Genomic DNA, 53,711 nt, shown 5'->3' on the forward strand with positions numbered 1-53,711 from the left:
GGGGGGGGGGTGGGTGGGGAAAACCCCCGCCCCGCCACCCCCGGCGCCGCTGCGAGGGCTCACCACCCGCCTGGACCTTCGCCGCAGGCCGCCACCCACCCCCCGCCGTACCGTGAATCCGGCGCTTCGGAAAATTCGGGGCGAATCGGACCGGCACCGCGGAGGGCGGCTCACATGGCACGGGACTCCGACGCGACGACGCCCCTCCCCACGACCCACACCGCCGAAACCGCCGAAACCGCCACCCCGGCCGGGCAGGCCCTCGTGCCGGTGGCCCCCACCCCCCTCTCCGCCGACGAGGCCGAGGCCCACGTCCGCCGCAACGCCTTCGCCGCCGCCCCACCCCTCCGCACCGGCGTCGAGCTCGAGTGGTTGGTGCACGACCGCCGCGACCCCGGCCGGCTGGTGCCGGCCGACGTGCTGGACGCCGCGCTGCTGCCGCTCGCCGTGCCCGGCGCGCTGCCCGGCGGCTCCCGCGTCACCCGCGAGCCGGGCGGCCAGGTCGAGCTGAGCGGGCCGCCGGCGACCAGCCTCGGCGGCTGTGTCGGCGCCGCCGCCGACGACGTGGCCGCGCTGCGGCACGTCCTGGCGGCCGCCGGCCTGACCCCCGTCGGCGTCGGACTCGACCCGCACCGCACCCCGCCCCGCGTGCTCGACGCCCCCCGCTACCGCGCGATGGAGGCGTACTTCGACCGCTTCGGTCCCGGTGGCCGGATCATGATGCGGGCCACCGCCTCCGTCCAGGTCTGCGTCGACGCGGGCGACGAGTCCGCCGGGCCGACCGGCTACCGGGCGCGCTGGCTGCTCGCCCACCGCCTCGGCCCCGTGCTGGTCGCCGCGTTCGCCAACTCCCCGCTCTGGCGCGGTCGTCCGACCGGCTGGCGGTCCACCCGGCAGGCGTTGTGGGCCCGCATCGACCCGGGCCGCACCCGCCCCCCGGCGCCGGACGCCGACCCGCGCGCTGCCTGGGCCGAGTACGCGCTGGACGCGCCGCTGCTGTGCGTCCGCCGCGACCCGCCGGCCGCCTGGACCGCGCCCCACGCCCGCTCCTTCCGGTCGTGGCTCCGCGGCCCGCACGGACGCCAGGACCGGCCGCCCGCCCTGTCCGACCTGGACTACCACCTCAGCACCCTCTTCCCGCCGGTCCGACCGCGCGGCTGGCTCGAACTCCGCATGATCGACGCCCAGTCGGGAGACGACTGGATCGTCCCGGTCGCCGTCGTCCGCACCCTGCTCGACGACCCGGCCGCCGCCGAGGCCGCGCACCGCGCCACCGAGCCGCTCACCGGAGGCGCCCCGCTGCCCCGCCCGGAGCTCTGGCTGCGCGCCGCCCGCCACGGTCCGGCCGATCCGCTGCTCGGCCCTGCCGTCCGCGCCTGCCTGGCCGCGGCCGAGGCCGCGCTGGCCCGGGACCCGGCCGACGCCCGCCTGCGCGCCACCGTCGGCCGCTTCGCCGACCGCTACGCCGAACGCGGACGCTGCCCGGCGGACGACCACCTCGACAGCCTGGACCAGCGCCGACGCCGACCGCCGCTGGAAGGGGCCCGCCGTGACTGACCACACCCTCGCCGGGCCCGACACCCAGCCCCGGCCCCAGCCCCAACAGCCGGCACCGGACGAGATCGCCGCCGCCCTGGACGCCGCGCGGCGCCGCACCCACGCCCTCACCGACTGCCTGCCCGAGGACGAACTCACCGCCCAGCATTCCCCGTTGATGTCCCCCCTGGTCTGGGACCTGGCGCACATCGGCAACCAGGAGGAGATCTGGCTGGTCCGCGCCGCCGGCGGCCGGCCCGCGCTGCGCCCCGAACTCGACCAGTACTACGACGCGTTCCGCCACCCCCGCGCCGACCGCCCGGCGCTGCCGCTGCTCGGCCCGGGACCCGCCCGCCGCTACCTCGCCGAGGTGCGGGCCCAGGCCCTGGACGTGCTCGTCGACGCGTCCCCCGAGGCCCTTCTCCTCTTCCGGATGATCGCCCAACACGAGCAGCAGCACGACGAGACGATGCTCGCCACCCACCAACTCCGCGGCGGCCCCGCCGTCCTCGACGCCCCCGCCCCGCTCCCGGCGCCGGCCGACGTCGCCGCGCTGCCCCGCGAAGTCCTCGTCCCCGGTGGCCCGTTCACCATGGGCACGGACGCCGCCGCCGACCCCTACGCGCTGGACAACGAACGCCCCGCGCGCCGCGTCGACGTGCCCGCGTTCTGGCTGGACACCACCCCGGTCACCAACGCCGCCTACCAGGAGTTCGTCGCCGACGGCGGCTACCGGGAGGCCAGGTGGTGGCACCCGGAGGGCTGGCTGCACCGGGTCCGGGCCGACCTCACCGCCCCCGCCTTCTGGCGCCGGGAGCGCGACGCCTGGCTCCGCCGCCGCTTCGGCCACACCGAGCCCGTGCCCCCGAACGAGCCCGTGGTGCACGTCTGTTGGTACGAGGCCGACGCCTACGCCCGCTGGGCGGGACGCCGGCTGCCCACCGAGGCCGAGTGGGAGAAGGCCGCCCGCCACGACCCCGCGACCGGCCGCTCCCGACGCCACCCCTGGGGCGAAACGCCGCCCACCCCCGAGCACGCCAACCTCGGCCAGCGGCACCTGGGCCCCGCCCCCGCCGGGAGCTACCCGGCCGGCGCCGCGCCCTGCGGCGCCCGCCAACTCCTCGGCGACGTCTGGGAGTGGACCGCCACCGACTTCACCGGCCACCCCGGCTTCGCGGCGCACCCCTACCGCGAGTACAGCGAGGTCTTCTTCGGCACCGGGTACAAGGTGCTGCGCGGCGGCTCCTTCGGCACCGACCCCGTCGCCTGCCGATCCACCTTCCGCAACTGGGACTTCCCGGTACGCCGCCAGATCTTCGCGGGATTCCGCACCGCCCGCACCGCCCGCACCACCCGCGACGCCGACGCCCCCGCCGGAGGCCGGTGATGTGCCGCCACCTCGCCTACCTCGGCCCGCCCCGGGCGCTCGCCGAGATCGTCACCGACCCGCCGCACAGCCTCTACGCGCAGTCCTACGCGCCCCGCCACCAGGTCGGCGACGACCAACCCGCCCTCAACGCCGACGGCTTCGGCGTCGGCTGGTACCCGCCGCACGACCGCGCGGGCCCCGTACGCTACCGGCGCGCCGTCCCCATCTGGGCGGACGCCAACTTCCCCGGCCTGTCCCACCTGTTGCGCAGCGGCGCGGTGCTCGCCGCCGTCCGCTCCGCCACCCCGGGCAACAGCCTCGACGAATCGGCCGCCGCGCCCTACGCGTTGGGCCGCTGGCTGTTCTCCCTCAACGGCTTCGTGCAGCGCTGGGAGTCGCTGCCGGGCGACACCGGCGAGCCGCTCTCCGCCTCCGACCTGCTCTCCATGGAGGCGCACACCGACGCGGCCCTGCTCTGGGTGATGATCGCCCGCCGGCTCACCGCGGGCACCCCGGCCGCCGACGCGCTGGCCGAGGTCGCCGGGCTCACCGCCGCCGCGCGCCCCGGGGCCCGCCTCAACCTGCTGCTCACCGACGGCGAGGCCATCGCCGCGATCCGCCGCGGCGCCTCCCTCTACTACCGCAGGTCGACCGGCGAGGTGACCGTCGCCTCCGAGCCGACCACCGACGACCCCGACTGGCACGAGGTCCCCGACCAGTCGCTCCTCCTCACCACCCAACACACCGCGGAGATAGCCCCGTTGTGACCCTCGCGAAAGGAACCCCCCATGCCCAACTCCACCACCGGCGACTTCACCGTCGAACGCCGCGTCGCCGCCGACCACTTCGCCCGCGCACTGCGGGCCGACGTCCAGGCCGGGCTCACCGAGAACCCCAAGACCCTGCCGCCCAAGTGGTTCTACGACGCCCGCGGCAGCATGCTCTTCGACCGCATCACCCGGCTCCCCGAGTACTACCTCACCCGCGCCGAACGCATGGTGCTCCGGGCCAACGCCGAGCGGATCGCCGAACTCACCGCCGCCCACACCCTCGTCGAACTCGGCTCTGGCTCCTCGGCGAAGACCCGCATACTCCTCGACGCCCTCACCGCCGACGGCACCCTGCGCCGCTACGCCCCCCTCGACGTGAGCGAGTCCGCCCTGACGTCCGCCGCCGAGAACCTGGCCGCCGCCTATCCGGGACTCCGGATCACGGCCACCGTCGCCGACTTCGAGACCGACCTCGCGCTCCCCGACGCCTCCGACGCGCCCCGCCTGGTCGCCTTCCTCGGCTCCACCCTCGGCAACCTCGACCCCGAACAGCGCGCCGCCTTCCTCGGCCGGCTCCGCCAGGCCCTCACCGCACCGGGCGACGCGCTGCTCCTCGGCGTCGACCTCGTCAAGGACCCGGCCCGCATGCTCCGCGCCTACGACGACGGCCAAGGCGTCACCGCCGAGTTCAACAAGAACCTGCTCACCGTCCTCAACCGCGAACTCGACGCCGACTTCGACCCCGGCGCCTTCGACCACCGCGCGATCTGGAACGAGGAGGACGAACGCATGGAGATGCGGCTCCGGGCCCGCATCACCCACACGGTCAAGATCCCGACGCTCGACCTCACCCTCGACTTCCTCCGCGGCGAGGACCTGCGCACCGAGATCTCCTGCAAGTTCAGGCGCGAGGGCCTGGAGCCGGAGCTGACGCAGGCCGGCTTCACGCTGGAGCACTGGTGGACCGACCAACAGGAACGGTTCGCCGTGCTCCTCGCGCTGCCGGCCTGAGTCTTCGGGTCGGTCAGCTCCCGTCTCCGACCTCGATGTGCCGCTTGCCGGTGCCGGCCGCCTTGGGAATCCGCACCGTCAACAGGCCGTCGCTCAGCGTCGCGGTCACGCCCTCGGCGTCCACCTGGCCCGGCAGCATCGTCCGGTACTCGAACCGGCCGGTGCGCCGGGTGCCGCGGTGCAGCGTGCCCTTCCGCTCCTGCTCCGCGAACTCGCCGCTGATCACCAGCTGACGCTCGTCCAGCTCGATGTCGACGTCCTCGCGCCGTATCCCGGGCAGCTCGCACTCGATCAGGTACGCGTCGTCCAGCTCCGTCAGATCCGCCAACGGCGCCCACGCCGTGGGCCTCGCCAGCCCACCGCCGACGGTCGATTCGAGCAACGTCCCCATCCGGTTGAACAGGTCGTCGAACTCGGACATCGTGTCCCGCCCCCAGGACCGCCGACCGTCGATCACGGGCCGCTGTCGTCGCATGGGAAGTGTCATGACGGCTCACCTCCAAAAGGAGAAATCGTGACAATTCCGCCACTTCCCATGCTAGTGAACCCACCCGCCCCCTGTCACACCTGCCCCCGGGCCCCCCGCGAGCCGCCTGCCGGCACCGGACCACCCGCTACACTGTCGACCGACGCGCCTTCGTAGCTCAGGGGATAGAGCACCGCTCTCCTAAAGCGGGTGTCGCAGGTTCGAATCCTGCCGGGGGCACCGTGTGAACGCCCCGGACCGATCATGGTCCGGGGCGTTCGTCATCGTCAGCCGCCGGCCGCCTTGGCGATGATGCGCTCCATCTCCTCCCGGTCGAAGGCCCGCAGCGTCGTGGAACGGACGTTGCCCACCCCGGCCAGCTGGAGAAGTGCCGCGCCGGCGGTCGCGTCGTCCGGCGCTTCGAGGACGACCACGAGGTCGTAGGGGCCGACGGTCCAGTAGATGCTCAGCAGCTCGGCCCCCAGCCGCCGCACCGCCGAACCGAAGGTCTCGGCGCGCTCCGCGGTGTCCTCGTAGTTCCGGACCCCCTGGTCGGTCCAGTTCAGCAGGGCGACGTACGTCGGCATCTTCCTTCACCTCCGCTAGGGGACACATCGCGAGGTCAAGCCTGGCCGACCGTGCCGGAACCCGCACGAGGTGCGCGCCCGAACGAGGGGTGCGGGCCGCCCCGACCGCCGAGGCGCCGGTTCCGGTTCGGTGCGAGCATGGGGGGATGGGTGACGGGGTGGGGCGGGAGGGGTTGTTGCCCGTCGGGTGGCCGCTCGCGGTGCTGCTCGTCGGTCTTTTGGTGGCCGCCGGTGGGGTGGCGGCGTTCGCGAGTCTGACGCGGGACGACGGGCGCGGCTACGCGCGGTCGGTGCTGGTCGCCGGCGGGCGGGCGGTGGCGCAGCTGGCGGCGGTGTCCGTGCTGATCGGCTGGGTCGTCGGGTCGTGGGCCGCGCTGGCCGGGTTCCTGCTGGTGATGTACGCGGTCGCGGTGTGGACGGCGGGGCGGCGGGTCACCGACGACGGGAGCTGGTGGTGGGTCGCGGTGCCGATCGGCGCCGGTCCCGTGCCGGTGCTGGCGGCCGTGTCGGCCACGGGCCTGGTGCCGGCGCGGGGGATCACGCTGATCCCGGTCGCCGGGATCCTGATCGGCGGCTCGCTGACCGCGACGGCGCTGGCCGGCCGGCGGGCGCTGGAGGAGCTGACGACGCGGCGCGGTGAGGTGGAGGCGGCGCTGGCGCTCGGCCTGCCGCCCCGGGAGGCCCGGCTGGAGATCGCGCGGACCGCCGCGTCGGGGGCGTTGATCCCCGGCCTCGACCAGACCAGGACGGTGGGTCTCGTCACGCTGCCCGGCGCGTTCGTCGGCATGCTGCTCGGCGGGGCCTCGCCGGCGCAGGCCGGCGCGGTGCAACTGTTCGTGCTGCTGGCGCTGTTGGCGGCGCAGACCATGGCGGTGGCGCTCACGCTCGAGCTGGTGGCGCGTGGCCTGCTGCGCCGGGACGGTTAGCGGTCCTCGGCGGTGACCTGGCGCAGGGTGCGGCCGGTGCGGGCGGAGCGGGCGCGTTGGGGGTCCGGGGTGCCGCGCTCTGAGGCGTGGCGGTCGGCGCGCTTCACCAGCAGCCAGGCGTTCTCGCGGAACCTGGTGAGGGCGTAGCCGCCGTGCAGCTTCGCGCCGTCGAGGCGGAAGGACAGGTGGCCGCGGTGCAGCGCGTCGGCCACCGGGCGGCCCTCGACCTGGTAGGTGCCCTCGTCCCAGATGATCACCGGCCCGGCGCCGTACTCGCCGCGGCCGATGACGCCCTCGAAGTCGCGGTACTCCAGCGGGTGGTCCTCGGTCGGCATGGCGAGCCGCTTGTCGTGCGGGTCGGTCGAGGGGCCCTTGGGGATCGCCCAGGACTTCAGGACGCCGTCGGCCTCGAGGCGGAAGTCGAAGTGCGTGGTGGAGGCGTCGTGGATCTGCACGACGAAGCGCGGCGCGCCCTCCGGCGGGCCCTCGCCGCCGCTGGGTTCGGTCGTCCTGGCGAAGTCCCGCTTGCGCCGGTACTCCGTGAGATCCCTGGCCACCCTGCCCATGCTGGCAGTGGCGAGCCCGGTCCGCATCCTCAGTCGACGGGGGAGCCGTTCCGCAGTTCGACGGTGTGGCCGTCCCGGCGGGCGGCCACGGCCGCCCGGACGCGGCGGGCCAGCAGCGGGATCAGCCGCTCGCCCACCAGAGCCGGCTCGACGAACGCGAACGCCCGCAGTTCGTCGGCCGGGAGGCGGATCCCGGCGACGTCCTCGGGCGAGAGCCGGCCGCTGTCGTAGACGTGGGTGAGGGCGTCGCTCCTGCCAGGACGCGGCCCCGCCCAGTCGACGACCAGCAGCCGCCCGGGCGGGCGGACCAGACCGAGCTCCTCCTCGACCTCCCGGGCCGCGCCCTCGCGCGGGCTCTCGTTCTCCTCGACCGCGCCGCCCGGGAGCTCCCACGGCTCCTTGTACACCGGGTCGACCAGCAGCACCCGCCCGTCGCCGTCCAGGAACAGCACGCCGGCGGCGACCCGCTTGCGCGGCAGCGACCGGTCGTAGGCGGAGAGTTCGGCGGGGTGCGAGGGAACGGCCATGGTCGGCAGGGTAGTCGGGTCGGCCGGCCGCGACCGGAGACTGACCGAGTACGTCGCCGAGCTATGTCAACTGACCGGCGCGTGACCGAGATTGACCAATTGGCCCGATCTGTGGGGGCATTCGTCGCCAGCGTATGAAGATCGTTCCGATTACGTCTCGTAGCGCTGGCATATCGGAGGGTTGACGTTGTAGCGTCCCCACCACACGACGGAGCCCGGCCAGGCGGCAACCAGGGACCGGGCCCCGCGAAACGTCAGCCTCGATCAGTGGAGGGCACATGCCTCCTGAACGCACGCTGCGGTTCGACCGTAGCATCCCCCGCCAGGCGGTGGTAGGAACGCGGCGGGCGCTTGCCAGGAAGGTCAACGGCGTGGCGAGGCCCGTTCCCGCGTCCGCCGCCGGCGGATCCGCCGGGGCCGCGGGCCGTTGACGGGCGGGGCCGCGCCGCCCCGCCCCGCCGGCCGGTACCGGCGGCCGACCGTCGTTTCGCCCGGCGGCCGACCGGTCTCGCGCCGACTTCCGGTGAGAAACCGACGTATCCCAGGGAACGTGTGTTGACCCCTTGCAAGAACGCCAAGTGCGGCAAGCCGATCGAACCCAACCCCGTCGGGCGTCCCAAGGAGTACTGCGACAAGCGGTGTCGGGACGCCGCATACCGGGCCGGACACGCCGTGCCGGCACCGAACGCCCAACGCTTCACGCCCTGCCTCCAGGACATCACCCGCGATCTCGCCCGCCGGGTCGAGGCGTTGGGGCGGGCCGCCGAGGCGGACGACCGCAGCGGGGCGCACGCGCTCCGGGTGCTGGAACTCGCCGCCGGGCTCGGCCCGGTGGTGGAGGACCTGGAGGCCGCGTCGGTGCAGCAGGCCCGCGACCGCCGGGTGCGGGCCGCCGAGATCGCGCGGCGGCTCAACGTCTCGCCCGGCCGGCTGCGCAGCCGCTGGCCCACCGACCGGGTGGCCCGCCGGATGCGTCAACGCGGCCGCGCCAACGGGGCGTTCATCGTCCGGCAGGGCTCGGACGCCGCGGCGGCCGAGGCCCCGGAGGTGACCGCGCTCGCCCTCGCCCTGGCCCGGCTGCAGCGCGCGAGCGGGCGCAGCCTGCGGGAGTTGGGGCAGCGCACCGGGGTGTCCGCCTCCTACCTGTCCCGGGTCCTCAGCGGGAAGCGCCGCCCCTCCTGGGAGTTGGCCCAGGCCCTGACCGCCGCCTGCGGTGGGGACCAGGCCGCGATACTGCCGCTCTGGCAGGCGGCGCGTCCACCCGCGCGTCCCCCGGCACGCACGCCCCCACGTACCGCAGCCCGCCCGCCCGCACCACGCACGCCGGTGAGTGCCCCGGCGCGGGCCGGGAGCGTCGGCCCGCCGGCGGCGGCCTTCGGCTGACCCGGGGCCGGCGCGCCACCCACCAGTGACCACGAGAGACCCCCTTGACCGTGCTCCCCCTGCCCTTACCCCCCGACTACGAGGCGTTCCTCGCCCTGCACCGCGAGCGCTACCTCGCCTACGCCCGCCACCACCGCCCCCACCCCGACGCCGACCGGGACGTCGCCGCCGTCCTCGAACAGCTGCTCCGCGGCTGGCGCGGCGTGCTGAGCCACCCCAACCCCGCCTCCCTCGCCTGGCGGCTGCTCACCGCCCGGATCCACCACCAGGCCGGTGAACAGCCGCCGGCCCAGTACGACGCGCACGTGCTGCACCGGGTGCTCGGCTACCCGGTGACGGCGGTGGCCGCCGCGATGGGGCAGACGCCCGCCACCGTCCGGTACCTGCTCGGCGCCACCGGCCGCTGACCGTCCCGCGCCGGCGTTCCAGGGGTCCGGTATCTCCGCAGGTCAGCAGCGGTTTCGGCGTTCCCGCATGCCTGATCGGCCGGCGACCGTTGAGGCCGGGACGGCGGCGGACGAGGCTGTGTTCCGTCAACGCGATCACGTTGGCACGACCACCTCAGCTCCGTCAGGGGGACCTTCGTCATGACGTTCCGTCCGGGCCTCGCCCGCGCCGCCTGCGCCGCCGCCATCAGCGTGGCCGCGCTGGCCGGCACGCTCGCCTTCGGCGGCGGCACCGCCACCGCGCACGACGCGCCCGCCGCGCACGCCTCGTCCGGAGGGCCGGCCATGCCCGCCGTGCCGAGCCCGCTCGCGCCGGGCGACCTGCCGCCCCACTCGACGCCGTGGACCGCGGGACCGCTCACCAGTGGTGCCGGCGACCCGCTGTTCTGCCTGGAGAACGCCGTCCCGGAGCGCGGCACGGTGCGGCGCGACTTCCGCACCGAGCTGGAGACCAACGCCACCCAGCTGATCATCGACCGGAACAGCCAGGCGGCCGCCCGCCGCACGGTCGCCACCCTGCGCGCCGCCGTCGAGAACTGCGCGGACGGCTGGGCCGGCCAGTACCCGGGTGCCACCGCCGAGTGGGCCGACTACGGCCCGATAGCGGCGGGCGACGGCGGCCGCGTCTACGGCGTCGGCACGTCGATGCCCGAGCTCACCGACGACGTCCACCTCTTCGCCGTCGGCCGCAGCGGCGACCTGGTGACGGTCGTGGTGTGGGGCGAGATGGGCACCCTGGCCTCGGCGCCGACCGACGCCTTCCGCGACACCGCCCGCATCGCCGTGGACCGCCTCGACGGCTAGTTCAGGCCCGGCGGTGGGTGAAGGGGACGCGCCCGGCACGGGGGTCCGGGCGCGCCCTGAGCGGCGGACGCCGCCACCCACGGCGATGATGTGACCATGACGCAGCGGCGTGCCGGCCCTGCCGGGGTCGCGGCCGGCGACCTTGGCACCGACTCACCGACCGGCCGCCGGGTGCTCGCCAGCGCCGTGCTCGGCTCCGGCATGGCGCAGCTCGACGGCACCATCGTGACCGTCGCGCTCCCCAGGATCGGGGCCGACCTCAACGTCCCGCTGTCCGACCTCCAGTGGACCCTCAACGCGTACATGCTCACGCTCGCCGGCCTGATCCTGCTCGGCGGCGGCCTGGGGGACCGCTACGGGCGGCGGCGCGTCTTCGTCTGGGGGGTGGTGTGGTTCACCATCGCCTCCCTGCTCTGCGGGATGGCGCCCAGCGGGACGGCGCTGATCGGGGCGCGGGCGCTGCAGGGCGTGGGCGGCGCGCTGCTGACACCGGGCTCGCTGGCGCTGATCCAGTCCTCGTTCCGGCCCGAGCAGCGGGCCAAGGCCGTCGGTCTGTGGTCCGGGCTCGGCGGGGTCGCCATCGCCCTCGGCCCCTTCCTCGGCGGCTGGCTGGTGGACGGTCCTGGCTGGCGCTGGATCTTCTTCATCAACGTGCCGTTCGCGGTGATCATCCTGGTGCTGACCAGGCGGGTGCCGGAGAGCCGCGACTGGGAGGCCAGCGGCCGCTTCGACATCCTCGGCGCCGCGCTGGCCGCGGTGGGCCTCGGCGGCGTCACCTACGCGCTGATCGGCCGCTTCTGGCCGGCCGCGGTCGGCGGCGTGGCGGCCTTGGTGGCCTTCGTGTGGTGGGAACGGCGGACTCCGCGCCCCATGCTGCCGCTCGGCGTCTTCCGCTCCCGGCTCTTCACCACCACCAACCTGGTGACGCTCTGCCTCTACGCGGCGATCGGCGGCGCCTTCTTCCTGCTGCCCACCCAGCTCCAGAACGGCCTCGGCTACGACGCGCTGCAGGCCGGCGTCGCGACGCTGCCGATGACGCTGCTGCTCACCGCGCTCTCCGGCCCCGCCGGGGCGCTGGCGCAGCGGATCGGGCCCCGGGTGCCGATGACGGTCGGCCCGCTGGTGGCCGCCTGCGGTCTCGTGCTGCTGCACCGGGTGCACCCGGGCGGCTCCTATCTGACGGACATCCTGCCGGCCGTCGTCGTGCTCGGCCTCGGCCTGAGCCTGTTCGTGGCGCCGCTGACGGCGACGGTGCTGGCCTCGCTGCCGGTGCGGCGGGCCGGGGTGGCCAGCGGCGTCAACAACGCGGCGGCGCGGGTGGCGCAGCTGTTCGCCGTCGCCGCGCTGCCGTTGGCCGTCGGGCTCTCCACCGACCAGTACCGGAACGCGAGCGCGGTGGACACGGCGTTCGGCAAGGCGGTGCTGATCTGCGCCGGTCTGATGGTGGTCGGCGGACTGGTCTCGCTGGTCACCGTGCCTGGCCGGCTCACGCCGGCGGCCGAGGGCGAGTCCGTTCCCCAGCCCGAGTGCACCCCGCACTGCGCGATCGGCTCGCCACCGCTCGAACCGGGCGGCGAGCCGAGAGGCGGCGAACGCTCAGGCCCTGACGCCGGCCCCGACCGGGCCGGGGGCGCGTAGCGGGCACGGCAGGCGTGGGTCGCTGTGGTTGGGGGAGCAGCCGACGACGTCGAGGGTGAGGTAGCCGGTGCCGCGCAGATACCAGCCGGCGTGCACGTCGCCGCCCCAGCCGAGGCGCTCCGCGGCCCGCTCGGCGCGGGTCGCCGCCTGCTCGCGGTCATGCTCCACGGCGAACGCCGGGGCGGCGCGCCCCAGCTCGCGCCGGAACCAGTCGGCCGCGTCCTCTGACGTCCGGCAGGTGTGGGCGATGGCGGAGGACGGGCGCAGCAGCCAGTCGCTGATCCGGATCGGGGTGCAGATGTTGGCGAGGAAACCGGGGGAGGGACCGAACGGGCCGGGCCGGCGGTCGGCCTCCTGGTCGTAGACGCGGCGTTCCCCCTGCCAGTGGTACGCGTGAAAGTGCGCGGGTGCCGTCACACCACTTCTGGGTCGTCAACGCCGCGCCCCGGCTGAACACCCAGACCGGTGACGGGCGGAGCCGGAAGTGCTCCGCTGGAAAACCGGTAGCCCGGCCGCGGGTGCGTCGTGGCTGATCGCGCGGTTCCCTGCGCCCCTTTGGGGCGCCGCCGTGCTGACCCGGAAGGACGTGCGGACGGCGCCGGGGGCGGGGTGACCTACCTCTCGGTGGGGGCGAACAGCTCCTCGGCCGTGGTGGCGTGGATCATTCGGAAGGCCCAGAGCTCCACTTCGTCCAGGTCGGAGCACGTCCGGATCCGCTCCTGCGCCTCCTCGGGCAGCCGCACGTCCCGACTCTCCAACACGCGAAGAACCGTCCGCGCGAGCCGCTGTGCGGCTTCCTCCCGGCCCGCGGCTTCGCCTTCGGCCTTGCCCTCCAGGTACCTCTCCTCGATCTCGAGGCCACGGCCCGGGAAGTAGATCTTCATCATTTTTCTCCAGATCTCGCGAGCCCGGGTGTCTCCCAGACCAATCTCAAGGAACTGCGAGTAGTAATCGACGGACGCGGCCGTCTCGCTGCGGAGGGCGGACGCCATCGCGTCCAGTATGTCCGGGGCCTCCGGCGCGTCGCCATGTGTCAGGGCCGAGAAGGCCGCCAGCGGCAGGTTCTCGGCGGCCACCGCCGGGTCGGTGATGACCGGGACGTTGCCCGGGCCGAGGACCAGGGGGTTGAGCCGGAGCGATGTCCAGCCGTTGGTGCCGAGGTGGAAGGGGCCGGCCGCCCAGTCGGCGGTCTTCTTGTCGCGGCAGACCACCAGGAGCAGTGTCGGGATCCGGTACTTGGCCTTGAGGTAGCTGACGTAGTACGCCCAGCTGTTGGCCTTGTCCGGGTCCTGTCTGCTCTGCGACTCGATGGCCAGGAGCAACTTCTCTCCGTCCCGCGAGGTGAGGCGCAGCACGCTGTCCACCCGGCGCTCCAATGGCCGGATCTCCGTCGCGTCGCCGTCGATGACCTCCACGCGCGCTGGTTCCGGCAAGTCGACGCCCAGGATCCGGAAGACGGGCGTCAGGAGGTTCTGCCGCTCCTGGAAGATCCGGTGTGCGGCCTCATGTCGGGATGTGACCATGCTTCGACCCTAAGGCCCCATGATCGACTAAACCGCCCGAACAGCGTAAGTTCACTCGTTCGAGTGGGGGGTGACGTCCGAGGTCAGAAGCGGTGTCCGCAGGCGAGGCAGATCTCGCGGCCGTCGGGGCAGGTGGCCCCGCAGCCGGGGCACTGTTTCAGGGCGACGGGGGTGGCCTGGGTGGTCAGTTCGCTGGTCGTGGTGGTCATACCTGGGTGGCTCTCTTCCGCTTTCCGTGGCCGCTCCGTCGCTCGCCCGCCCCGTGGCCGCCGCTCGCGCAGCGGGCGCAGGGGGTGGCGACGTCCCCGCCGTGGTGCCGTTCGACGTGCTGTGCGTACTGCTGCTCTGCCTGATCTTGATACCCGGTGAGCTGTGACTGCCACGTGCAGTCCGGATTGTCACATAAGTACCGGTAAAAGGTCCGCGCCACGAGAGCGATGGAGATCACCTCTTTCCGCGACGATAGTGACCCGAGATCGGGGCGCGGACCAGAGGGCGCGTCAGCCGGTGGGTGCGCCGGCGTGCGCGTCGAGGAAGGTGCGGACCAGGGTCAGCCAGGCGTCCGGCGTCTCGACGAACGGCAGGTGTCCCGAGGGGAGTTCGGCGAACTCCGCGTTCGGTATGCCGGCGGCGAGTGCCCGGTGGTGGTGCGGGGTCGCCAGCTCGTCGTGCAGCGTGGAGATGACGAGCGTCGGCACCGCGAGGCGTCCGAGGTCGGCGCGGACGTCGACCGCCCTCCCGAGCTCGATCTGGTCGACCGCGCCGGGCGGCGCGGGGGCGCGGGATCCGGCGACCAGGGCGTCGAGTCGCTCCGCGGTGAGGCCGTCGACGTAGGGCGTGCCGGGGCCGTGCAGCGCCGCCCAGCGTGCCGCGTCCTCGCGGTCGGGCGAGGCGAGCCGGGCCAGCCAGTCCTCGAACAGCAGCCGCATCCGGGGGGTGGGGTGGGCGAACGACGCCGTCAGCACCAGCGCCGTCACGCGTTCCGGGTGTCGGGTGGCGGCGCGGACGGCGAGGGCGCCGCCGAGCGAGTAGCCGAGGACGGCGAAGGTCTCGACGCCCTCCTCGACGGCGGTGGCGACCAGCGCGTCGGCGAGCCGGTCGAGGTCCAGCGGTTCGGTGGCCCGGGGGGTGCGGCCGGAGCCCGGGTAGTCGGGGCCCACGACGGTGTGGCGCTCGGCGAGGCCGTCGAGGAGCGGGCCGTAGTTCGCGTCGACGGAGCCGGTGGCGCCGTGCGCGAGCAGCAGCCCGGGGCCCGAGCCGCGCACCATCCGGCCGAGCCGGTAAGGGGAAGTGTCCATGTCGGCGAAGCTAGGGGCTGACACCGGTGGCAGGGTCAAGCGGCGCCGTTCGGCCGGCTCAGGGCGTGGCCGCGTCCAGGGCCGCCGTCAGGCGGGCGAGGTGGTCGCGCAGTTCGGCGATGTCGGCCGGCGGCAGCCCGGTGGCCTCGGCGATCCGGCGGGGGATCAGCTCGGCCCGATCGCGGAGCGCGAGGCCGGCGTCGGTGAGGCTGACGGTGACCGAGCGCTCGTCGTCCGCGCTGCGCCTGCGGTCCACGAGGCCGGCCGTCTCGAGGCGCTTGAGCAGCGGCGAGAGGGTGCCGGAGTCGAGCCGCAGCAGCTCGCCGATCCGTTTGACGGGCAGCTCGCCGTGCTCCCAGAGCACCAGCAGCACCAGGTACTGGGGGTAGGTGAGCCCCAGGTCCCTGAGCACCACCCGGTAGACGTTGCCGAAGGCGCGGGAGGCCGCGTGCAGGGCGAAGCAGATCTGCTGGTCGAGGCGGAGGTACTCGGTGCTCATGACACCAGGGTAGCCGAGTCGTCCGCGATTGAGTTGTGCACAACTCGATCGTGTGCAACTATTTGGGGGCGGGGGAGACCCCGAAGACCTCGACAGAGAGAGTGGGACCACCCATGGACGCGATCTACACCGCGGCGGCCACCGCCAACGGCCGTGACGGCCGGGCCGTCAGCAGCGACGGCAAGCTCGACCTGGGGCTGTCCCTCCCGCCCGCCCTCGGCGGCGACGGCAAGGGCACCAACCCGGAGCAGCTGTTCGCCGCCGGCTACGCGGCCTGCTTCGCCAGCGCGCTGAGCAACGTCGCCCGGGCCGCGAAGACCGACGTCAGCGAGGTGTCGGTGACGGCCGAGGTCAGCATCGGCAAGGCCGACGACGGCGCCGGCTTCGGCCTCGAGGTCACGCTGCGCGTCGAGCTGCCCGACTCGCTGGCGGGCGAGACCGGCGAGCGGCTGGTCGAGCAGGCCCACCAGGTCTGCCCCTACTCCCGCGCGGTGCGCGGCAACGTGCCGGTCACCCTCGTCGTCGAGTAGCCGAGGGTGGGCCGGCGTCAACGGGTGCGGTGCCGGAACGCCTCGCGGTAGGTCGCCGGCGGCACGCCGGCCAGCCGGCGGAAGTGGTGCCGCAGGTTCGGCGCCGTGCCGAAGCCCGTGCGGTGCGCCACGCTCTCGACCGGGACGTCCGTCGTCTCCAGCAACTCCTGTGCCAGCCGCACCCGTTCCTGGAGCAGCCACTGCAACGGAGTGGTGCCGAGGGTCTCCCGGAAGCGGCGGGCGAACGTCCGCTCGCCGAGCCCCGCCGCCCGCGCCAACTCGGCGACCGTCAGCGGCTGTTCGAGCCGGGCCCTGGCCCAGTCGAGGGCCGGCGCCAGCCCCGCGCCCCCGCCGGCGGCCGGCCAGGACGACGGCCGGCGCGGCGGCCTGGCGAACTGGACCTGGCCGCCCTCCCGGTGCGGCGGCACCACCATCCGCCTGGCCACCTCGTTGGCCACCGCCGCGCCGTGGTCGGCGCGCACCAGGTGCAGGCACAGGTCGATGACCGAGCCGGTGCCGGCCGAGGTCAGCACGTCGCCATGGTCGACGTAGAGCGGCCCCGGGTCGACCTCGACGGCCGGGAAGCGGCGCGCCAGGTCCTCGGCGTGCATCCAGTGCGTGGTCGCCCGCCGGCCGTCGAGCAGTCCCGCGGCGGCCACGATGAACACCCCCGCGCAGAGCGAGACGATCCGGCGGCCGCGCGCGTGCGCCTCCCGCACGGCGGCGACCAGACCGACCGGAGGAGCCTGGACGCGGTCCAGGTGGCAGGCGGCGACCACCACCGTGTCGGCCTCCGGGATGTCGGCCAGGCCGTACGGCGTCGGCACCAGCAGGCCGTGCGCCGTCCGCAGCGGGCCCGGCTCCCCCGCGCACATCCGCAGCTCGTACCACGGGTCGGCCAGGTCCGACCGGTCGAGGCCGAACACCTCGCAGGGCACGGCGAGTTCGAAGGTCGGCGAGCCGTCGAGCACGGCCAGCGCCACCACATGGCGGTCCTCCGCCCCACGCACACTCATGGCGGAAATTTATCGCACCACGTCGTTTCCGCCCATGGCCCGGGGCGGGCCGCGGGACCGACGCTTCCCTGGTGACCACCACCCCCGTCCGACCGTCGACGCAGCTCCCGCCCGCCGGACCCGCCGCACCCGCCGGACCCGCCGCCCCAGGAGGCGGCCGGCTCACCGCGGCCCAGGGCACCGCCCTGTACATCGGCGCCGTGCTCGGCACCGGCGTACTCGCGCTGCCCGCGCTGGCCGCCGACGCGGCCGGCCCCGCCTCCCTGCTGGCCTGGCTGGCGCTCGTCGCGCTCTCCGCGCCGCTCGCCGCCACCTTCGCGGCCCTCGGCGCCCGCCACCCGGACGCCGGCGGCGTCTCCACCTACGCCAGGCTCGCCTTCGGCGACCGCGCGGCCGCCGTCGTCGGCTGGTGCTTCTTCTTCGCCGTGCCGGCCGGCGCGCCGGCCGCCGGACTCTTCGCCGGCGCCTATGTCACGGCCGCCATCGGCGGCGGCACCACCACCGTCGTGATCACCGCGGCCGGCCTGATCGTCGCCGTCGTGGCCGTCAACGCCGTCGGGCTGCGGCTCACCGGCCGGCTGCAACTCGTCCTGGCCGGGCTGCTGGTGGCGCTCGTCCTCGGCGCCACCCTGCTCGCGCTGCCCGAGGCGCGCGTCGACAACCTCCAGCCCTTCGCCCCGCACGGCTGGGCGGCCGTCGGCACCGCCGCCACCCTGCTGGTGTGGAGCTTCGCCGGCTGGGAGGCGATCACCCACCTCGCCGGCGAGTTCCGCCGGCCGGCCCGCGACCTGCCGCGCGCCACCGCCGTCGCCGTGCTGGTGGTCGGCCTCATCTACCTCGCCGTGGCCTACGCCGTCGTCGCCGTCCTCGGCCCGGCCGCCGCCGACACCGAGGCCCCGCTCGGCGAGCTGATGGCCCACGCCCTCGGCGGCGACGCCAGGCTGCTGGCCGCCGGGCCCGCGCTGCTGCTCTGCTTCGGCACCATGAACGCCTACTTCGCCAGCGCCGCCAAGCTCGGCGCCGCCCTCGGCCGGGACGGCGCGCTGCCCACCTGGCTGGCCCGCGGCAGCGTCGCGGGCGAGGTGCCGCGCCGCAGCCTGGCGCTGGTCGCCGGCGGCTCGACGCTCTCGCTGGCCGTCGTCGTCGCGCTCGACACGGGCCCGCGGCCGCTGGTGCTGCTCAGCACCGGCTGCTTCGTCACGGTCTACGCCGTCGGCGTGGCCGCCGCGCTCCGGCTGCTGCCCCGCCGCAGCCCGGGCTGGCTCGCCGCGCTCGGCTCGCTGATCGCCGTCTCCGCGCTGCTGCTGCTCTCCGGCCGCTACCTGCTCTGGCCGCTGCTGCTGGCCGGCGGCGCCCTGCTGTATCTCCGGCTGCGCCGAACGGCACGCCGCTGACCAGGAGTTGTTACCGTCTTCTGGCCAGGTGGAATCACGGTGGGTCAGAAGGAGTAACGGTCATGCGAGGAGTCATAGCGGGCACCGGACGAGGTGCCGGGCGGGGCGCCCTGGGGAGGACGGCGATCGGGCTCGCCGCGGTCGCGCTGACCGTCGGCGGCTGCGCCCTGGAGGAGGTGGAGGGCGACGACGAGGCGCGGGCGCCGCGCCCGTCCGACTCCGCGGGGTCCGGCGACTCGGCGGTCTCCGACGTCCTCCCCGGGCTGCCGACCCCCGACCAGGCACGCGACCTGCTGGCCGGCCTGACCGTCGCCGAACCCCGCCCCATGACCGGCTACTCCAGAGACGCCTTCCCCCACTGGACCACCACGGACGGCTGCACCACCCGCCAGACCGTGCTGATCCGCGACGCCGAGGACGTCACCGTGGACGACGACTGCGCGCCGTCGTCCGGGAGTTGGCGCAGCGCCTACGACGGCGAGACCTTCGAGGACCCGGGCGACCTGGACATCGACCACATCGTCCCGCTGGCCAACGCCTGGCGCTCCGGCGCCGACTCGTGGACGGACGACCGGCGCGAGGAGCTGGCCAACGACCTCGAAGGGCCCCAACTCCTCGCCGTCAGCGCGTCCAGCAACCGCTCCAAGGGCGACCAGGCACCCGACGAGTGGCTGCCGCCCGCCGAGGACTTCCACTGCACCTACGCCGTCGCCTGGACGACCGTGAAGGACACCTACGAGTTGACCATCACGGACACCGAACGGGACGAACTGACCGCCCTGTTGGACACCTGCCAGAGCTGACGGCGCGTCAGCGGCGTGGCACCAGCCCTACAACGCGTTGGCGCGGGTGATCTCCGAGAACCAGCGGCCGCTGTCCTTCAACGTGCGCCGCTGGGTCTCGAAGTCGACGTGCACGAGCCCGAACCGCTTCGAATAGCCGTGCGCCCACTCGAAGTTGTCCAGCAGCGACCAGACGAAGTAGCCCCGCAGGTCGACGCCGTCCGCGATGGCCCGGTGCGCGGCGGCGAAGTGCCGCTCCAGGTACGAGCGCCGGTCCTCGTCGAGCACCCGGCCGTCGCCCGTCACCTCGTCGGGGAACGCCGCCCCGTTCTCCGTCACGTAGAGCGGCAGCGGCCCGTACTCCCGCCACACCCGGGTCAGCGTCTCGTGCAGCCCGTCCGGGTCGATCTCCCAGCCCATCTCGGTCACCGGCACGCCGGGCCGCCGGACGAACTCCACGTCCTCCGAGCCCACCCAGTGCGAGGGCTGCCCGGGGCGCGCCGTGCCGGCCCGCACCACGTGCCGCGAGTAGTAGTTGACGCCGAGGAAGTCCAGCGGCGTCGAGATCACCGACAGGTCGCCGTCGTGGACGTGGTCGGTGCCCGTCACCTCCGCCAGGTCCTTGAGCACGTCGGCCGGGTAGGAGCCGCGCAGCAGCGGGTCGAGGAAGAGGCGGTTCATCAGGCCGTCGATGCGGCGCGCCGCGTCCTGGTCGGCCTCGGCGGGCGTCGCCGGGTCCACCGGGTAGAGGTTGACGGTGGTGCCCACGTTCGTCGCACCCTGCTCGCGCAGCGCGCGCGCCGCGAGGCCGTGGCCGAGCAACAGGTGGTGCGCCGCCCGCACCGCCGCCGCGCCGTCCGTGCGCCCCGGGGCGTGATGGCCGCTGGCGTAGCCGAGGAACGCCGCGCACCAGGGCTCGTTGAGCGTCGTCCAGTCGGCGACCCGGTCCCCGAGCCGCTGGTGGATCAGCGCCGCGTACTCGGCGAACCGCTCCGCCGTGTCCCTGGCCGGCCAGCCGCCCGTGTCCTCCAGAGTCTGCGGCAGGTCCCAGTGGAAGAGCGTCACCCAGGGCTTGATGCCGTACTCCAGCAGCCCGTCCACCAGCCGCTGGTAGAAGTCGACGCCGGCGCCGTTGAGTTGGCCGCGCCCCTCGGGCTGGATGCGGGGCCAGGCGAGCGAGAAGCGGTAGTGGCTGACCCCGAGGTCGGCCAGCAGGCTCAGGTCCTCCGGGTAGCGATGGTAGTGGTCGTCGGCGACGTCGCCGGTGTCGCCGCCAGCGGTCCTGCCCGGGGTGTGCGAGAACGTGTCCCAGATGGAGGGCAGCCGGCCGTCCTCGTGCACCGCGCCCTCGATCTGGTAGCTGGCGGTCGCCGTGCCCCAGACGAATCCGTCCGGAAAGCGCACCTGGCTGAGGTCGTCTGTCATGGCGGGAAGACTTTCTATGAAATGTCTACGAGAAAGCGCGCGAATGGGGAATCGCGCGCCGCGTCCTGCGAAGAGTAAGCCACTCCCACTGATTGCCCGCCGGGTTGCCCGCCGCCTGCCCGTCGGTTGCCCGCACCTCACGCGGCCGCCCTCCCGCCCACCGCGCGCCCACGCGCCGCGGCCCGTCCGGGTCATGGAGGAGAAGGAAGTTGACGCCGTCCGTCGCGCTGTCCGTGGCGCCGTTCGTGGCGCCGTTCGTGGCGTCGGCCGGGGGCGCGCGGGGTCAGTACACCGAGCGCGACTCGCAGTGCGAGCGGTATCGCTCGGCCTTGTCCAGGGTCGCCGTGAAGCGTTCCCACTGCGCGGCCCCTTCAGCGGTCGGACCCACGGTGAAGTCCTCCGGGTCCAGGAAGTCGAGCCGCTCCCGCGTGGCGGGATCGAGATCCCGCCACGCCGCCTCATCCTGCGGTGACCGAGCCACAGTCGTCGCACACCCTCCCCAGCCAAGGCCCCGCGCGGCGTTGGCCCCTGCCGACGGGGCCAACGACTCTAGCGCGACCTCAGCCGAGGCGCAGCAGCCTGCTGGTGAAGCCGGGTTCGGTCAGCTCCGAGCCGAGTGCGATGGGCACGGAGGTGCTGCCGATGGTCAACGTGCCGACCTCGGTGCCGGTCGTCGCCGTGCCGGGCACGCCGTCGCGGCCGGCCGCCAACTCCATCCGCACGTCCAGGCCGTCCCAACCGGCCGCCTGCACGTCCTCGGTGACCACCACCGGGGTGTGCCCGCCGAGCCCGTCGTCGACGTAACCGACCTCGGTGCCCGCGGCGATCACGGTTTCCCCGCGCAACGTGCCCTGGGCGAAGTCGATCAACTCGCCGCCGGCGGTCAGCGCGCCGGTGAGGATGGAGTTGTCCGACGGGTGCGGTGGCTGGGCGAGCACCGCGCCGATGATCGTCTGCTGGGCGCCGTCGACGTCCTGCACGGCGGCGAACAGCAGGTTGCCGCCGGCCGCGGTGGTGGTGCCGGTCTTGATGCCGACCACGTCGCCCGGCGAGACGAGCTGGTTCCAGTTGGAGTGGTTCTGGCCCTGGCTGTCGTCGTACGAGAGTTGGGCCACGATGTCCCGGAACACCGGGTCCTCCATCGCGGCCCGGCCCAGCAGCACCTGGTCCTCGGCGGTGCTGACGGTGTCGGAGTTGAGGCCGCTGGGGTCGGTGTAGGTGGTGTTCTCCATGCCGAGGTCGGCGGCGGCCTCGTTCATCTTGTCGACGAACTCCTCCTCGGAACCGGCGTCCCAACGGGCCAGCAGCCGCGCCACGTTGTTCGCGGACGCGATCATGATCGCCTGGAGCGCCTCGCGTTGGGTGATCTCCGTGCCGGCCTCCACCTCCACGGTCGACTCGCCGTCGTCACTCAACTGCGCGTCGTCCTCGGCCTGTTGGTCGACCGGGATGGCCGCGCCAGGGGAGTCGGACTCCATCGGGTGGTCGCGGAGGATGACATAGGCCGTCATCACTTTGGCGACCGAGGCGATCGGCACCGGCTGTTGCTCGCCCGAGGTGCCGAAGCTGCCGAGCCCGTCGACGTCCAGGGCGGCCTGCCCGGAGGCGGGCCACGGGACGGACGGCGCCTCGCCGTCGAACGTGTACGTCTCGGTGGCGGTCAGCTGGAGCTCGGGCTCCGGCAGCGGGCGCAGCGACTGGGCGACCACCAGGGCGACCAACAGCAGCACGGCGAACGGCGCGTAGATCTTCACCCGGCGCCACGTGGTGCGGAGCCGCGTCTCAGGCGGCGCCGGCCGGTTGGTGAGCGAGGCCAGCAACTCCAGCGGATCCCGGTCCGAGTCGGCGGGCGGCGGCGGGGCGCTCGGCATCGGCGGTGGCGGTGGCGGCGCCACCGCCTTCGCGGCGGGCGTTTCGGACTTGGCCTCGACGTCCTTGTCGTCGGCGTCCGCCTTGGCCGCGGTGTCCGCGGCATCTGCCTTGGCCGCGGTGTCCGCCGTGTCGGCGGGAACGCGGAGGAAGGTGGTGGCCTGGTCGACGGGCTTGTCGTCCGCGGCCTTGTCGTCGTCGGCCGGAACGCGGAGGAAGGTCGTCGCCTGATCCACGGAGCCCTTGCCGGGCTCGGCTTCGTCCTTCTCGTCCTCCTCCTCGTTCTTCTCGTCGTCGGCGGTGTCCGCCGCGTCCTCCGGCACCCGCAGGGAGGTGGTGGCCTTGTCGCCGGCACTCCCGTCCGCCTGCTGGGGCAACCGCAGCATGGTCGTCCGGTCCCCGCCGCCGGTGGCGGGCGCGTCCGCCGCGGGGCCTTCGTCGGCGTCGTCGGCGTCCGCCGGTTCGGCCGGGGCCTCGTCCGCTGCCGTGCTCACCTGTGTGGTGCCGCCGGCCTGTATGCGGGTTCTGGGGTCCTCGGCGCCGGACTTGGCCTTGCCCGCCGGCGTCCTGGCGGCGCGGGCCGCCGTGCCGCCCTTGTCCGCCTCGTCCTTGCCTGTCGCGCCGTCAGCGTCCGCCGCGTCGTCGCCGTCCGGGGTGGCGGACTTGGGCGGCGCCGCGTCCTTCTTATCGGCCTCGCCCGCCTCGCCCGCCTCGCCCGCCTCGCCCGCCTCGCCCGCCTCGCCCGCCTCGTCGGCGTCGTCGGCGTCCGCCGGTTCGGCCGGGGCCTCGTCCGCTGCCGTGCTCAGCTGCGTGGTGCCGCCGGCCCGTACGCGGGTTCTGGGGTCCTCGGCGCCCGCCGGGGCCTTGCCGGCTCGCTTCCTGGCGGGGCGGGCGGCCGTGCCGCCCTTTCTGGCTCTCCCCGCCGCCGCGGGCGGCTCCGCGGCATCGTCGTCAGCCGCGCCGCCCCCCTCGCCGGCTGCCGTCCGCGTGGCACCGGTGGCCGGGCTCGCCGTAGGCGAGTCCTTGTCGGCCTCGGGAACCTTCGCGTCGTCGGGAAACCTTTCGGGCCCCTCAGGCGTCTGTTCCGATGACTCCCGCTCCCGATCCCGTCCCGAAATGTCCGGGGACTCGCCCGACACCCGTGCCTCCCTGCCGTTGTCCATGATCCGAACCGCTCGCCCTACCAGTCTGACGGGTCCTGTGCACCTCGGTACGCCACGCCTGTGGTGGCGGAAACGTGCGGTCTGACCCGTTGGACGACAACGACATATCTACGGGTTCCATCACAAATCAACCACGCACTCTCGACAGAACAATGTGAGAGGCGTCACCCTGTCTTTCATCCACGCGGGGAGGCATGGATGGGCAGGAGTCGTAGAACCATTCCGGAGGAGTTGCTGTTGCTCGCTCTGGACCCGGCCACGGGTACCACAGCGCAGCCGCAGTCGCTCGACCTCGGCCTGGCCGGGGCACAGCTCGTCGAGCTGGCCCTGGCGGGACGGATAGCCCCTGACGGGGACCGAATAGCCGTGGTGCTGCCACGACCGACCGGAGATCCCACCCTGGACTCCGCCCTGGAGTTGCTGCGCAGGCGCGGCAGCCCGGTGCGGGCCGTCCACTGGATCGGCGGGCCCAGGCTCGGGCTGCGCCAAACCTATCTCACGCACCTGGAGCGCTGCGGCATGGTCCATGCCGTGGAGAACCAGATGTGTGGGGTGCTGCCGACGACCCGGTACCAGGCGACGGAAACCGCGGTCAGCAGGCAGATCCGGGCACGGTTGGACACCGCGATCCGCACCGGCACGCCGCCGGACGCGCGGACCGCGGCCCTGGCAGCGCTGGCGCACGCCGTCGGCCTTGGCAAGCACCTGTACCCGGGGAACGAGGGGCGGTCCTCCCGCTCCCGCCTCCGGGATCTCATCAGGCACGACCCCATGGGCGGACTCGTGGCACACGCTGTCATGGACGTGCAGAACGGCGTGGCCGGCCAGGTGGCGGCCGCCGCGGCACGGCGGGCGCAGCCGAGCGCCCCGCCGCGCAAGGCGGGACGCACACCGGCGCCGACGGCCATGGCTGTGGTCGGGCAGTCGAGCCAAGCTCCTGAGCAGATTCGTCGGAGAGGAGTGACGCGAGCCGCACCACGTCCTTCGCTGTCGCACTGAGCACGACTCGGGAACAGCACCCCAGGAGCACCACCCACCCCTTCGAGCACCACGGTTCGAGGATCTCGAGCACCCTGAGAACGTCGAGAGCCTCGGGCACCCACAGACTTACCGGGAGCCGCACATCGGGCACGGGGTGTGGCGAGGGCCGTGAGGAACGACGGCCGTCGTCACACCCCCTGCCTGTTTTCCGGGCACGTGCTGTCGCGCTCTGTCGGCAATACCGGGCGCGCACGGCCTGTCGGATGGCAGTCTGCTGGGTAGGGAAGTCAGGTGATCACGACGGAGGTGCACAGTCTGTGGCGGGCAATGTCAATCCGACTGTCCGGCGACGCCGGCTCGGCCAGGAGTTGCGGCGGCTCCGCGAAGACCGGGGCATGACGGCCGAGGAGGTCGCGGACCGGCTGCTGGTGTCGCAGTCCAAGATCAGCAGGCTGGAGAACGGGCGCCGCAGCATCAGCCCGCGCGACGTCCGCGACCTGTGCGGGGTCTACGAGGTCGAGGACCGGCGGCTGGTCGACTCGTTGATGCAGATGGCCAAGGAGTCGCGCCAGCAGGGCTGGTGGCACGCCTTCGCCGAACTGTCGCCCACCTACAGCGTGTACATCGGTCTGGAGACCGACGCGTCCTCGTTACGGGTCTACGAACCCCAGGTGGTGCCCGGCCTCATGCAGACGCCGGCGTACGCCTCCGCCGTGATATCCGGCGCGCTGCCGGAGGTCGGCGAGGAGGAGGTCGCCAGCCGGGTCCAGGTACGGATGCGGCGCCAGCAGCGGGTCTGGGACGACCGGAACCCGCTGCGGCTGTGGGCCGTGGTGGACGAGGCGGCGCTGCGCCGGCTCGTCGGCGGCCGGGTGACCATGGTCGAGCAGTTGGGGCGATTGCTCGACTGCTCGCGCCTGCCGCACGTGACGCTCCAGGTGATGCCCTTTTCCGCCGGCGCGCATCCCGGCGTGAATGGCCAGTACACGATCCTGGAGTTTCCCGAGGCGACCGATTCCACGGTGATTTATCTGGAGGGCGGCACCAGTGATCTCTATTTGGAGAAGCCGCACGACGTTCAGCACTACAGCGTGATGTACGAACATCTCAGGGCCCAGGCGCTCAGCCCGGAACAGTCGCGGGTGCTGATCGCCAAGATCCTTGAGGAGTACGGGAGTTAGCCGCGTCGCCGGCCGCCCGTAAGGGGCGGCCGGGCAGCGTACACCTCCGCTCGGGGGCCCGTGGGGAAAAGCCGTGGACGAACCATCCGGTCGGGTGAAGCAGTACAACTCATCGCCATCCTGACTAGTACGGTCGCGGCGTCATTACGACACCCCCACCGACGAGTCGACCGGAGCAGAGAACATGGCAATCGAGCACGGCAGTACGCACACCTGGACCAAGTCGTCGTATTCCGGGGGGAACGGTGCCTGCGTCGAGGTGAAGTCCCCGGTGCGGGATTTCCTCGCCGTCCGGGATTCCAAGACCCCCGCGGGGTCGCGCCTCGGGTTCGCCACCGCTTCGTGGACGGCGTTCCTCGACACGCTGGACTTCGAGGAACGCGGCCGCGACTGACCCCCGCCACCCACGGCGCCGCCCGGTCCACCCCTCCCGCGACCGGTCGGCGCCGCGGTGTTCCTCACCGCAGCGCGCGGTAGCCCACGAACGTGAACATCCGCTCCCCGGCCGTCAACCTGCCCGGCCCGCCGGCGAACCGGTGCGCGCCGACGCCGAATCCGGTGTCCGGTTCCGAGAGCCAGCGCCGCTCGAAGCCGCGCTCCGCCAGCCAGTCGCAGATCTCCGGCACCAGGTCGGGCGGGTTGCGATGCCTGGTCCAGACGAGTGTGCCGCCGGTGGCGCAGAGCCGGGTGGCGTGATCGAGCGTCCGCCGGATGTCGGCGTCCGTGATGTTGCCGAACACGCCGCACAGGAGGACGAGTCGGGCCGGTGCCAGGCCCAGGTAGTGGTCGGTCGCCGCGGCGTCCCCCGTCACCACCTCGACGCCGCGCAGCCCGGCCTCAGCCGCCGCCTCCCGGGCCGCGTCCGCGTTGCGTGGGTCCAACTCGACCAGCCGGGCCACCACGTCGTCCCGTCGCGGATGCTCGCGCAGCACCGGCAGCAGGTCGCGGCCCTGCCCCGCGCAGATGCTCACCACCCGCACCGGCCCCTCCGGGGCCTCGTCCAACGCGACCCGAACCCGCTCGCGCACCACGGCGAGCCGCCGCCCCAGCCACGAACCCGGCTCGTCGTACGCGTCATGCCAGCTGTGCCAGTCCATGGTTCGACCCTAGGCGTCCGCGTGGCGGGGGCGATCCGGCCTGCCGGAATCGGTCCACCCGTTCCTCCACCCGTTTCCCGGGGACTGGGGTCGTCGGACGCCGTCCGTCAGTTCGTGCCGTCGCCGAACTCCGCCAGCGCCTCGTCGACGATCTCGGCGAGTTGGGCGTGGTGCGCGCCGCGCCAGTAGACGCGGCCGCAGGACTCGCATTCGGCGAAGACGTCGTAGGTGCGGCGGGTGCCGCCCTCGAGGCGGGTGGCGACGGTGGCCTTGTCGGCCGCGCGCAGCGCGCCGTTGCAGGCGGTGCAGCGGGTCCAGGGCGCCAGCCGTGGCGCGAACCGGCCGAGGACGTCGCGGAGTTGCTCGTCGGGCCGGTCGCTGCGGACGAACGCGCCGGCCCACAGCTCGCGGCGGTGCAGCAGGCCGCGGTCCCGGGAGAGGAGCACCCGGCGTTCGGCCGCCGAGCGGGCGGCCAGGGCCGGGTCACCGATGTCGGTGGACTCGTAGGCCGCGTCGACGCCGAGCAGCCGCAGCCGGCGGGCCAGCGTACCGAGGTGGACGTCGAGCAGGAACCGCAGCGGCGCGCCCGGCACCCGCTGGGGGCGCTCGACCGGGACGACCTCGACCGTCTCGCCGTCCGCCGGCACGTGCGACGTCGGCACCTGGCGGCCGTCGACCAGCAGCCGGCCGGCCTCGGTCAGCGGCACGCCGAGGGACTCCACGACGTGGCCGAGGGAGGAGACGCCGTCGACGGCGACCCTGGTCTCCTCGGCCCGCCTGGCCGCCGCGACGAAGAACCGCAGCTCGGGGGCGAGGTGGAGCAGGATCTCGGGACGCGCGGGAGGGGAGTTCACGCGTCAAGCCTGCCTCAGGACAACTCCCGTTCGAAGCACAGGGTGGCGTGCGGGTCCTCGAACCCCGGGTAGTCGGTGACGGCCCGGTAGCCCGCGCCGCGGTAGAGGGCGATGGCCTCGGTGAGCGTCGGGTGGGTGCTCAGCCGGACGACCCGGTGGCCGAGGTCGGCGGCCAGCCGTTCGAGATCGGCGAGCAGCCGGTGCCCAAGGCCGAGGCCGCGGGCGTGCGGCGCGATCCACAGATGCCGCAGCTCGCCGGCGCCGTCGCCGAGGCTCCGGACCGCGCCGCAGCCGACCGGTCCTGTGTCGTCGCGCGCGAGGACGAACCCGCCGGCCGGCGGGGAGAGTTGCCCCGGGTCGACCAGGATCGACGGGTCGAAGCCGCCGGGGAAGCGCTCGTCGAGCTCCGCCGCGTAGGAGTCGAGGCACCAGCGGGCCTCGGCGGTGGCCGGGTCGGCGGGGGACTCGACGGTGATCGCGGCGAGCCTCAGCAGCCGTTCGGCGGTGCCGAGCGAGTCGAGCAGCCGGGACCGCTGCTCGTCGGTGAGACCGGTGAGGATCCCGACGGCGAAGGCGTCCGCGCGCCGGTTCTGCTCGGCCAGCTCGCGGCGGCCCCTGGCCGTCAGCTCGATCAGCCGCCGCCGCCGGTCGGCCGGGTCGGGGCGGCTCCTGATCAGGCTCTGGCTCTCCAGCGAAGTCAGCATGCGGCTGAGCTGGCCGGCGTCCAGGCCGAGCCGCTCGCGCAGCTCGCGCTGGGTGGTGGCGGTCGCGATCTCGAACAGCAGGCGGGCCTGCCCGAGCGGGCGGTTCCGTTCCAGGTAACGGTCGGAGAGCACGCCGACGCGGCGCGTGAAGTAGCGGTTGAACCGGCGGACGGCCGCCACGTCACGCTGCGCGGGCTGCCCCGAGGGGAGCGGCCGGGCCACGGCGGGCGGCGGCACGGGCGGCTGCACGGAGGGCTGCATGGCCTCAGTCTGGCCGATCATTGACCTGGGTCAAGTAATTTTACCGAGCCATGACCCGCCGGTTCGCGGGCTCGCCCGGCGGCTCCTAACCTGGAAGGTGGAAGGTGGGAGGTGTTGTAGCCATGGCTGACAAGTCCCGTGCGAAGCGTGAACCCCGGCGCGAACCCCAGCCCGAGGACGATCTGCCCACGCCCGATCACCTGCTGCACACGGGCGCGGAGCGCCCCATCGATCCCGAGGATCTGGTGCGGCTGAGCGGCCGCGAGCCGACCCCCGAGCTGGTGGAGGAGGCGCGGCAGCGTCTCGAGGAGGAGGGCCCGGCCGCCATCGAGCGCTATCTGCCCTGATCGCGACCACGAGCCCGAGCACGAACCCCAGCACGAAGCAGGGCGGGGCGCGGAATGATCCGCGCCCCGCCCTGGTTGCCGCCAGGAGGACCGAACGACGGAGCGCGGCAGCGACCAGGGAGGCGGGCAGCGGTGTCCGAACGAGACGAGACGGACGTGGCACGGGCGGCGGACGAGATCAGGGGCGTGCGCCGGGGGCTCGCGCCGGTGCCGTTGTCGGTGCTCGACCTGGCCACCGTGGGCGTCGGCCGCACCGCGGCCGAGGCGCTGCGCACCACAGCCGAGCTGGCCAGGCTCACCGAGCGGCGCGGCTACCACCGGTTCTGGGTGGCCGAGCACCACTCGATGCCGGGCGTCGCCAGCTCCACCCCGGCCGTCATCCTGGCCAACCTCGCCGCCCACACCGAGCGCATCAGGCTCGGGTCCGGCGGCGTGATGCTGCCGAACCACGCCCCGCTTGGCGTCGCCGAGCAGTTCGGCACCCTGGAGGCGCTGGCCCCCGGCCGGATCGACCTCGGCCTCGGCCGGGCGCCGGGCACCGACGGCGCCACCGCTGCCGCGCTGCGCCGGGGCCGCACGGACGGGCCCGACGAGTTCCCGCAGCAGGTCGCCGAGCTCAGCCGCTTCCTGGACGACGACTTCCCCGACGGCCACCCCTACTCCCGGATCCACGCCGTTCCCGGGCCGGTGCAGGGCAGCGTCGACGGCGGGGCGCAGAGCCCGGGCAGGCCGCCGATCTGGCTGCTCGGCTCGTCCGGCTTCAGCGCCGAACTCGCCGGCCGGCTCGGCCTGCCGTTCGCCTTCGCCAACCACTTCTCGGCCGCCAACACCATTCCGGCGCTCGAGCTCTACCGCCAGACCTTCCGGCCGTCCGCCGTGCTGGACGCGCCCTACACGCTGATCGGCGTCAACGCGCTGGCCGGCGACGACGAGCGCGAGGTCGAACGCCAGGTGATGACGGGCGCGTTGAGCATGCTGCGGCTGCGCACCGGCCGGCCGGGGCTGATCCCGACGCCCGAGGAGGCCGCGTCCTACCCGTACGCCCCGGTGGAGCGCGAGGTGGTCGACGGCTGGCTGTCCAACGTCGTCCACGGCACGCCCGACGCGGTGCGCAAGGGCCTCGACGACCTGGCCCGCCGCACCGGCGCCGACGAGTTGATGCTGACCGGGCACGTCCACACCCCGGAGGCGCGGCTCCGCAGCTACGAACTGATCGCCGACGCGTACGAGTTGAGCTGACGGTCGGCGGCTACCTGGCGGCCACCTCGGCGGCTACCCGGCTGAGCCGGCCGTGCCGGCGGCCTCGCGGACCGCGCGGCTCAACTCGGCGGCCTGCCGGGTGTAGCCGGTGAGGCGCAGCCGGCGGCCGTCGCGCAGCCGGATGCGGCAGTTGACGTTCAGGCCGGTGTAGCGGGCGAACAACAGCCCCTCCCGGCCGGTGTCCTTCACCCGGGCGATCTCGGCCCACGGCACCGCCGTCGTCGCCGAGCCGCGCCGGTGCACAAGACCGCCCTCGTGGAGCGCGAACACCTCGCCGTCGCGCGCCCGCCGCACACCCTGGGCGCCGTGCCACGCGAGCAGCAGCCCGGCGAGCCCGACGCCCAGCGGCAGCCCCACCACGAAGTTGCTCCGCGAGCCGCTCTCCCCGCTGAACCCGAGGAGCAGCAGCGGCACGCCGACCGCCAGCCCGAGCAGCCCGACGACCAGCGAGGTGACGGTGAACCCGCCGCTCGGCGGCCCCGCCACCGGATGCTCCGCCACGAGACGGCCCAGACCGTCCGACTCCCGTGACTCCTCCGTCATCGCAACCCCCGGCCTCGGCCTCGTCGTCGTTGCGAACGAGTCTGCCCCAACCGGGGCCGATTCAGGGCACGCTCCCACCAACTCCGGCCAGTACTCGGCCGGCCGGCGCCCTCGCCGGCAACGCCGACGGTGACGCCGAGCACGGCGCCGCCGCGGCCTGCGCCGCTCCGCGGCGTGCGGCGGCTTCATGGCTGGCGATGCCGGCACCGGGGGCCGGTGGCCCCGCGGACCCTGCCGTCTGCGCCAGCCGGCGGCGGCTGACCGGTCTGGAGTCGACCACCGGTTGGCATGGTCTCGCGCCAGCGGGTGACGCCGGGCAGGGCGCTGCCGTGCCCTGCGCCGCTCCGCGGCGAGCGGCGGCTTCATGGCCGGCCGAGGCGGGCCCCGGCCCGCCAGCCGGGCCGTCCCCCGGCACCCGGGCCGACGGCCCGTCGACCGGACGGGTGGGCGGCGGCCGTCCGGCCAGCGGGCGGCATGGCCCCCCGGCACTGTCGGCCGTCCCGGCGCGTGGCGGTCGTTCCGGCTCGCCGGCCCTGCCGGCCCTGCCGGCCCTGCCGGCGGTGGATCGGGCCGGGGCCGCCGACCGAGCCAGGGCGGCCGGCGTCTGCCGGCCGCCAGGCCGTACCGGCCCCGCCGGCCGCCGGCCGGCCGCACCGGCAGCCGCCCTGGCGGCCGGCGGGTCAGCCGAGCGCAGCGGCCCGGCGTCACCGCAGGGTGAGCCGGTAGCGGAACGGCGTGCGGCCGGTGATGAGGACGCGGGGGCCCGTGGGGGTGAGGTTGCCGGAGAGCCAGGTGTAGCGTTCGCCGGGGTCGACGACCGGGGGTTGGGCGGGGCCCGAGCCGTTGCCCGGGCCGAAGGTGACGCGGTCGTCGCCGACCGTGTAGCTCGCCTCGCCTGACACCAACTGGTAGGTGCCGGCCTGCCCCTGGACCGCCGTCAGGCCGGCGCCGGTGAACTCGCCGCCCGGCCGGAACGCCAGCTCGATCGCCAGCGGCACTTCCGACTCGTCGACCCGGAACGACACCTCGACGCCGTCGCCCGTCTCCCTGACCACCACCTCGGTGCGCAGCGTCAGATAGGTCTTGGGCCGGTGCGGGAAGTCCAGCGCCGACCAGAAGCGCGGGTCGTCGGTGAGCGGGTAGTCGCCGTCGCGGCGCCGGTGTTGGGGCGGCAGCGGCAGGTGGTAGGCGGCCCGCACCCGGGAGTGCAGCCGCCAGCCGCCGCCCGCGGCGCGCTCCAGGCCCTCGCTGCGGAAGTGGCCGAGCGAGAAGAACTGCGGGGCGAGCCGCACCGAGTCCAGGATCGCGGCGCCCTTGCGGAAGGCCAGGAAGGTGGGGTTGGTGGAGAGCCCCGAGGCGAACGTGGGGATCTCGGCGAAGTCCGTCCCGCCGAAGATCGTGACGGTGCGGCCCTCACGGCGCAGCCGCACCAGGGACGTGTCGGCGTCGTGGTGCTCGTAGCGGCTGGGCGGCCGCTGCGATCCCGGCAACCGGCCTGCCAGCTCACGGTGGTTGAGGTAGCGGGCCAACGCGTCGCCCGTCGGGTCCTCGCCGCCCGGGAGTTGAGCGATCCGCGACTCGATGTCCCGTGCGACGGCGGCCAGTTCGGGGTCGCGGTCGTGCACCGCGAGCTCCCGGTAGAGCAGCCAGTAGTCGACGATCGACCGCCGCGCGTTCTGGTCCTGGCGGCGCGAGTGGACCGTCACCACCTCGCCGTTGGGCTCCAGCAGGTAGCGGGTGACGCGCAGGTTGCGGCGGACGTTCTCGTACAGCTCGGGCCGGTCGGCGAGCCGGGCCACGGTCAGCAGTGAGTAGCCGGTGACGACGGACGCGTAGGTGGCGCTGCGCTCGCTGTACTGGCCGCCCGGGTACTGGTCGATGCCCTCGGCCAGCCACTGGTCGATGCGGCGCGGGTAACGGCGGTCCGGGAAGAGGGCGTTGACCTGTGCCAGCACTCCGCACAGCTTCCACCGGTGGTTGGGGGTGTGCACCCCGCCCTCGGCCATGGCAGGACCGGCGGCCCGCACGATCCGGCCGACGGTCGCCCGTACGCCCTCGGTGCGCCGGTCGTCGTCCTCGCCCAACACGGTGAGCACGACGCACAGGTCGCCGACGCTGAACGCGGTGTCCGGCGGCGAGTGCAGGTTGCCCTGGTCGAACAGGCCGTCGTCGTGCTGGTAGTCGGCCAGCGCCTCGGCCATCTCGGCCATCGGGGCGAGCAGCGTCTCGTCGTGGTGGTGGGCGGAGCGCTGCCAGGACCAGGCGGCGGCGAGCCGCCGGATGGCGCGGGCGGTGCGGCGCGCGTTGACGCTGACCAGGTCGCCGGGGTGGGCGGCCAGCACCTCGGGCACCAGGCGGTCGGCGTCGGCCGTGATCAGGTCGAGGAACGCGCGGTCCTCGTCGCCCCGGCCGTCCGTACCGCCGGCGGCGGCGGTGGGCGTGCCGGCGAACGCCGGCCCCACCCCCGCCGCGGTCCCGACGGCCGTTCCTACGGCGGTTCCCACGACGAAACGTCTGCGATCGATGGGCATGGCCGGTCCACCACCCTTGCTGGAGTCCCATGAGAGCACGCTGGAAAGCGCTTGCGGCACTCTAGGTTTCGTCCGGATGACAGGACAAGGGTCGTGCAGGGGGAGATGCACGGGGGATCGTCCGGGTGGCGTTGGTCGACGGCGGTGGTTGCCACGGTCCCGCCGGTTTCCCCGACCCGTCAGATCCGTCGGACCCGTCAGACCCGTCGGACCCGCTCCGCGATGAGCCGCGCGCAGGCCAACGCCTCGGCACTCGTGGTGTCCACCGCCAGGTCGTAGACCACGCCCCGATGCGCCAACTCCGCCTGGGCCGCGGCCATCCCGGCGATCCGGTCGCCCCGCGCCAGCTCGCGCCCCGCGGCCACCTCGGCGTCACAGCGGACGCCGACCCACAGCACGTCGAGCCCGACGAGCGCCGACCGCCACCGCTCCTGCGACGCCGCCCCGCCGAGGAACACCTCGTCCACGACGACGCGCGCCCCCGCCCTGACCATGGCCGCGACCCCGGCGATCCAGGCCGCCTCCACGGCCCGGAACGCCGCCCCGACGGCCACCCCGCCGTCGGCCGCGAACGTGATCCCGCCCTCCGCGTCCGCGGCTCGCATCGCCGCCGGCATGGCCTCGACCAGCGTGTCCACCCCGAGCACCAGCCACGGCTCCGGCAACACGGCCTGGAGACACCGCGCGATCCCGGACTTACCCGAGCTGGACCCCCCGTTGAGCACGATCACCTGAGTCGACATCCCGCCAGCCTAGGGTGCCCACGCCGCTCACTCCGCGCCGTCGAGCACCTCACGCAGCCGCCTGGCGAACGCCTCCGGCTGCCCGGCCTGGCCGAACTCGCCGCCGAGGAAGCCGCCGTGATGGCTCGGGAACACCGTCGCCCGCCCGCCCAACAGCTCGGCCATGGCCTCCGCGGTGCGGCCGGTGAGCACCCCCTCGGACTCCTCGCCCACCGCGATCACCACCCGCGTCGGCGCGGCGGCCAGCGCCTCGACGTCGGGCCGGTGGTCGCTGATCGCCCGCGAGCGCTCGGAGAGCAGCGGATCGTCACGCGAGCCGTCGTCCTCGGCCGGCATCCCGAACGCGGCCGGGTCGGGCGCGCCCTGGGCGAAGTAGGCGTCGGTGAACTCGCCGCGCCACGACGTCATCCCGATGAAGGCCGCCATGCCGGCGCCCCAGCCCCGCACCCGGTACACGGCGCGGACGTCCGCCATGGCCCGGCCGGCCGCCGCGGCGTCGGGGAGCGTCGGAACCAGCGGCGGCTCGTGCGCCACCAGGGTGAGCACGTCCTCGGGGTACGCCGCGACGAGCGCGAGCGCCGTCACCGCGCCGCCGCTGCTGGCGAACATCTCGACCGGCCCCGCGCCGAGCTCCCGGAGCAGGGCGTGCACGTCGGCGGCCTGCGTCTCCGGCACCTGGTCGACCCGGCCGTCCCGGCGGGTGCTCTCCCCGAGACCGCGCGGGTCGTAGGTGACCACGGTCCGCTCGGGGAAGAGCGCCGCCAGGGTGCGGAAGCCGCTGGAGTCCATGGGCTGGCCGATCATGACGAGCGGCGGCCGCCCGCCAGCGGTCGGCAGCGGGCCGTGCACGTGGTAGGCGAGATCGGCGTCGGGGGTCCTGAGTACCTGTGTGGTCATGGTCGGGCAGACCCGCGCCGGCCGGAGAACTCATCGGTGATCACCCGGTTGTCACGTCGCCGAGGCGCATCAGCAGATGCCCCCGGCGGAACCGCTCCCCCTCGCCCGGCTCGCGCAGCATCCGCCCGACCTCCACGAACCCGGCCGCGCCGGCCAGTTCGGCTATCGCGTCGACCGGCCACCGGTACGCCGGGTGCGCCTTGTGGTCGAACTCGCTCACCGGGTCGCCCTCCGACTCGAAGAAGCCGAGCAGCAGATGCCCGCCGGGCGCCAGGACACGCGCGAACTCAACGAAGTACGGGGGGAGTTCGGCCGGCGGCGTGTGGATCACCGAGTACCAGGACAGGATGCCGCCCAGCGAGTCGGCGGCCACGTCGAGGGCGTGCATGGAACCGACCTCGAACCGCAGCTCGGGGTAGGTCTCGCGGGCGAGGCCGATCATCACCGGCGACAGGTCGACGCCGAACACGTCGAGCCCGAAGCCCCGCAGGTGGGCGACCATCTGCCCGGGCCCGCACCCCACCTCGGCGACCGGCCGCCCGGCGTCCCGCGCCACCTCGGCGAACGCGGCCACCACGGCCCGGTCGAGCGGCAGCGACGGCTCGTCCTTGGCGAGCTCGGCGTAGATCTCGGCGACGGCGTCGTAGGCGTCGGCCGTCGTGCGGAGGTAGGAGGAGGGTTCGGTCACGAGCGAGCAGCCTAAACGCTCCGCCGGAAGGCCGGTGCGCCACCCACGGATCCCTGGTGGCGAGGGACGGGGCGCGGGCGGGCGTGTGGCCGCCGTCGATGGGGGAACTCGGTGCCGGCGGAATCGGCGGAACCGGCGGAACCGGCGGAACCCCTGGCAGACCCCGGCAGCCCCTGGCAGGAGGAGACGGGCACGTGGCGGACCCCGAGACGGCGGGCACGGGCGACGGAGAGCCGCCGTCGAACGAGGCCCTGGGCGGGATGGTGGCGGCCCTGGGGACCCTGGGTATCGGCGCCTACCTGCTGGACGGGCGCGGTGCCATCCTCGGCGTCAACGGTCGGACGGAGCGACTGATCGACCGGTCCGCGTCGGAGATGGTCGGGCAGGACGCGCACGACCTGCTGCACCGGAACCGGCACGGGGAGACCATTCCGCGAGCCCAGTGCCAGCTGCGGAAGGCCATCCTGACCGGAAACCCGGCGCAGGGCACGGGAGAGTGGTCGAGACGCCGCGACGGCTCCCTGCTGCCGGTGTCCTGGGTGGCCACGCCGTGCGTGCTCGACGGGCACCAGCTCGCGCTCGTGCTCTTCCACACCGTCGACGACGCGGTGCGGCCCGGCCGCCGTCCTGGCGGCGCCGGCGGGCCGCTGACGGAACTCGAACGGCTGGCGCTGCTCGCCGAGACGACCACCCAGCTGACCGCCACCCTGGAGGTGGACGAGACGCTGGCCCGGCTGGTCGACCTGGTGCTGCCCCGCCTGGCGGACTGGGCCGTCGTCGATCTGCTCACCGAACGCGACGGGGTGTGGCGCTTCGTGGTCGCGCACGCGGAGGACGACACGGTGGTCAGGCGGGAGGACCTGGAGGGCCCGATGCCGCCCGTGCCCGAGGATTCCCCCCTGCCGCTCGCACGGGCACTGCGCGGCACCGCGGCCACGGCGACCGACCCCGAGACCTACCAGGGCCGGCACCTCTCCGGCATCGCCGAGGAACAACGCCGGCTGTTCGAGGACGCCGCCCTGCACTCGGCGGTCATCGCGCCGATCCGCGGCCCGCGGCACGTCATCGGCGCCCTGACGCTCGGCCGCTCCGACCAGCCGGACGCCTTCACCGCCGCCGACGTCGCCCTGCTGGAGGACGTCGGACGCCGCGCCGGCCTCGCCCTGGACAACGCCCGCCTCTTCCAGGGACAGCGGCGGGTCGCCGAGACCATGCAGCGCCACCTGCTGCCGCAGATGCCGTACGTACCGAAGCTGGAGATGACCGTCCGGTACGCGCCCGCGAGCGACGCCTCCCAGGTCGGCGGCGACTGGTACGACGCCTTCCCGCTGGCCGACGGCGCGACCGCCCTGGTGGTGGGCGACGTCGTCGGCCACGACCTGGAGGCCGCGGCCGGCATGGCTCAACTCCGCAACATGCTGCGCGCCTACGCCTGGTCCCAGCAGAAGCCGCCGAGCAAGATCGTGGAGTGGCTGGACGAGGCGGCCCAGCACATCGCCGAGATCCCCATGGCCACGTTGATCTTCGCCCGGGTGGAGCTGCCGGATGACGGCGGGTACCTGCTGACCTGGACCAACGCCGGCCACCCGCCGCCGCTGCTGATCGACCGGGGCGGCGAGGCGCGCTTCCTCGACTCGGCCCACGGCATCCTGCTGAGCGCCGCGCCGGACCAGCCCCGCCCCGACGCGACGGCCGAACTGCCGCCCGGATCGACGCTGCTGCTCTACACGGACGGCCTGATCGAATCCCCGGGCAGCTCCCTCGACGAGGGCCTGCGCCGCCTACGACGGGAAGCCGCGTCCCTGGTCCACCGCCCGCTCGACCCCTTCACCGACGCGGTCCTCGACCGCGCCCGCGCCCCCGGCAGCGAGGACGACGTCGCGCTCCTCACGATCCGCGTCCCCGACCACGCCGACCTGGCGGCCGGCCCTACCCGGCGCGCCGCAACCGGTCGATAATCCCTGCTGGTGGGCCATACGAGTTCGAGAGTCCTGGTCGATGCCGACCACTGGCAGTTCGTTGTCCAGGATGCGCGGGCCTATGAGTCATGGATCGCCAACCACGGGATGGACCCGGACCTGCCGGCGGGCGGTCGGACTCACGAAGCGTTGTTCGTGCCGTTGGCCGCGCCGGTCTCGGACACGGCGACGGCGCCGGTGATCCGTGTGGGCCCCGAGGAGACCGCTGGCCCGCGCCGGGTGATCGTCGTTGATCAGTGCGAGGCGGTCAGGGCGGCCAGGTAGTCGTCCAGGAGCTCGACTTGCCGCCGGGGCGGGAACACCGCCGGGTCGAACAGTGCCTGGACCACCAGGCCGAGGACGAAGGCCTGAGCCCCGGCCGCGATGCGGGCGGGGTCGCCGGAAGGCAGTTCGCCGAAGTCCTGGGCTGCGGCCACCCGCTCAGTCAGCCGGTTCCGGCTTTGCGCGTACTTGCGGGCGTAGTCGGTGCTCAGGGCGGGGTCGGAGAGTGCGGTGTCCCAGGAGGAGACCCAGATGCGGTTGCTGTCGGTGGCCTCGGGGGTCAGCGGCAGGATGTCCAGCAACGCGTCCCTGAGGGCGGCCAGACCTTCGCCCGCTTGGCGGCGGGGGCGGGAGACGGTGCGCTGTTCGAGCAGGCCGAGGGCGTACTCCACCAGGGCCTGCTTGGTGGGGAAGTAGTGCGTGAGCAGACCGGTGGTCGCGCCGAGTTCGGCGGCGACGGCGCGCAGGGTCAGGCCGGCGAAGCCGCGGGTGGCCATGACCTGCCAGACCGCTGCGGAGACGTCGCGTCGACGGGCCTCGTGATCTCCCTTGGTGCGTGGCATGCTGCCACGGTACATTGCCACAACGCTTGTTATGTAAATGAGGAGGGTTGCATGTTCTCGTTGTCGCTGCGCGACGGTGCTCGCCTCGGTCCGCTGGAGGTCTGGCATGCCGAGGAGTTCGCCGACCATCTGGACCGGGCCCGCGAGCACATTCGCCCCTGGGTCGGGCCCACGTTCGTCACCGACGACGTGGACGGGGCGCGGGCCACGCTGAAGCGGTACGCCGAACGCCAGGCCGGCGACGGTGCCCGCCTGTACGGCATCTGGCGGGACGGACTGCTGGTCGGCGGCGTGATGTTCACCGCTTTCGATGCCGCTGCCGGCTCGTGTGAGATCGGTTGCTGGCTGGAGCCGTCCGCCGAGGGCCACGGCCTGGTCACCCAAGCGTGCAGCGCGTTGCTGGACTGGGCGTTCACGTCCCGGGGGCTGCATCGGACCGAATGGCACTGCCGGGTCGACAACGACCGCAGCTCAGCGGTGGCCAAGCGACTGGGCATGACGCTGGAGGGGGTGCGCCGCGAGGCATGGCCGTACCGGGGCGTGCGCTACGACAAGCAGATCTGGGCGGTCCTTGCTCCCGAATGGCGAGCCCTGGACCGGTGACCGGCGACGGCCTCGTCCGGCAAGCACACTGTCGATTCGGCAACCCTGCGAATCAGGAGTCATTGCGCACGAGAGAGTGCGACGAGTGCGTGCCGCCCTGCGGGAGCACGGTATTGCCGACGACGTGGTGACCCAACCGGGTAGGGCCCCCGGGGATTCGGATGACGGGCGTCCGTACCAGACCCACTTCGCCCGGTCGGTGAGGAAGTAGTCCGGGAGTTCGGCTCCCGCCTCGGCACTGGCCAGGGCGAGGTCGTCGTCCAGCAGGGCGGTCATGGCCGTGCTCGTGAGCTCGACGAATCCCACTGACCGGCCGGCGGGTTCAGCTGTCACAGAGCGGATGCTCGCGGAGGGTCCTGGAGCGTGTCCAGCGGTCTTCGAGGTGGTCGATGCCCCACCGGCCCGACGCGACGACCGGCCCTACTCGGCGCGCCGCAACTGGTCGATGAACGAGGCCCAGGCGGCCTTGGGGACGGTGAACGGGGCGATCCGAGTGGTGTCCTTCGAGTCCCGGACTCCGACCCGGGCAGTCAGGTCGGCGACTTCCACGCAGGTGCCGCCGTTCTCGTCGCTGTACGAGGACTTGGACCAGGCGTCGAGGTCGGCGACTTCGACGCAGGCGCTTCCGTTCTCCTGACTGTATGAGGACTTGAACCACGCCTTCTCGGGCAGTATTGCGAGGGTCATCATGAGATCTCTCGTCCTAGTTCTTCCAGGAAACGTGGTGTGTCGTCGGGGCTGAGAGCCGCAGCCCGCAGGCTGTCGAACCTCCGGGAGTGCGTCCAGATTTCCCGATCCCTCTCCACCACGGCGACTGTGCCCACTCCGCTGTCGACCTCGACGGCGGACGGCAGCGAGGGGCCGAAATCGAGAATCGAGAAGTCCGTGCTCGACCGGTAGGACGTGGAAGACAGCGGCAGGATCTGGACGACCACGTTGTCGAGCCTGGTCAGCCGCTCGATCTCCGCGTACTGCTCCAACATGATCTCGGTGCTTCCGCGCATCCGCCTGAGCACTGCCTCGTCGAGAACGCACCAGAGTTCGATTGGATCCAGCTCACGCGTTATGACCGTCTTGCGCTCCATGCGGAGGGCTACGTTTCGCTCGATGAACTCGGTTGTGGTCTCATCGACCGGCTTCGCCGTTTCGAACATCGCCCGTGCGTACTGCTCGGTTTGGAGCAGGCCGTAGACCACGTTCGGTTGCCACGCGCGGATATTGCGCGCCTCGGACTCCAGGCCGATGTACGTCGCCATGCCGGATGGCATGAAGCTTCGGTAGGGCGTCCACCAGCCGCGGCCAAGTGACTGGCGGTGCGTGTCCAGCAGGAACTCGACGTCCTCCTCGTTCGTGACGCCGTACAGCTCCAGCAGCGCCTCGAGGTCCGAGATCTTCGGCAGTCCCGCCAACCCGCGTTCGACCTTGGACAGTTTGGTCTCGGAGATACCGACCCGCTGTGCCGCCTCAAGAACGATCAGCCCTGAGTTCTCCCTGAGCCTGCGCAGCTCTCCTCCCAACTGCCGTCGTGGGATGGTCGGCCCTCGTCGTGCGGCCATCTGCTCACCTCTCAGTGTGCCCTGTGCACCGGTTCGTTGACCGTGTCCCGGCTCTGCTCCTTCGTACCTTGCGCGCGTTGGCACCTGTCAACTCAGGTGCATATGCCACTTTGTTGAAATGTTGAAAGGAACTTGCCTCTGAAGCTTCGCCGGCAGGATCGTGATGACGCATCGGACATCCCCGTATCCAGGGAGTGAGCATGAGCGACGTCACGGATCGGCCCGCCGACGCGGACGCCGACCCCGAGGAGGAGCCGCAACGGCCGACGCTCAGTGAGCGGTTGGCGGAGGTGAACCGCCGCTCGGAGTTGGACCGGCAGATCAAGAGTCTGGGGGAGGGCTGGTGGTGACGGCACGCGTGTTCCGCTGCGAGTGCACGGCGTACAGCCGGGATCGCGACCGCGGCATCGACCTCGGCGGACAGGAGCCGGGGACCGCCTGGGCCGCGTTGCTGTGGGTGAGTTGGCGGGCCGGACACATCGCCGACCAGCTGGACCCGCCGGCGGCGCGATCGGTCCGGGCCTGGTTGGCCGACGACAAGGAGGCCGACCGTGCGCTCGCACACCTGAACGCGGGGGAGTCCTACCTTCTGATCATTGCCGACGGCGCCACGCGCTACGTCCTGTCGGCCACGCCGGTGCCGTCATGAGTCGCACTCGATCTCCGTGGCCAAGGCGTCGTGGCAGCGATCCCGACGCGACGCCCATCCTGGCTGCTCGGCTCACGGGAGAGTCTCAAGGTGCTCCATGTGTTCCTCGCCCCACTGCCCGAGTGGGGCGAGGACGGCGTTGAGCGAGTGTCCGAGATCGGTCAGTGAGTACTCCACCTTCGGTGGGACCTGGTGATGGACTTCCCGGTGTACCAGACCGCTGGCCTCGAGCTCTCGCAGTTGCAGGATCAGCATCCGCTCACTGATGCCGGTCACCGTGCGGCGCAACTCGCCGAAGCGCAGCGGCCCCTCGCCAAGCCAGAACAGGATCAGCCCCTTCCATTTCCCTCCCATGACGTCGATGGCGGCGTCCAGCCCGCAGGTATAGCTCCGCCTCTTCATCAGCACTCCCCTGACAAGACTGTGGGTACCTGACAAAATTGTAGGTACTTGTAGAAGTGTTGGCGTCCACGCAGCATGGAGCAGGGCTCGCACCGAGATCGAAAGACTTCGGGCGCGAAGACTCGCATCGCATCCTTTTCAGACCTCAGGTAAATCGAAATCCGACAGGGGCAACACATGGCCGCTTACCACCGCACGCCCGTGACCGTCGTCGGGCTGGGCTCGATGGGCAGCGCACTGGCTGAGGCATTCATGGACGCCGGGCACCCGACGACCGTGTGGAACAGGACCCCGTCGAAGGCCGCGCCGCTCGTGGTCAAGGGCGCCGTGCACGCACGGACGATGGACGAGGCCGTCGCGGCGAGTCGGCTGGTCATCGCCTGCCTGACCACGTACGACAACACCATCGACGCCCTGGAACCGGCCGCTGGCACGCTCGAGGGGCGTGCCCTGGTGACCCTCAACAGCGGTTCGCCGGCCGGTGCCCGACGCATGGCCGAATGGGCCCGCGGGCACGGCGCACGCTACCTCGGCGGAGCGATAAAGAACGTACCGGCCGCCGTGGGTGCCGAGAGCACTCTCCTGTATTACGGCGGTGACAAAGGCGTCTTCGACGAGTTCGCGCCGACGCTGCGGGTGTTGGGCGGCGACACGGTCTACCTCGGCGCCGACGAGGACCTGGCCGCCCTGTACGAGATGGCGGTGGGCGGCACGCTGCTGCCCGCACTCGTCGGCTTCTTCCAGGGCGCGGCGGCGATGCAGGCGCGTGGCCTCACGGTTGCCTCGATGGTGCGGTTCAGCACCAAGTGGTTCGAGATGATCAACTCGGTACTGCCGACCTTCGCCGAGGAGATCGACAGCGGCGAGTACAACAAGCCCGCGTCCTCGGTGAACCTGTTCCTGGCCGGAGCTGTTTATGACGAGGAACTCGGCAGAGAGGCGAACCTCGACACGGAGTGGCACAAGCCCTTCCACGACCTGCTGAAGCGAGCGGCCGACGCCGGCCACGGCGACCACAGCATCTCCGCCCTGACGGAGGTGCTCAAGAAAAGAACCTGAGAGCTCCTTCCGGATCTCCCTCCAGGAGCCCTTCGGCGTCCTTCTTCGTGATCACCGGGTGACCGTACTGCGGGGCATCCGTCAACCCCAGCCCCGGACGGCACAACCGGTACCCTCGGGCGCTGCCATAGCAGGCCACGCCGACCCCAGCAGTCTGCAAGTGCACGGTCACGCGCCACTCCAGCTCCTGCGAGAACCGCACCCGGCAGCCGTTCTCGACGAGCTTCGGAATGACCTCCCGGTACGAGACGTCGGACAGGGGGTTTCCCGTCACATCAACCTGGAGCAGCGTCGGCACGTGCAGCAGGGGTTCGATGTCGGCAACGAAGTCACGTGGCATCGAGAAGTTGAGGATCGGAAGAGATGCAACCCCCGAGAGGTCTCGCAGCGCGCTGTCCTCGATGCTCAGCATACGAAGCTTTGTAAGCGACTCGATCTGCCTCACGGAAACAGGATCGCATCCCACCAGGATCAGCTGTTCAAGTGAGCGGAAATCCGCGATCGGACCGAGGTCGCGCACGCGCTGCATCACCAACTCCGTCACCGATTCACACTCCGCCGAGGTGACCGGAAAACCGTGCCCGATCGCCCTGGTGATCGACCTGTCGAACTCGGGATCAACCTTGCCCATCGCCATCCCCGTTCAGTGGAATTCGGCTCACGCTCTCGCGAAGCGGACTGGCCGAATCTTGATGAGGAAGCGTATCGGGTCGTATCCGCAGGTCCGTGTCGAGGGCGGCGGGCCGTCCACGGCCCGGGCAAGGTCCTCTTGGACGTTGCCCTCGCGGTCGCCCTGGGTGGGCCGAAGCGCGCGCATGTCCGGAAGTTGGCCGGTGAGGCGGCGACGCCATCCACCGGGTCGTCTTGAAGGGCCCGCCTCGGCCCGGACGCCAGCCGTCGAACCCGACGGTGAGATCCGCGACGGCGGCTGACCCGCTTCGCCACCAACACCCGGCACACCCCGATCGCCGAGCTGGAGCGAAGGCACCGAGATCAGGCCGAACAGCCGAAACGGCCTGCCGGACAATCCGACGGACCATCACGAGAGTTCGAGGTTAGGCTGCGGCGATGGAACGCTTAACCGAAGTGCCCCAGAACCTCGCCGAGTCCGCGGAACCGGCCCGGGCGAATGACTACGACGGCTTCGCCGAGGCGTACGCGGCGGAGAACGAGAGCAACCTCGTGAACGCGTACTACGAGCGGCCCGCGATGATAGCCCTCGCCGGAGACGTGGCCGGCCGCCGGATCCTGGACGCCGGCTGCGGGGCGGGCGTCCTGTCCGCCGCGCTACGCGATCGCGGTGCCGTCGTCACCGGCATCGACGGCAGCGCCGGCATGCTGGCGCTGGCGAGGCGGCGGCTCGGTGATGACGCGGACCTGCGCGTGGTCGACCTGAGCGACCCCCTGCCGTTCGCCGACGGCGCGTTCGACGACGTGGTCGCGTCGCTGGTGCTGCACTACCTGGAGGACTGGGGGCCGACGCTGGCCGAGATGCGGCGAGTGCTCAGGCCCGACGGCCGGCTGATCGCGTCGGTGCATCACCCTCTCGTGGACTACGTGATCCAGGATCCTCGGCCCGACTACCACGCGACCACCAGCTATACCGACGAATGGACGTTCAACGGACAGTCCTTCCCCATGAGCTTCTGGCGCAGGCCATTGCACGCGATGACCGATGCCTTCACCACCGCCGACTTCCGCCTTTCCACCATCAGCGAGCCGCAGCCCGACCCCGCCGCCCGTGAGTTGTTCCCCGACGACTTCCACGACCTCTCGACCAAAACCTGCTTCCTGTTCTTCGTCGTCGAGGTACCGCCTGCGGCTACGGGCTGGAACGAGTAGCCAGTCGGTGGATCATGGGCGGGCCAGAGTCGGATCGAGACCGTGCCCACGGCCGCGTCGACATGTCGGGCCGGCTCGGCGGGTTGGCAGTTCGCGGTCCAGGACGTGCGGGCCTTTGATGCCCCGCTGATGGCTTTGGTGTTCTCGATTCGGACGTGTGCCTGTGAGCGGTGGACCCTACGAACCGACCGAAGAGATTCGCGAGTTGCTTGGGTTCTCCAAGCGTCGGCTGGTGATGGACCGGCGGGGGTCCACGGTGTGGCGGGTGGTGGGGGAGCGGGGGACCTGGGGTGTCCAGCCGTGGTGTGACGGGCCGAGTCTCTGGGAGCTGTGGGCGCCGTACCGCGAAGCGGGAGGCAGGGGGGAACCGGACGACGGGGCGGCGCTCGCCTGTGCTCGCGCGCTCGCGGCGCTGCACCGGGCGGGCTGGGTGCACGGGGACGTGCAGCCCGCGCATCTCATCGTCGGGGAGGACGGCCGGGCGCGGTTGATCGATCTCGCGCTGGCGCGGGGCGGTGCGGTCCCGGCCTGGTGTGACTTCGCGTTCCAGGGCTGCCTCGTGCACTACGAGAGCCCTGAGCTCTCGCGCGAGGCGCTGGCCACCGGGACGGCCGTGCCCACGGCCGCGCCGGACGTGTTCGGGCTCGGGGCCAGCCTGCACCTCAGCCTGACCGGGCGGCGCGTCGTGGACTTTCCCGCCGAGGCGGAACGCGCCGAGCAGCGGCGGTACATCGCCGGCTGGCCGGGTGGCGGCGTCGACGTGCCGGGCAGGCTCGGTGGAGTGATCGCGGCGATGGTGCGCCCCGCCCCGGGGGATCGGCCCACCACGGCCGAGGTGTGCGCCGTCCTTGGTGGGGCGGGGTGACCGGGAGCTAAGGGGTCGTGAACAGGGTGTAGCCGGAGGAGATCGGGTCCTCGTCCGGGGTGATCCACGTGGTGCTGACGATCTCACCCTCGACGTCGGCGGCGTAGTACTGCACCCGCCACGACGTGGCCGTGCTGCACCAGTCGAACACGTCCCAGAGGAAGCACTCCTTGACCGAGATGACGACGTCCCAGAAGCGGTAGTAGTCACCGATGGCGACGTTGTTCACCTGGGTCACCAGTTCCAGGTTGAAGAACTCCCCGGTTCCGTTCGTGGCGGGAGTCGCGGTCACGCTCCATCCCGACGGGGCACCGCCGGTGCACGCCACGAAGTTGACGTTGACTTCCCCGTAGCGGACGCGGGTCGCCGTGCTGCCCGGGAAGAACTTCTCGTTGGCCGGTTCGCGGCACACGCTCGCGGCCGCCGGGGTGGCGGTCGCGACCGCGCCGACCCCGAGGAGCGGTAACAGCGCCGCGGATAAGACGGCTAAGCGCCTGAGCATTCCCATACGTAGTCCCCCTCTTGCCGAATGTCGAACTCTTGCCGAAGACATGCCTTTTGGTGCGCTTGGCAGCCTTGCGAGCCTGTGCCGGAATGTCCAGGGAGGTAGTGAAATGCTCCGGCACCCGTTCCGTGGAGGATGTGCGATCGCGATGGCCGGCGCGCGTCGGTCAGCCGGCGGCCAACTCGCGAGTGGTGTCGGCGGCCGGGTCCGCCGTCGCGTGGTGGTGGCCGGTGCCGGCCCAGAGGCTCAGGCCGTGGGGGTCGGCGGCCGCCGCCGCGGCGGCGCGGAGGGGGCGGGTCAGCTGGTGCAGCAGCGGGTACGCCGCCGGGGCCGTCGCGTGGTGGGCGTCGATGAAGCGGTTGCGGAGGCCGCGGGCCGGGCGGCCGGTGAAGGCGCGGGTGACGACGGTCGTGGTGAACGACGGGTCGGCCAGGGCCGCCCGGTAGGGCGCCGACGTGCCCGCCTCGGGGGCACGCAGGTAGGCCGTGCCGGCCTGGGCGGCGACCGCGCCGGCCGCCACCGCGCCGGCCACCTCGCGGCCGGTGGCCAGGCCGCCGGCCGCGAGCAGCGGCAGGTGGGTGACGGCCCGCACCGCGCCCAACAGCGGGAGCAGCGGCGTCGGATCGGGGTCGGCCGCCGGGTCGAAGGTGCCGCGGTGGCCGCCGGCCTCCGGGCCCTGGACGCACAGCGCGGACACGCCGAGCGCCGCCGCCCCACGGGCCTCCGCCCGCGTGGTGACGGTCGCGACGACGTACGTGCCGACCGCGAGGAGGGCGCCGACCACCCAGGGAGGCGGTGGGCCGAAGGTGAAGGAGACGACCGGCACCGGGTCGTCGAGCAGCAGCCGCAGCTTGGCGTCCCAGTCGTCGGTGTCGGTGGGGTCCGGGTCCGGCAGCGCGACGCCGTACCGCTCGGCCTCGGCGGCGAGTTCGGCGCGGTAGCGCTCGGCGCCGGCCGGGTCGGGGATCGGGCGGGGGACGAAGACGTTGACGCCGAAGGGCTCACCCGAGACCGCCCGCACCCGCGCGATCTGGTCGGCGACCTCGTCCGCCGTGCGGTAGCCGGCGGCCAGGAAGCCGAGGCCGCCGGCCCCGGAGACGGCCGCGACGAGTTCGGGTGTGGTCGGTCCGCCGGCCAGCGGGGCCTGCACCACGGGGAGTCGGAGGTCGCGCGGATCGAACACCAGAGGCTCCAAGAAGACAGAAGGCCGGGCCCGTACGGTTCGCACCATACGGGCCCGGCCGGGGAGCGGCGGAGTCAGGAGGTCGGCTGCGGCTCCTTCGGCTCCGGTGCGGCGTCCGCCGCCACCGCGGCCCGTGCCGCCTGGCGGCGGGAGGCGATCGCGCTGCCCACGAACAGGCCGACCAGCGAGCCGATCACCAGCACGATCACCGCGGCCTGCGACCAGTTCGCCGCGTTGCCCACGAAGAAGCCCGCGACCCCGAAGTCGGCGTCGGAGAACGTGGAGTTGGCCAGGCCGACGTCGCCCAGCCGGGGCAGGATCAGCAGCGGCAGGAAGGTGATCAGCAGGCCGTTGGCCGCGGCGCCGAGCACCGCGCCGCGCCGGCCGCCGACCGCGTTGCCGATGACGCCCGAGGCGCCGCCGGTCATGAAGTGCGCCACGATGCCCGGGATGATGATCGTCCCGCCGACGGCCGCCAGCACGCCCATGCCGATCAGGCCGGCCGCGAAGCTGGCCAGGAAGCCGATGAGCACGGCGTTGGGCGCGAAGGTGAAGACGATCGGGACGTCCAGGGCCGGCTTGGCGTTCGGCACCAGCTTCTGCGAGATGCCCTTGAAGGCGGGGATGATCTCGGCGAGCACCATCCGGACGCCGGCCAGGATCACGGTGACGCCGGCCGCGAACATGCCGGCCTGCATGATCGCCCAGATCAGGAACCACTGGCCGCCGCTCAGCTCGTCCTCCACGTAGCCGGGGCCGGCGATCAGCGTGACCAGCAGGTAGATGACGCCCATCGAGACGGCGATCACGACGGTGGTGTCGCGCAGGAAGCCAAGACCGGAGGGGATCTTCAGGTCCTCGGTCGACTTCTTGCTGTCGCCCCTGGTCAGCTTGGCGACCAGACCGCTGGTGGCGATGCCGAAGCCGCCGGTGTGGCCGAGCGCCACGTTGTCCTGCTTGGTGACCCGCCGCATCCACGGCTGCACCAGGGCCGGCGAGACGGTGGTGACGATGCCCTGGGCGAGGGAGCCCCACAGCACGGCCTGCCACGACTCGAAGCCGTTCGCCATCAGGATCACGGCGATCATGGCGGCCAGGTAGAGCGCCACGTGGCCCGACATGTAGATGTACTTGAGCTGGGTGAAGCGCGCCAGCAGCACGTTCACCACCATGCCGAAGAAGAAGATCAGCGCGGCCTGGGTGCCGAAGTCGGTGAGGACCGTGCCGACGATCGCCTCGTTGTTGGGCACCACGCCCTGCACGTCGAAGGCGTGCTGGAACATGTCGCCGAACGGGGTCAGCGCCCCGGAGACGACCCCGGCGCCGGCGGCCAGCACCAGGAAGCCGACGAACGCCTTGATCGTGCCCTTCAGGGTGTCGGAGAAGGACTTGCGCTGGAGGACCAGACCGACGAGGGCGATCAGGCCGATGATGACGGACGGCTCGCGGAATATGTCCACGAGGACGTTAAGGAAGCTGTTCACTGGTCAACGCCTTTCTACGGCACGACTGGTGGTTCTTGGTCGCGATGCAGGTGACGTCGGCAGCGGACAGACGTTCCTTGCTGTGGGGGTGCGAGCGGGGGGCGGGGAGGCGAGTGGGTCAGGCGGTCGGAGTCAGAGCAGGCCCTTGCGGACCGCGGCGTCCTTGACGGCCTCGCGCAGTTCCTCGCGGTCGATGATGCTGTTGAGGACGACCACGTCGCCCAGGCCCTCGGCGGTCTCCGCCAGGTCCTTGGCCACGAAGAAGACGTCGGCGCTGGCCGGGCTCGCCGAGCCGATGTCGGAGTGGTCGACCTCGACGCCGCTGACGCCGAGCTCGCCCAGGACCTCCTCGATGTTCATGCGCACCATGAAGCTGCTGCCGAGCCCGGTGCTGCACATCGCCAGGAATTTCATCGTTCTCACTTCTCCTCGAACTCGTGGATGAGCTTGGTGACGTCGGCCGCCGAGCGGGCGGCGCGCAGCGCCTCCCGGGTGTCGGGGTCCGACAGCAGACGGGCCAGTGAGGCCATCGCCAGCGTGTGCGCCGTGGCGTCCACCGCGGCGAAGCAGAAGTAGAGGTCCACGGCGTGCTCTGGCTGGTCGAGCAGCGGCGCGGGCTCCGTCAGGCGCAGCATCGAGATGGCGGTGCGCACCGCGCCGCGCTCCGGCCTGGCGTGGGCCAGGGCGATCCCGAAGCCGAGGTTGATGTAGGTGCCGCCGGCCTCGATCGAGTCGATCATGGCGTCGACGTACTCGGGGGTGATGTCCCCGGCGTCGAGCAGCGGCGCGGCGACCTCCCTGACCGCCTCGCGCCAGCCGAGACGGTCGGCGGAGAAACGTATCTTCCCCTCGGGGAGCAGGTCGCTGAGCTTGCTGGTGCTGGTCGTCATTGGGTGTCTCCGGTGGTGCGTGGTGCGTGGTGCGGGCCGTGCTACTCGGCGTCGGCGACGATGTCGAAGGACAGCTCGGCGCTCTCGGGCAGGAACTTGGACGTGCCGTGGATCACCGGCCGCCGGTTGAGGTCGAAGACCCGGGAGGTCGCCAGGAGCAGCGCCGAGCCGGGCTCCACGTCGAGCAGCGCGGCCTCCCGGCCGTCGCAGTCGTGCAGGCCGACGACGATCTCGTTCCGGGTGAGCACCACGTCGTGGTGCGCGCGGAGGTGGGCGTAGAGGGAGGCGTCGGTGAAGTCGGCCGTGAGCACGTCGGGGAAGCGGTCCTCCTCGACGTAGGAGTCGGCGAGGTGGTGGATCCGGCCGTTGACCCGGCGCAGCCGCTCCAGGTGGATGACGGAGGTGGCGGGCGAGACGTCGAGCGCCGCGGCGAGCCGGGTGCCGGCCCGCATCGGCTTCAGCGTCAGGACCTCCGAGGTGACGGTGTGGCCCTGCCTGGTCAGCTGGGTGAAGAAGCCGGTGACCTCGTTGACGAACCGCTCGCGGTGCTTGAGCGCGTACCGGGGGCGGGTGACGAACGTGCCCTTGCCGTGCTGACGGATCAGGTGCCCGTCGTTCACCAGCTCGTCGACGGCCCGCCGCAGTGTGATGCGGCTCACGGCGTACTCCTCGCAGAGCGCCGACTCCGGCGGCAGCTGACCGCCGACCGGCAGCCCGCTGACCCGCCGCAGCAGATGGTCGCGCACCTGGGCGTATTTGTGCTCGGCCATCGCCGCCTCCTCGCTGAGAACGTGTCGTCGAGACGTCATGATGACCAGAAACCCACACGACGTCAATAGGTCGATTCCCTGTAACCGTACTCCGGTGTCGAAGCTTCCTGAACGGGGTCGGAACGGGACAACTGACTCTGGATAAAAAGGGCATATCAGGCGAAAGTGGCGCGAGGGTGGGATGAGTTACGTTGAGGCGAGTCATCATGACGACATGACCAATCGATGCCGCCGCCGTCGCTGGCGCCGCCGTCATCGGTTCGAACGCCCGCGCACAGAGGAGCCCGCCGTGACCGAACCCGCCCTCGATCCCACCGACCGTCAGGCGGTCGCGGTGGCCCGCGCCCTGGCCATGGACGCCGTGGAGGCCGCCGGCTCCGGGCACCCGGGCACGGCGATGGCCCTGGCCCCGGTCGCCCATCTGCTGTTCCAGCGGCACCTGCGGCACGACCCGGCCGACCCCGGCTGGGAGGGCCGCGACCGCTTCGTGCTCTCCTGCGGCCACGCCAGCATCCTGCTGTACACCCAACTCCACCTCACCGGCTACGACCTGGACCTCGACGACCTGCGCGCCTTCCGCCGGCTCGACTCCCGCACCCCAGGCCACCCCGAGTACCGGCACACCGCCGGCGTCGAGACGACCACCGGGCCGCTCGGCCAGGGCGTCGCCACCGCCGTCGGCATGGCCATGGCGCTGCGGCGGGACGCCGCCCGGCTGGCCGGCGCCGCGCCCGAGGTGACCGACCGCACCGTGTGGGTGCTGGCCTCCGACGGCGACCTCCAGGAGGGCATCTCCTACGAGGCGGGCGCGCTCGCCGGCCGCCACGGCCTCGACAACCTGGTCGTCGTCTGGGACGACAACGGCATCCAGATCGAGGGCTCGACCGACCTCGCCACCCGCGAGGACACCGGCGCCCGCTTCGCCGCCCAGGGCTGGGCCGTGCGCCACGTCGGGCTCGCCGCCGACGGCGACGTCGACACCGAAGCCCTGGACGCCGCCCTCACCGCCGCCCGCGCCGAGCGCGGCCGGCCCACCCTGATCGTCCTGAAGTCCCGGATAGCCTGGCCCGCCCCCCACGCCGTCGACACCCCGGCCGCGCACGGCGCGCCGCTCGGCGCGGCCGAGGTCACCGCCACCAAGCGGCGGCTCGGCGTCGCCCTCGCGCCGTTCACCGTGCCGCCCGAGGTGCGTGCCCACACCCGCCGCGCCGTCGTGCGCGGCGCGGCCCTGCACCGGGACTGGGACGAGGCCGTGGTGGCGTGGCGCGCCGCCCACCCCGACCCGGCCGCCGCCCCCGACGCCGCCGCCGCCCGCCCCACCCGGGCCGCGATCGCCGCCGCGCTCCCCGACTTCGAGCCCGGCGCCTCCGTCGCGCCCCGGGACGCCTCGGGCGCCGTGATCCAGGCGCTGGCCGCCGCGCTCCCCAGGCTGTGGGGCGGCTCGGCCGACCTCGGCGACTCCAACCGCACCACCATCAAGGGCGGCGGATCCTTCCTCCCCGAGGAGCCGGCCGGCCGCACCGTGCACTGGGGCGTCCGCGAGCACGCCATGGCCGCCGCCCTCAACGGCATCGCCCTGGTCGGCAACGACACCCCGTTCGCCGGCACCTTCCTGGTCTTCAGCGACTACCAGCGGCCCGCGCTGCGGCTCGCCGCGCTGATGCGGCTGCCCGTCGTCCACGTCTGGTCCCACGACTCGGTCGCCCTCGGCGCGGACGGGCCCACGCACCAGCCCGTCGAGCACCTGGCCGCGCTGCGCGCCGTGCCGGGCTTCGCCGTGGTCCGCCCGGCCGACGCCACCGAGACCGCCGCGGCCTGGCTGGCCGCCCTCGGCCAGGAGGGGCCGGTCGGCCTGGTGCTGGCCAGGCAGGGCGTGCCGGTGCTGCCCACGCCCGTCGCCGCCGTCCGGGAGGGCGTGGCGCGCGGCGCCTACGTCGTGGCCGAGGGCGATGACGTGCTGCTGCTGGCCAGCGGCAGCGAGGTCGCGCTGGCGCTGGCCGCCCGCGAGGCGCTGGCCGGCCGCGGCGTCTCGGCGCGGGTCGTCTCCGTGCCGTCCAAGGACTGGTTCCTGGCCCAGGACCGGGGCTACCGCGACGCCGTGCTGCCGCCGGCGGTCCGCGCCCGGGTGGTGGTGGAGGCCGCGTCGTCCTTCGGCTGGCACGACCTGCTAGGCGAGCACGGCACCACCGTCACCATCGACGACTTCGGCCTCTCCGCCTCGGCCGCCGACGCGCTGGCCGCCAAGGGCATGACCACCGAGGCCGTGGTCGACGCCGCGTTGGTCTCGCTGAAGTCGGCGGGCGCCCGATGACCGAGGAGATGACCGAGGAGATGACCGAGGAAGGGCCCCTCACCGGCGTCGAGTTGGTGGTCTTCGACTGCGACGGCGTGCTCGTGGACACCGAGACGCTCGGCCCGGCCGTGGTCGCCGCGATGGCCGCCGAGGTGGGCTGGCCGCTCACCCCCGACGAGGTGCGGCGGCGGTTCCTCGGCCGCCCCGAGGCATACCTGTACGAGCAGGTCAGGGCGCACGCCAGCCGCCCGGTCGGCGCCGACTGGCTGGCCGAGTACCGGCGGCGGGTCGGCGAGGCGTTCGCCGCCCGGCCGCACACCATGCCGGGCGTCGGCGAACTCCTCGACGCCCTCGACGCGCGCGGCCTCCCGTACTGCGTCGCCTCCAGCGGCGGCCACCCCAGGATCCGGCACTCGCTCACCCACAGCGGTCTCTGGCCGCGGTTCGCGGGGCGGATCTTCAGCGCCGACGACGTGGCGCGCGGCAAGCCGGCGCCCGACCTGTTCCTGCACGCGGCCCGCGAGTCGGGCCACGCGCCGGCCCGCTGCCTGGTGATCGAGGACAGCCCGGCGGGCGTCGACGCGGCGCTGGCCGCCGCGATGCCCGTCATCGGCTACACCGGCGGCCCCACCGCCGCCGAGGCGCTGGCCCACGCCACCCTCGGCACGGTGGCCGACCTGCGGCTGATCGCGACGAAGGACTGACGGGTCGGCGGGCTGACGGGTCGGCGGGCCGGCGACTCAGCGGGCCGGCTTAGCCGCGCGGACGACGTCCGGGTAGCCGCCGTCCGCGGGGTCGCACACCGGGCAGTCCGCGGTGGGACGGGCGGGAGTCACCGGCAGGGCGGCGGTGCGGGCGAGTCGGTGGCGCTGACGGGGGGTGACGAGCGGGACCGGCTCCGCCGCGTCACAGCGAATCCCACGAGCCACCGCACCGGCCGCGGCGCGGGTCCGGCGTCCAGCGCCGCCAACAGCCGCTCGTCGAACAACGCGTTCACCGCGGTGCGAGCCACCGGTGCGAGCACCCGCGGCAGCCGGGACACCAGGACACCCCGGGTCGCCTCCAGCAACGCCCGGCCCTCGTCCGTGACCGCGAAGGCGCGCCGCTCGAAGGCGTCCATCCACGCGGACAGGGCGGCGTAGGAGTCAGGAAACCCACCGATTCCCATCCGGTCGGCGAGGCCGGCGTAGAA

The 53,711-nt window shown here is 73.0% G+C and carries 59 protein-coding genes, 1 tRNA gene and 1 pseudogene (1 of these 61 running past the window's edge); 28 read left to right on the forward strand and 33 right to left on the reverse strand.

The genetic code is table 11. The features are described from left to right. Positions 1-174: 174 nt before the first annotated feature. From egtA to egtD, 4 genes are all read left to right on the forward strand, one after another. Positions 175-1,557, forward strand: coding sequence for an ergothioneine biosynthesis glutamate--cysteine ligase EgtA (gene egtA / locus ACYVPE_RS12390; RefSeq protein WP_461033565.1), 1,383 nt, complete (start codon positions 175-177; stop codon positions 1,555-1,557). Between the two features lie 64 nt (positions 1,558-1,621). Continuing rightward, positions 1,622-2,923: an ergothioneine biosynthesis protein EgtB gene (gene egtB, locus ACYVPE_RS12395; protein ID WP_461033650.1), complete on the forward strand. Its 1,302-nt coding sequence runs from the start codon at positions 1,622-1,624 to the stop codon at positions 2,921-2,923. After that, a complete protein-coding gene (egtC, locus tag ACYVPE_RS12400; RefSeq protein ID WP_461033566.1) occupies positions 2,923-3,672 on the forward strand; it encodes an ergothioneine biosynthesis protein EgtC in 750 nt (249 codons plus the stop codon). Before egtB ends, egtC begins: the two co-directional genes overlap by 1 nt. Before the next feature lie 21 nt (positions 3,673-3,693). Next, a complete protein-coding gene (egtD, locus tag ACYVPE_RS12405) occupies positions 3,694-4,686 on the forward strand; it encodes an L-histidine N(alpha)-methyltransferase (protein ID WP_461033567.1) in 993 nt (330 codons plus the stop codon). A 13-nt stretch (positions 4,687-4,699) separates the two neighbouring features. Here the strand turns inward: egtD and ACYVPE_RS12410 are convergent, their stop codons facing one another. Continuing rightward, complete coding sequence (locus ACYVPE_RS12410; RefSeq protein ID WP_461033568.1) at positions 4,700-5,173, reverse strand: Hsp20/alpha crystallin family protein; 474 nt, start codon at positions 5,171-5,173, stop codon at positions 4,700-4,702. A gap of 146 nt (positions 5,174-5,319) precedes the next feature. On the opposite strand from ACYVPE_RS12410, the gene ACYVPE_RS12415 reads away from it, so the two are divergent. Further along, positions 5,320-5,392, forward strand: a tRNA-Arg gene (locus ACYVPE_RS12415). A gap of 47 nt (positions 5,393-5,439) precedes the next feature. Here the strand turns inward: ACYVPE_RS12415 and ACYVPE_RS12420 are convergent. Continuing rightward, positions 5,440-5,739 carry a GYD domain-containing protein gene (locus ACYVPE_RS12420; RefSeq protein ID WP_461033569.1) on the reverse strand — a complete coding sequence of 100 codons (300 nt, stop codon included), beginning with the start codon at positions 5,737-5,739 and terminating at the stop codon, positions 5,440-5,442. Positions 5,740-5,885: 146 nt separating this feature from the next. Between ACYVPE_RS12420 and ACYVPE_RS12425 the strand changes: the two genes are divergently transcribed. Continuing rightward, positions 5,886-6,665: an ABC transporter permease gene (locus ACYVPE_RS12425; RefSeq protein ID WP_461033570.1), complete on the forward strand. Its 780-nt coding sequence runs from the start codon at positions 5,886-5,888 to the stop codon at positions 6,663-6,665. On the opposite strand, the gene ACYVPE_RS12430 is transcribed toward ACYVPE_RS12425, so the two are convergent. Together ACYVPE_RS12430 and ACYVPE_RS12435 are read right to left on the reverse strand one after the other, a co-directional pair. After that, on the reverse strand, positions 6,662-7,231 hold the full coding sequence (locus ACYVPE_RS12430; protein ID WP_461033571.1) for a DNA polymerase ligase N-terminal domain-containing protein: 570 nt from the start codon (positions 7,229-7,231) through the stop codon (positions 6,662-6,664). The genes ACYVPE_RS12425 and ACYVPE_RS12430 overlap by 4 nt on opposite strands. Positions 7,232-7,260: 29 nt before the next feature. Continuing rightward, positions 7,261-7,758: an NUDIX domain-containing protein gene (locus tag ACYVPE_RS12435; RefSeq protein WP_461033572.1), complete on the reverse strand. Its 498-nt coding sequence runs from the start codon at positions 7,756-7,758 to the stop codon at positions 7,261-7,263. 555 nt (positions 7,759-8,313) lie between these two features. Here ACYVPE_RS12435 and ACYVPE_RS12440 point away from each other — a divergent pair. The 4 genes from ACYVPE_RS12440 (at position 8,314) to ACYVPE_RS12455 (ending at position 12,029) form a co-directional block, all read left to right on the forward strand. After that, on the forward strand, positions 8,314-9,141 hold the full coding sequence (locus ACYVPE_RS12440) for a helix-turn-helix domain-containing protein (protein ID WP_461033573.1): 828 nt from the start codon (positions 8,314-8,316) through the stop codon (positions 9,139-9,141). Between the two features lie 44 nt (positions 9,142-9,185). Next, positions 9,186-9,548, forward strand: a complete 363-nt coding sequence (locus ACYVPE_RS12445; protein WP_461033574.1) for a hypothetical protein — start codon at positions 9,186-9,188, stop codon at positions 9,546-9,548. A gap of 180 nt (positions 9,549-9,728) precedes the next feature. Beyond that, the gene (locus ACYVPE_RS12450; RefSeq protein ID WP_461033575.1) at positions 9,729-10,391 is read left to right on the forward strand and encodes a hypothetical protein; all 663 of its coding nucleotides are present in this window, start codon (positions 9,729-9,731) and stop codon (positions 10,389-10,391) included. A gap of 96 nt (positions 10,392-10,487) precedes the next feature. Beyond that, a complete protein-coding gene (locus ACYVPE_RS12455) occupies positions 10,488-12,029 on the forward strand; it encodes an MFS transporter (RefSeq protein WP_461033576.1) in 1,542 nt (513 codons plus the stop codon). Here ACYVPE_RS12455 and ACYVPE_RS12460 read toward each other — a convergent pair. From ACYVPE_RS12460 to ACYVPE_RS12480, 5 genes are all read right to left on the reverse strand, one after another. Further along, complete coding sequence (locus ACYVPE_RS12460; protein WP_461033577.1) at positions 11,988-12,446, reverse strand: hypothetical protein; 459 nt, start codon at positions 12,444-12,446, stop codon at positions 11,988-11,990. The genes ACYVPE_RS12455 and ACYVPE_RS12460 overlap by 42 nt on opposite strands. Before the next feature lie 197 nt (positions 12,447-12,643). Beyond that, a complete protein-coding gene (locus ACYVPE_RS12465) occupies positions 12,644-13,552 on the reverse strand; it encodes an RpnC/YadD family protein (RefSeq protein ID WP_461033578.1) in 909 nt (302 codons plus the stop codon). Positions 13,553-13,635: 83 nt separating this feature from the next. After that, positions 13,636-13,761, reverse strand: coding sequence for a hypothetical protein (locus tag ACYVPE_RS12470; protein WP_461033579.1), 126 nt, complete (start codon positions 13,759-13,761; stop codon positions 13,636-13,638). A gap of 291 nt (positions 13,762-14,052) precedes the next feature. Beyond that, on the reverse strand, positions 14,053-14,850 hold the full coding sequence (locus ACYVPE_RS12475) for an alpha/beta fold hydrolase (protein WP_461033580.1): 798 nt from the start codon (positions 14,848-14,850) through the stop codon (positions 14,053-14,055). Positions 14,851-14,908: 58 nt separating this feature from the next. Further along, entirely contained in the window at positions 14,909-15,349 is a 441-nt protein-coding gene (locus ACYVPE_RS12480; RefSeq protein WP_461033581.1) for a MarR family winged helix-turn-helix transcriptional regulator, read from the reverse strand. 113 nt (positions 15,350-15,462) lie between these two features. On the opposite strand from ACYVPE_RS12480, the gene ACYVPE_RS12485 reads away from it, so the two are divergent. Beyond that, a complete protein-coding gene (locus ACYVPE_RS12485) occupies positions 15,463-15,879 on the forward strand; it encodes an organic hydroperoxide resistance protein (protein WP_461033582.1) in 417 nt (138 codons plus the stop codon). 17 nt (positions 15,880-15,896) lie between these two features. Here the strand turns inward: ACYVPE_RS12485 and ACYVPE_RS12490 are convergent, their stop codons facing one another. Next, a complete protein-coding gene (locus ACYVPE_RS12490) occupies positions 15,897-16,895 on the reverse strand; it encodes a helix-turn-helix domain-containing protein (RefSeq protein WP_461033583.1) in 999 nt (332 codons plus the stop codon). 11 nt (positions 16,896-16,906) lie between these two features. Between ACYVPE_RS12490 and ACYVPE_RS12495 the strand changes: the two genes are divergently transcribed. Beyond that, entirely contained in the window at positions 16,907-18,289 is a 1,383-nt protein-coding gene (locus ACYVPE_RS12495) for an APC family permease (protein WP_461033651.1), read from the forward strand. Between the two features lie 62 nt (positions 18,290-18,351). Continuing rightward, a complete protein-coding gene (locus ACYVPE_RS12500; protein ID WP_461033584.1) occupies positions 18,352-19,092 on the forward strand; it encodes an HNH endonuclease family protein in 741 nt (246 codons plus the stop codon). Between the two features lie 27 nt (positions 19,093-19,119). Here the strand turns inward: ACYVPE_RS12500 and ACYVPE_RS12505 are convergent, their stop codons facing one another. From ACYVPE_RS12505 to ACYVPE_RS12515, 3 genes are all read right to left on the reverse strand, one after another. Then, positions 19,120-20,496 carry a GH1 family beta-glucosidase gene (locus ACYVPE_RS12505; RefSeq protein ID WP_461033585.1) on the reverse strand — a complete coding sequence of 459 codons (1,377 nt, stop codon included), beginning with the start codon at positions 20,494-20,496 and terminating at the stop codon, positions 19,120-19,122. A 283-nt stretch (positions 20,497-20,779) separates the two neighbouring features. After that, complete coding sequence (locus tag ACYVPE_RS12510) at positions 20,780-20,977, reverse strand: hypothetical protein (RefSeq protein ID WP_461033586.1); 198 nt, start codon at positions 20,975-20,977, stop codon at positions 20,780-20,782. A 79-nt stretch (positions 20,978-21,056) separates the two neighbouring features. Further along, on the reverse strand, positions 21,057-23,528 hold the full coding sequence (locus ACYVPE_RS12515) for a D-alanyl-D-alanine carboxypeptidase family protein (protein WP_461033587.1): 2,472 nt from the start codon (positions 23,526-23,528) through the stop codon (positions 21,057-21,059). Between the two features lie 198 nt (positions 23,529-23,726). On the opposite strand from ACYVPE_RS12515, the gene ACYVPE_RS12520 reads away from it, so the two are divergent. The 3 genes from ACYVPE_RS12520 (at position 23,727) to ACYVPE_RS12530 (ending at position 26,084) form a co-directional block, all read left to right on the forward strand. Then, positions 23,727-24,527: a GOLPH3/VPS74 family protein gene (locus ACYVPE_RS12520; protein WP_461033588.1), complete on the forward strand. Its 801-nt coding sequence runs from the start codon at positions 23,727-23,729 to the stop codon at positions 24,525-24,527. 299 nt (positions 24,528-24,826) lie between these two features. Further along, positions 24,827-25,690 (forward strand): helix-turn-helix domain-containing protein, encoded by an 864-nt coding sequence (locus tag ACYVPE_RS12525; protein WP_461033589.1) that lies wholly within the window; start codon positions 24,827-24,829, stop codon positions 25,688-25,690. Between the two features lie 184 nt (positions 25,691-25,874). After that, a complete protein-coding gene (locus ACYVPE_RS12530) occupies positions 25,875-26,084 on the forward strand; it encodes a DUF397 domain-containing protein (protein WP_461033590.1) in 210 nt (69 codons plus the stop codon). Between the two features lie 64 nt (positions 26,085-26,148). Here ACYVPE_RS12530 and ACYVPE_RS12535 read toward each other — a convergent pair whose 3' ends face one another. The 3 genes from ACYVPE_RS12535 to ACYVPE_RS12545 all read right to left on the reverse strand — a co-directional run bounded on the left by ACYVPE_RS12535 (position 26,149) and on the right by ACYVPE_RS12545 (position 28,606). Then, positions 26,149-26,787 carry a class I SAM-dependent methyltransferase family protein gene (locus ACYVPE_RS12535; protein ID WP_461033591.1) on the reverse strand — a complete coding sequence of 213 codons (639 nt, stop codon included), beginning with the start codon at positions 26,785-26,787 and terminating at the stop codon, positions 26,149-26,151. Between the two features lie 107 nt (positions 26,788-26,894). Next, entirely contained in the window at positions 26,895-27,641 is a 747-nt protein-coding gene (locus ACYVPE_RS12540; RefSeq protein WP_461033592.1) for a Mut7-C RNAse domain-containing protein, read from the reverse strand. Between the two features lie 14 nt (positions 27,642-27,655). Further along, positions 27,656-28,606, reverse strand: coding sequence for a bifunctional helix-turn-helix transcriptional regulator/GNAT family N-acetyltransferase (locus ACYVPE_RS12545; RefSeq protein ID WP_461033593.1), 951 nt, complete (start codon positions 28,604-28,606; stop codon positions 27,656-27,658). A gap of 122 nt (positions 28,607-28,728) precedes the next feature. Between ACYVPE_RS12545 and ACYVPE_RS12550 the strand changes: the two genes are divergently transcribed. Together ACYVPE_RS12550 and ACYVPE_RS12555 are read left to right on the forward strand one after the other, a co-directional pair. Next, positions 28,729-28,953, forward strand: coding sequence for a hypothetical protein (locus tag ACYVPE_RS12550; RefSeq protein ID WP_461033594.1), 225 nt, complete (start codon positions 28,729-28,731; stop codon positions 28,951-28,953). A gap of 132 nt (positions 28,954-29,085) precedes the next feature. Next, positions 29,086-30,192, forward strand: coding sequence for an LLM class flavin-dependent oxidoreductase (locus ACYVPE_RS12555; RefSeq protein ID WP_461033595.1), 1,107 nt, complete (start codon positions 29,086-29,088; stop codon positions 30,190-30,192). Positions 30,193-30,225: 33 nt separating this feature from the next. Here ACYVPE_RS12555 and ACYVPE_RS12560 read toward each other — a convergent pair whose 3' ends face one another. From ACYVPE_RS12560 to ACYVPE_RS12580, 5 genes are all read right to left on the reverse strand, one after another. Continuing rightward, the gene (locus tag ACYVPE_RS12560) at positions 30,226-30,756 is read right to left on the reverse strand and encodes a hypothetical protein (protein WP_461033596.1); all 531 of its coding nucleotides are present in this window, start codon (positions 30,754-30,756) and stop codon (positions 30,226-30,228) included. Between the two features lie 704 nt (positions 30,757-31,460). Next, entirely contained in the window at positions 31,461-33,287 is a 1,827-nt protein-coding gene (locus ACYVPE_RS12565; RefSeq protein WP_461033597.1) for a hypothetical protein, read from the reverse strand. Between the two features lie 197 nt (positions 33,288-33,484). Beyond that, positions 33,485-34,030, reverse strand: a complete 546-nt coding sequence (cpt, locus tag ACYVPE_RS12570; RefSeq protein ID WP_461033598.1) for a chloramphenicol phosphotransferase CPT — start codon at positions 34,028-34,030, stop codon at positions 33,485-33,487. A gap of 27 nt (positions 34,031-34,057) precedes the next feature. Further along, positions 34,058-34,927, reverse strand: a complete 870-nt coding sequence (locus ACYVPE_RS12575; protein ID WP_461033599.1) for an alpha/beta fold hydrolase — start codon at positions 34,925-34,927, stop codon at positions 34,058-34,060. Between the two features lie 40 nt (positions 34,928-34,967). Beyond that, positions 34,968-35,615: a class I SAM-dependent methyltransferase gene (locus ACYVPE_RS12580; RefSeq protein WP_461033600.1), complete on the reverse strand. Its 648-nt coding sequence runs from the start codon at positions 35,613-35,615 to the stop codon at positions 34,968-34,970. A gap of 194 nt (positions 35,616-35,809) precedes the next feature. Between ACYVPE_RS12580 and ACYVPE_RS12585 the strand changes: the two genes are divergently transcribed. Then, positions 35,810-37,573, forward strand: coding sequence for a PP2C family protein-serine/threonine phosphatase (locus ACYVPE_RS12585; protein WP_461033601.1), 1,764 nt, complete (start codon positions 35,810-35,812; stop codon positions 37,571-37,573). Between the two features lie 254 nt (positions 37,574-37,827). On the opposite strand, the gene ACYVPE_RS12590 is transcribed toward ACYVPE_RS12585, so the two are convergent. Continuing rightward, positions 37,828-38,418, reverse strand: coding sequence for a TetR/AcrR family transcriptional regulator (locus ACYVPE_RS12590; protein ID WP_461033602.1), 591 nt, complete (start codon positions 38,416-38,418; stop codon positions 37,828-37,830). Positions 38,419-38,469: 51 nt separating this feature from the next. On the opposite strand from ACYVPE_RS12590, the gene ACYVPE_RS12595 reads away from it, so the two are divergent. Beyond that, on the forward strand, positions 38,470-39,021 hold the full coding sequence (locus ACYVPE_RS12595; RefSeq protein WP_132820200.1) for a GNAT family N-acetyltransferase: 552 nt from the start codon (positions 38,470-38,472) through the stop codon (positions 39,019-39,021). 420 nt (positions 39,022-39,441) lie between these two features. Here ACYVPE_RS12595 and ACYVPE_RS12600 read toward each other — a convergent pair whose 3' ends face one another. Further along, on the reverse strand, positions 39,442-39,711 hold the full coding sequence (locus ACYVPE_RS12600) for a DUF397 domain-containing protein (protein WP_461033603.1): 270 nt from the start codon (positions 39,709-39,711) through the stop codon (positions 39,442-39,444). Next, positions 39,708-40,577, reverse strand: coding sequence for a helix-turn-helix domain-containing protein (locus ACYVPE_RS12605; protein ID WP_461033604.1), 870 nt, complete (start codon positions 40,575-40,577; stop codon positions 39,708-39,710). Before ACYVPE_RS12605 ends, ACYVPE_RS12600 begins: the two co-directional genes overlap by 4 nt. A 200-nt stretch (positions 40,578-40,777) precedes the next feature. Between ACYVPE_RS12605 and ACYVPE_RS12610 the strand changes: the two genes are divergently transcribed. Then, positions 40,778-40,927, forward strand: coding sequence for a hypothetical protein (locus ACYVPE_RS12610; protein ID WP_461033605.1), 150 nt, complete (start codon positions 40,778-40,780; stop codon positions 40,925-40,927). After that, a complete protein-coding gene (locus ACYVPE_RS12615) occupies positions 40,924-41,226 on the forward strand; it encodes a hypothetical protein (RefSeq protein WP_461033606.1) in 303 nt (100 codons plus the stop codon). Before ACYVPE_RS12610 ends, ACYVPE_RS12615 begins: the two co-directional genes overlap by 4 nt. Before the next feature lie 72 nt (positions 41,227-41,298). On the opposite strand, the gene ACYVPE_RS12620 is transcribed toward ACYVPE_RS12615, so the two are convergent. After that, complete coding sequence (locus ACYVPE_RS12620; protein ID WP_461033607.1) at positions 41,299-41,628, reverse strand: winged helix-turn-helix transcriptional regulator; 330 nt, start codon at positions 41,626-41,628, stop codon at positions 41,299-41,301. Between the two features lie 177 nt (positions 41,629-41,805). On the opposite strand from ACYVPE_RS12620, the gene ACYVPE_RS12625 reads away from it, so the two are divergent. Continuing rightward, positions 41,806-42,687: an NAD(P)-dependent oxidoreductase gene (locus ACYVPE_RS12625; RefSeq protein ID WP_461033608.1), complete on the forward strand. Its 882-nt coding sequence runs from the start codon at positions 41,806-41,808 to the stop codon at positions 42,685-42,687. Here the strand turns inward: ACYVPE_RS12625 and ACYVPE_RS12630 are convergent. Further along, the gene (locus ACYVPE_RS12630) at positions 42,671-43,324 is read right to left on the reverse strand and encodes a leucine-rich repeat domain-containing protein (RefSeq protein ID WP_461033609.1); all 654 of its coding nucleotides are present in this window, start codon (positions 43,322-43,324) and stop codon (positions 42,671-42,673) included. The genes ACYVPE_RS12625 and ACYVPE_RS12630 overlap by 17 nt on opposite strands. Before the next feature lie 69 nt (positions 43,325-43,393). Between ACYVPE_RS12630 and ACYVPE_RS12635 the strand changes: the two are divergent. From ACYVPE_RS12635 to ACYVPE_RS12645, 3 genes and pseudogenes are all read left to right on the forward strand, one after another. Beyond that, positions 43,394-43,531, forward strand: a pseudogene (locus ACYVPE_RS12635) (IS1380 family transposase); the annotation flags it as partial. Between the two features lie 224 nt (positions 43,532-43,755). Next, positions 43,756-44,529 carry a class I SAM-dependent methyltransferase gene (locus ACYVPE_RS12640; protein WP_461033610.1) on the forward strand — a complete coding sequence of 258 codons (774 nt, stop codon included), beginning with the start codon at positions 43,756-43,758 and terminating at the stop codon, positions 44,527-44,529. A 163-nt stretch (positions 44,530-44,692) separates the two neighbouring features. Next, complete coding sequence (locus ACYVPE_RS12645; RefSeq protein WP_461033611.1) at positions 44,693-45,394, forward strand: protein kinase family protein; 702 nt, start codon at positions 44,693-44,695, stop codon at positions 45,392-45,394. Between the two features lie 7 nt (positions 45,395-45,401). On the opposite strand, the gene ACYVPE_RS12650 is transcribed toward ACYVPE_RS12645, so the two are convergent. The 6 genes from ACYVPE_RS12650 to ACYVPE_RS12675 form a co-directional block, all read right to left on the reverse strand. Continuing rightward, the gene (locus ACYVPE_RS12650; protein WP_461033612.1) at positions 45,402-45,902 is read right to left on the reverse strand and encodes a hypothetical protein; all 501 of its coding nucleotides are present in this window, start codon (positions 45,900-45,902) and stop codon (positions 45,402-45,404) included. Positions 45,903-46,065: 163 nt separating this feature from the next. Next, positions 46,066-47,082 (reverse strand): nitronate monooxygenase, encoded by a 1,017-nt coding sequence (locus tag ACYVPE_RS12655; RefSeq protein ID WP_461033613.1) that lies wholly within the window; start codon positions 47,080-47,082, stop codon positions 46,066-46,068. Between the two features lie 74 nt (positions 47,083-47,156). Further along, a complete protein-coding gene (locus ACYVPE_RS12660; protein ID WP_461033614.1) occupies positions 47,157-48,566 on the reverse strand; it encodes a PTS ascorbate transporter subunit IIC in 1,410 nt (469 codons plus the stop codon). Between the two features lie 132 nt (positions 48,567-48,698). Next, a complete protein-coding gene (locus ACYVPE_RS12665) occupies positions 48,699-48,980 on the reverse strand; it encodes a PTS sugar transporter subunit IIB (RefSeq protein ID WP_461033615.1) in 282 nt (93 codons plus the stop codon). Between the two features lie 5 nt (positions 48,981-48,985). Further along, positions 48,986-49,456 carry a PTS sugar transporter subunit IIA gene (locus ACYVPE_RS12670; protein WP_461033616.1) on the reverse strand — a complete coding sequence of 157 codons (471 nt, stop codon included), beginning with the start codon at positions 49,454-49,456 and terminating at the stop codon, positions 48,986-48,988. Positions 49,457-49,497: 41 nt separating this feature from the next. Continuing rightward, complete coding sequence (locus tag ACYVPE_RS12675; protein ID WP_461033617.1) at positions 49,498-50,226, reverse strand: GntR family transcriptional regulator; 729 nt, start codon at positions 50,224-50,226, stop codon at positions 49,498-49,500. A 289-nt stretch (positions 50,227-50,515) separates the two neighbouring features. Between ACYVPE_RS12675 and tkt the strand changes: the two genes are divergently transcribed. Both tkt and ACYVPE_RS12685 read left to right on the forward strand, forming a co-directional pair. After that, the gene (gene tkt / locus ACYVPE_RS12680; RefSeq protein ID WP_461033618.1) at positions 50,516-52,537 is read left to right on the forward strand and encodes a transketolase; all 2,022 of its coding nucleotides are present in this window, start codon (positions 50,516-50,518) and stop codon (positions 52,535-52,537) included. Beyond that, a complete protein-coding gene (locus ACYVPE_RS12685; RefSeq protein ID WP_461033619.1) occupies positions 52,534-53,223 on the forward strand; it encodes an HAD family hydrolase in 690 nt (229 codons plus the stop codon). The genes tkt and ACYVPE_RS12685 overlap by 4 nt, the downstream gene beginning before the upstream one ends. 128 nt (positions 53,224-53,351) lie before the next feature. Here ACYVPE_RS12685 and ACYVPE_RS12690 read toward each other — a convergent pair whose 3' ends face one another. Then, a protein-coding gene (locus ACYVPE_RS12690; protein WP_461033620.1) for an oxygenase MpaB family protein crosses the window boundary here: on the reverse strand, positions 53,352-53,711 show its final stretch. 393 nt of this gene lie beyond the right edge of the window; only the last 360 of its 753 coding nucleotides appear in the window; its start codon lies off the right edge, out of view — the gene reads right to left on this strand; its stop codon occupies positions 53,352-53,354.

It is taken from the genome of Streptomyces mayteni (assembly GCF_054783955.1).

Coding starts and splice junctions, on each gene's coding strand:
- egtA (WP_461033565.1), top strand. CDS start 175: ATGGCACGGGACTCCGACGCGACGACGCCCCTCCCCACGACCCACACC.
- egtC (WP_461033566.1), top strand. CDS start 2,923: ATGTGCCGCCACCTCGCCTACCTCGGCCCGCCCCGGGCGCTCGCCGAG.
- egtD (WP_461033567.1), top strand. CDS start 3,694: ATGCCCAACTCCACCACCGGCGACTTCACCGTCGAACGCCGCGTCGCC.
- ACYVPE_RS12410 (WP_461033568.1), bottom strand. CDS start 5,173: ATGACACTTCCCATGCGACGACAGCGGCCCGTGATCGACGGTCGGCGG.
- ACYVPE_RS12420 (WP_461033569.1), bottom strand. CDS start 5,739: ATGCCGACGTACGTCGCCCTGCTGAACTGGACCGACCAGGGGGTCCGG.
- ACYVPE_RS12425 (WP_461033570.1), top strand. CDS start 5,886: ATGGGTGACGGGGTGGGGCGGGAGGGGTTGTTGCCCGTCGGGTGGCCG.
- ACYVPE_RS12430 (WP_461033571.1), bottom strand. CDS start 7,231: ATGGGCAGGGTGGCCAGGGATCTCACGGAGTACCGGCGCAAGCGGGAC.
- ACYVPE_RS12435 (WP_461033572.1), bottom strand. CDS start 7,758: ATGGCCGTTCCCTCGCACCCCGCCGAACTCTCCGCCTACGACCGGTCG.
- ACYVPE_RS12450 (WP_461033575.1), top strand. CDS start 9,729: ATGACGTTCCGTCCGGGCCTCGCCCGCGCCGCCTGCGCCGCCGCCATC.
- ACYVPE_RS12455 (WP_461033576.1), top strand. CDS start 10,488: ATGACGCAGCGGCGTGCCGGCCCTGCCGGGGTCGCGGCCGGCGACCTT.
- ACYVPE_RS12465 (WP_461033578.1), bottom strand. CDS start 13,552: ATGGTCACATCCCGACATGAGGCCGCACACCGGATCTTCCAGGAGCGG.
- ACYVPE_RS12470 (WP_461033579.1), bottom strand. CDS start 13,761: ATGACCACCACGACCAGCGAACTGACCACCCAGGCCACCCCCGTCGCC.
- ACYVPE_RS12475 (WP_461033580.1), bottom strand. CDS start 14,850: ATGGACACTTCCCCTTACCGGCTCGGCCGGATGGTGCGCGGCTCGGGC.
- ACYVPE_RS12480 (WP_461033581.1), bottom strand. CDS start 15,349: ATGAGCACCGAGTACCTCCGCCTCGACCAGCAGATCTGCTTCGCCCTG.
- ACYVPE_RS12485 (WP_461033582.1), top strand. CDS start 15,463: ATGGACGCGATCTACACCGCGGCGGCCACCGCCAACGGCCGTGACGGC.
- ACYVPE_RS12490 (WP_461033583.1), bottom strand. CDS start 16,895: ATGAGTGTGCGTGGGGCGGAGGACCGCCATGTGGTGGCGCTGGCCGTG.
- ACYVPE_RS12500 (WP_461033584.1), top strand. CDS start 18,352: ATGCGAGGAGTCATAGCGGGCACCGGACGAGGTGCCGGGCGGGGCGCC.
- ACYVPE_RS12505 (WP_461033585.1), bottom strand. CDS start 20,496: ATGACAGACGACCTCAGCCAGGTGCGCTTTCCGGACGGATTCGTCTGG.
- ACYVPE_RS12515 (WP_461033587.1), bottom strand. CDS start 23,528: ATGGACAACGGCAGGGAGGCACGGGTGTCGGGCGAGTCCCCGGACATT.
- ACYVPE_RS12520 (WP_461033588.1), top strand. CDS start 23,727: ATGGGCAGGAGTCGTAGAACCATTCCGGAGGAGTTGCTGTTGCTCGCT.
- ACYVPE_RS12530 (WP_461033590.1), top strand. CDS start 25,875: ATGGCAATCGAGCACGGCAGTACGCACACCTGGACCAAGTCGTCGTAT.
- ACYVPE_RS12535 (WP_461033591.1), bottom strand. CDS start 26,787: ATGGACTGGCACAGCTGGCATGACGCGTACGACGAGCCGGGTTCGTGG.
- ACYVPE_RS12545 (WP_461033593.1), bottom strand. CDS start 28,606: ATGCAGCCCTCCGTGCAGCCGCCCGTGCCGCCGCCCGCCGTGGCCCGG.
- ACYVPE_RS12550 (WP_461033594.1), top strand. CDS start 28,729: ATGGCTGACAAGTCCCGTGCGAAGCGTGAACCCCGGCGCGAACCCCAG.
- ACYVPE_RS12560 (WP_461033596.1), bottom strand. CDS start 30,756: ATGACGGAGGAGTCACGGGAGTCGGACGGTCTGGGCCGTCTCGTGGCG.
- ACYVPE_RS12565 (WP_461033597.1), bottom strand. CDS start 33,287: ATGCCCATCGATCGCAGACGTTTCGTCGTGGGAACCGCCGTAGGAACG.
- cpt (WP_461033598.1), bottom strand. CDS start 34,030: ATGTCGACTCAGGTGATCGTGCTCAACGGGGGGTCCAGCTCGGGTAAG.
- ACYVPE_RS12575 (WP_461033599.1), bottom strand. CDS start 34,927: ATGACCACACAGGTACTCAGGACCCCCGACGCCGATCTCGCCTACCAC.
- ACYVPE_RS12590 (WP_461033602.1), bottom strand. CDS start 38,418: ATGCCACGCACCAAGGGAGATCACGAGGCCCGTCGACGCGACGTCTCC.
- ACYVPE_RS12595 (WP_132820200.1), top strand. CDS start 38,470: ATGTTCTCGTTGTCGCTGCGCGACGGTGCTCGCCTCGGTCCGCTGGAG.
- ACYVPE_RS12600 (WP_461033603.1), bottom strand. CDS start 39,711: ATGATGACCCTCGCAATACTGCCCGAGAAGGCGTGGTTCAAGTCCTCA.
- ACYVPE_RS12605 (WP_461033604.1), bottom strand. CDS start 40,577: ATGGCCGCACGACGAGGGCCGACCATCCCACGACGGCAGTTGGGAGGA.
- ACYVPE_RS12610 (WP_461033605.1), top strand. CDS start 40,778: ATGAGCGACGTCACGGATCGGCCCGCCGACGCGGACGCCGACCCCGAG.
- ACYVPE_RS12620 (WP_461033607.1), bottom strand. CDS start 41,628: ATGAAGAGGCGGAGCTATACCTGCGGGCTGGACGCCGCCATCGACGTC.
- ACYVPE_RS12625 (WP_461033608.1), top strand. CDS start 41,806: ATGGCCGCTTACCACCGCACGCCCGTGACCGTCGTCGGGCTGGGCTCG.
- ACYVPE_RS12630 (WP_461033609.1), bottom strand. CDS start 43,324: ATGGCGATGGGCAAGGTTGATCCCGAGTTCGACAGGTCGATCACCAGG.
- ACYVPE_RS12640 (WP_461033610.1), top strand. CDS start 43,756: ATGGAACGCTTAACCGAAGTGCCCCAGAACCTCGCCGAGTCCGCGGAA.
- ACYVPE_RS12650 (WP_461033612.1), bottom strand. CDS start 45,902: ATGGGAATGCTCAGGCGCTTAGCCGTCTTATCCGCGGCGCTGTTACCG.
- ACYVPE_RS12665 (WP_461033615.1), bottom strand. CDS start 48,980: ATGAAATTCCTGGCGATGTGCAGCACCGGGCTCGGCAGCAGCTTCATG.
- ACYVPE_RS12670 (WP_461033616.1), bottom strand. CDS start 49,456: ATGACGACCAGCACCAGCAAGCTCAGCGACCTGCTCCCCGAGGGGAAG.
- ACYVPE_RS12675 (WP_461033617.1), bottom strand. CDS start 50,226: ATGGCCGAGCACAAATACGCCCAGGTGCGCGACCATCTGCTGCGGCGG.
- ACYVPE_RS12685 (WP_461033619.1), top strand. CDS start 52,534: ATGACCGAGGAGATGACCGAGGAGATGACCGAGGAAGGGCCCCTCACC.